Origin of the sequence: Catenovulum sp. 2E275 (assembly GCF_025515275.1) — a bacterium.
Taxonomy (GTDB): domain Bacteria; phylum Pseudomonadota; class Gammaproteobacteria; order Enterobacterales; family Alteromonadaceae; genus Catenovulum.
In genome coordinates this window covers 1-54489 of record NZ_JAOPFU010000029.1, presented here as the reverse complement: position 1 = coordinate 54489, position 54489 = coordinate 1, and the positions used below count along the sequence as shown (strand labels likewise).

The window sequence follows — 54489 nt, the reverse complement described above, 5'->3', positions numbered from 1 at the left end:
AAAATGCCTGATACTGCGTCAAATTGTTTTGATGTAGAATGACTATACCTACAACAATTTGTCTTGCCTCATGCATTTTTTTCTCCGGCTGAAATTAAGCATCTTAAGGCGGAACGGGTATATACCTAAACAGTTGCTATTTTTTTAAGCTAAAAAAGCAATTATTGCTTTTTAACTCGATAATGCAGTGATAAACTACGCCGCCCAGATTTAGCGTAAATCTGGGATTAGGTAATTGCTTTGGTCGCGAAGCCGTTACATTTATTTTTTTATCGGAGTATTTTATATGTCAACTATCGAAATTAACGCATCTTTGCGTAGCGATTTGGGGAAAGGTGCGAGCCGCCGCCTACGTCACGCAGAACAAGTTCCAGCAGTTGTTTACGGCGCTGGTAAAGAAGCTCAGGCTTTAACTATTGAACACCGTATTATCTTTAAAGCTCAAGAGCAAGAAAGCTTCTACTCTCAAGTTTTAAACTTAGTTATCGACGGCGAAAATAACGATGTAATCGTTAAAGACATTCAACGTCACCCATTCAAGCCAAAAATCATGCACGTTGACTTTTTACGTGTTGTTGCTGGTCAAGAAATCCACACAACTGTACCGGTTCACTTCATCAACGAAGAAAAACCAGTTAAAGCTGGTGGTATTGTATCTCACCACGCAACTGAAATTGAAATCGCTTGTTTACCAAAAGATTTACCAGAATTCATTGAAGTTGACGTAGCTGACCTTAAAGTTGGCGATACACTTCATTTATCTGACGTTAAATTACCAGCTGGTGTTAGCTCAGTTGAATTAGCTAAAGGTACAGATCACGATGGTGCTGTTGTAACTATCGACAAGCCTAAAGGCGCTGCTGCTGATGAAGGCGACGCTGAAGAAGCTGAAACAGACGCTGAATAATATCGGGTTTTCACCTGATGACAGAGACTGTTAAAATAATCGTGGGTCTGGGTAATCCAGGCCCCGAATATGAAAGAACTCGCCATAATGCTGGAGAGTGGTACGTCCGCGAACTAGCACAAAGATATAATGCCCAGCTTAAATTAGATAGCAAATATTTTGGTTTTACGGGCTTGATTCAAATTAACGGACAAGATGTTCGTTTACTTATCCCAACCACTTTTATGAACCGAAGTGGGCAGGCTATTGCAGCTTTAGCACAATTTTATAAAATTCCGGCCGAAGAAATTTTAATTGCTCATGATGAGCTGGACATTCCCCCCGGCATTGCTAAATTAAAACGTGGCGGTGGTCATGGCGGACATAACGGTTTACGTGATAGCATTAGTCGGTTAGCCAATAACCGGGATTTTTTACGCTTACGAATAGGCATTGGTCATCCGGGCAGTAAAGAAAAAGTAACAGGCCATGTTTTAGGTAAAGCACCACAAGCAGAACAAGAATTAATTGATGCGGCAATTGATGAAGCCGTTAGGTGTACTGAAGTTTGGTTTCGCGATGGCTACACCAAAGCGGTAAGCCGATTACATAGTTTTAAAGCATAAGGTTTTTAGATATGGGTTTTAAATGCGGTATCGTCGGTTTACCAAATGTTGGTAAATCTACATTGTTTAATGCATTAACAGAAGCTGGGATTGAAGCAGCAAACTTTCCATTTTGTACAATTGAGCCAAATACCGGTGTGGTGCCTGTACCTGATCCGCGTTTAGATCAGTTAGCTAAAATTGTAAATCCGCAGCGCATTTTACCGACCACAATGGAATTTGTGGATATTGCCGGTTTAGTGGCTGGTGCATCCAAAGGTGAAGGTTTAGGTAATAAATTTTTAGCCAATATCCGTGAAACAGATGCAATTGGTCATGTTGTTCGTTGTTTTGAAAACGAAAATATCGTTCACGTTGCAGGCCGTGTTAATCCGGCAGAAGATATTGATACCATTAATACAGAACTTGCATTGGCAGACATGGATACATGCGAAAAAGCGATGCAACGCGCGGCTAAAAAAGCCAAAGGCGGCGATAAAGAGGCTAAAGTTGAACTGGAAGTTTTAGAAAAACTAAAACCTACTTTAGACGAAGGCGGGATGTTGCGCTCTGTTGAATTAGCGCCAGAAGAAAAAGCAGCCATTGCGTATTTAAACTTTTTAACGTTAAAACCAACTATGTACATAGCAAATGTAAATGATGATGGTTTTGACGATAATCCATATTTAGATGTGGTACGAGAAATCGCCGCAAAAGAAAATGCGATTGTTGTACCTGTATGTGCAGAAATTGAAGCTGAATTAGCTGAGTTAGACGCCGAAGAGCGAGCTGATTTTATGGCTGATTTAGGATTAGAAGAGCCGGGATTAAACCGAGTTATCCGTGGTGGTTATGAGTTATTAAACCTGCATACTTATTTTACCGCAGGGGTAAAAGAAGTAAGAGCATGGACCATTAAAATTAACTCAACTGCACCACAAGCAGCCGGTAAAATTCATACCGACTTTGAAAAAGGCTTTATTCGAGCTGAAGTAGTTGGTTTTGATGATTTTATTGCTAATAACGGTGAAGCCGGTGCTAAAGATGCTGGTAAATGGCGCTTAGAAGGTAAAGATTATATTGTGAAAGATGGCGATGTAATCCATTTTCGTTTTAACGTTTAATACGATTTTAAAGCACCAAACTAAATTTAAAAAACCGCGCAAGCGGTTTTTTTGTCTTTGCTTCACATTGATTTAGCTATAACTATTCCTGTATTGATAAAGTCATTAATGGCTAGTGGGTAGTTCTTCAACCGTAAAACGTCCGGCCATAATATCCTGTTTTGACTGTTCTGAAATTTCACCTACTTTAAATAAACCCGGCCCCGTGGGTTCAGCTAAAACATAGTCAATCCCGTCTAAACTAATGTACTCATCTTGGCTAATATGGCCAAGTTGCAAACCGACCAAAGCGTGATTAGGCAAATAAACCATTACTATATTTAAATGACTAAAAAAAGCACGCATTAAGCTAATAAATAGGGTTGATTTACTGTCACAATCGCCCTGATTTTCCAGCAATAATTTATTTGGGGGACTAAAACCAAGCCCTTGTGACTGGCTTCTGTCTTCTAAGGTAGAATAAGGAATGCTTTGAACCCAGCTTAAATAATAATTGATAATGTCACGTCCACTCATATTTTTCAGATTTTCCTGAGCCTGGGCAACTATATCGTCAAATAGAGGAAGCGATTCCTGCGCAATGCGGATGTGATCTGGCTTGATAAAAGCTTGCGCAAAACGGTTGGTAAATTCCATATAATAATGCTTATCTAAATACTGATTTAAAATTTCAGTTCTGAGTTCAAGCATTTGTGCATTGAGTTTTATTAACTCGGCTTTATCCTGCGCTTTTACTGTTAATTCAACGCCAAGCCCTTGTTTTTTTACTTGTATTTGAGCATATCTTGATTGGTAATTGGGTACTTTAGCTTGTAATTGTTTGTATAAATAATTTTGTGCCAGCGCAGGTCGGTAAGCCTTAAATTTTCTAAATAAATTAAACAGTGGTTTTTTATCAATCTTAAAGCTGAGAGTTTGAGTATTTTGGTTATGATCTTGCCATTGGTAACTAAATTGATTATCGGTTCTTGTAAATTTAAGTTCTGCACTTTGCCCTTGAGATATATTCAAGCTGAGCAGCAAAATAAATAAAAATGCTTTGGTTTTTCTCAAACTTTTGCCTTTGCCGATAAAATGTATTGCTTATTAATAGTATGATTTAAAATTGCACAAATGTCTGTTTAATCAAGTCAATTATCTATAAAATAACCATACTTATTTTCATCCTAATGTTTTGCCACCTACCTTTAATTTAGGGATAGTATGTACTTATTAAAAAAACAAATTTATACAGCCTGCTTAATTATTTTAGGTGGAATTGCACCATTTAACGTGCAAGCAATAGATGATAGACAAAAACTGATTAAACTTGTTGAACAACAGGATTATCAGGCTGCATATCAACTCGCTGAGCGCTTATTTGACTTACTGGCCGGTGATCCTAATTTTGATTATTTATATGGATTGTCTGCTTATCATTCTGGTCATTTACAGGAATCTATTTTTGCATTTGAGCGAGCTTTATTGGCTCGGCCGCAAGATACTAATATTCGCTATACTTTAGCTGTTGCCTATTATCAGGTTCATAACTATGAAGCGGCTAAACGGGAATTTACAATACTTAAAAATCAGACTGAATATAATTCAACAATCAGTAGCAATAGCCAACAATATCTCGCAAATATGACACAGGAGCCAGCGGCTCAGTTAGCAAAAAATTTCATTGCGAATATCCAACTGGGTTTAGGGTATGACTCCAACGCATTAGCTGCATTAGCCGAAGATGTTTACCCACTTCCATTACCTTCGCCAAATAGCGTATTAACTAAAGCATCAGACTCGGATGGGGTTTTACACTCATTTGGTGCTGATATTTTATATTTAAAACCACTTGAAGCATCGTCCAGTGTATTTGCCAGCGCAAAGTTTAAGCGAAATAATTATGCCAGCGCAGATGATTTTACCATCACAAAATTAAATATTGCTGGTGGATACATGCATAAATGGCAAAACCTGAGCGGACAAGTTAGCGGTTTATATCAAAAGTTTTGGTTAGCGGACTCGGCATATCAGGATTTATATGCATTGCTTGGTAAACTTAGCTGGCATTATTCAGCTCAACACGAATTTGCGGTTAGCAGCCAGTTTTCAACGGCCAATAACCAGGCAGATAATAATCCAGATTTACAAAGTTTAAGTTTTAAATTGAGTCATAGTTATCGTTTTGAGCAGCAGAAATTGACGAGCTACTTTACACATGGTACTCAAGAGGTAGACAATAGTGACTCAGATTCACAGCACTTTGAAAGACAACTCAATGCAATCGGTGTTAACTGGCAAACTCAACTGAAAGACTTAGGGTTATTAACGCTAAACCTTCAGCATCAATCCATTGAGCATGACGCGGTGAATCAAACATTAGGTATGAACTCAGCGGTGTCGGATCAAAAACGACGGGATCACTTGAATTCTTTTGAGTTAGGTTTTGAATATAAACTGTCGGATAAGTGGCAATGGCAAAACAGCTTAACTTTGTCCAGCCGAAACAGTAATTATAAATTTTATAATCTGGACAGAAGTGCCATTATCAGTCAGCTAAATTACAAATTTTAAGCAGTCTGACTTTATAAATGAGTATCCAAACAGGTACACAATGATGAAAGCTTTAAAAAAAATGAAATCAGTTTATTTATTAACTGTATTTGCACTATTACCAAGTTTGCCTTTATCAGCGGCAGAATTAGCGGGTAAAACAATTATCGCTAGCGGCAAGGTTAAAGCTATTTCAGAACATGCTAGCCGTGCGTTAAACCGTAGATCGCCGGTTTATAAAATTGATACAATTACCACAGCCGAAGATAGTCAGGCACAATTTAAAATGATCGATGGCGGTTTATTAGCTTTGCAAGAAAACTCTCAGTTAGAAGTAGCCAGCTATCAATACGATCAGGAAAATAATACCGGTTCTGCGGTGATGAATTTATTATCAGGTGGGTTAAGAACCATTAGCGGCAAAATTAAAAGCTATAATGGCAATTACACTTTAAATACCCCAGCAGGCAGTATTGGAGTTCGCGGGACTCACTTTGAAGTAGAAATGGTTAACGATGAATTATTTTTAGCGGTGTGGGATGGAGCGATTGATTTTCGCTCAAAACATGACAATAAAACGTATTCGTTTGGTCATAACGAGCCATTTAATTTTGCCAAAATCAATATTCAGTCAGGCAAAGTTTCGGGTTTAGCCGACGCGCCAGCCGTATTTGAAAATGGTCATGCGATTGCTTTTAACCAGCAAACCAGACTTAACACTGCTTTAGCGGCTAATCAAAAGTCAAGCGATGTAGAACCTGCACAAAGTGGCGATTTATTACCTAAACCAACCGCAACTAAACAGCGTGATTTATTTGAATTTGAAAACCCATTAGTGAAGAAAAACTCTAGTATGGCGAATACAGATAGTCGGATAGATAATAATCAAAATACGTTATCGTCTAGTGTCAGTAAAAAAGTCGAGGTTGATAGTTTAATGTCGTTTAAAGAAGATAAAAAGCAGTGGTATGCACAGCTTAATCAGGCATTTGAACGGGCTGAGTCTAATTTAGCTCAACCCAAAAAACAAAGTAGCCGTTCATCGTTACCGCTTGACGCGTTTGAGTTGCCAGCAATCTCAGCTAGTGGGGCTTTATAACAACAGGTTTAGTTAGCGTCAAATTAATTGTAAATTACAAATTTGGCGCAATATTTTTATTGAGTGTACACATTTGAGAAAGTGTTCACAGCTAAGTTTTGCTATAAAAATTATTATTAAAGTAATGCAAACTGCAATGTGGATTAAGTATGATAGTTACATTTTATGGCGTTAGAGGATCAATGCCAGCCGTTGGCGCTGAATTTACCAAGTATGGGGGCAATACTGCTTGTGTTCATATTGAGCTGACTGACGGAACAGATATAGTATTAGATTCCGGGACGGGAATCGTTCCTTTAGGCGAAAAACTTGCGCAAAAAGATACGCCAATTCATTTGTTGTTAACTCATAATCACTGGGATCATATTCAAGGGTTTCCTTTTTTCCGTCCGGCCTATCAGCAAGGGCGTCAAATTCAGATCACTCCAGGGTTAACTGAGCCTAAACAAGACACTGCTATTTTAGAGCAAATGTCAGCCACTTGGTTTCCTATTAGCTATCAACAATTATCAGCCGATATTCGTTTCTCTTATTTAAATGGGCAAGATAACTGGAAAATCGGCAGCGCTAATATCTCCCGCACAAAAATTAATCATCCCGGCGGAGGCAGCGCATATTTAATTGAAGATAATGGGATTAAGCTGGCATATATTACTGATAACGAACTGGCACCGCCGTATCCTCAAGAAACCAGCTATAACGAATGGTTAAGTTTTTTACAGTCGGTTGATTTATTAATCCATGATGCTCAATATGCAGAGCAGGATATGCCGTTTAAGCATGGCTGGGGACACAGCGTGATTGAGCAAACTGTGGAGTTAGCATGTCAGGCAAAAGTAAAACAATGTGCTTTATATAGCCATGATATTAGCCGGACAGATCAACATATTGATCGGCAATTAATTGCAATTGATCAGTATTTAACCGAACATGAAGAATTTGAGATTGATATTTTTGCAGCGGCAGAAGGCATGGTTATTGAGTTAAACGGATGAAATTAAAGCCCTTAACAATATTGTTAGGAATTATACTCACTGCATTTATTATTTTGTGGCAGCTATCTGCCAATACTTCACCTGCAAAAATTACCCTAAATAAGCTAGAGGGTATTTTATACGATTTACGCTTAAATTTGTTAAATCAATCTATTGCTTTACCGGCTCAAAATCATTCACAGACCAAAATTGTGATTGTTGATATCGATGAAAAATCAATTGCCGAGCAAGGGCGTTTCCCTTGGGATAGAAAAACGCTGGCCATACTTGTTGATAAACTTGCTGCAGCTAATACTGCTGTAGTGGCTTTTGATATTATGTTTAGCGAAACTCAACATAATCCGGTTGAAGAAATTCTTTATTCCCTTTATTTATCGCCACAAACTAAACAGCAATTGGTGCAAATTCGTTCTAAATTTGATGCCGATTTAATATTTGCCAATAGTCTAGCAAAAACAGATTCAGTACTGGCGATGCAATTGGATGATTCGGGCATGCGGCAACCTCAACATATTGTCCAGCATGATAACCTGCAAACCTCTGTGGTATTAACGCCCGCTAATGTTACCGCACAGCAAACGTCAGTGTTGAGTAAATCAACTATGCGTGCCGCAATTGATAAACTTAAAATTCAGTATGAAACGGATTCATTTAGGTTTAACCAAGGCTTTATTAATTCAATTCCGGACGATGATGGCTCTATTCGCCGAGCGGCTTTACTGTTAAGACATAAAGACAATATTTATCCATCTTTAGCACTGGAAGCGGTTAGAACATATTCATTTGAGAATCAAATTAAAGTCGAAAGTAAACCCGCCGGAGATTATGCGTTTATAACAGGTTTATGGCTAAACCAGAGCTTTGTTCCAACCGACGCTTATGGCCGGATCTGGATACCTTATCAAGGCAAACAAGCTAGCTTTCGTTATATTTCGGCGACAGATGTTATTAATGACAGGGTAGATCCTGAAAATTTAGCGGGGGCTATTGCTTTTGTTGGTACTTCCGCCGCAGGGTTGGCTGACTTAATTGAAACACCTGTAGGGATGCAATATCCGGGAGTTGAGGTGCATGCCAATATTGCTTATGGCTTGCTACACCCTGAAATTTTATTAACCGAGCCAGATAGTGTTGATGCTATTATTACCCTATTTTTATTGCTGGTTGGTTTATTACTAAGCTTGTTTTTAAATCGGTTGAACTCAATTGCAATGATTTTAGTGGCAACTGTTACAATAGCTGCTTGCATCGGGCTTAACTTATTATTGTGGCATTATTGGCGGTTAGTGCTTCCGCTGACCGGTTGTTTGTTACTGATTTTTGGAATTAGCCTGATTAATCTAATTTCAGGTTATTTGGCTGAAAGCTTTCAAAAAAATAAAATTAAAAACTATTTTGAACAATATGTGCCGGCTGCGCATATTGATAAAATGTTAGCTTCACCAAATAAAGTCAGTTTTGCCGGTGAGCGTAAACAAATGACTGTATTATTTGCTGATATTCGTGATTTTACCCGAATTTCAGAAGGACTTTCTGCTGGTGAGGTAAAGCAACTCTTAAATGAATATTTATCACCAATTACCAAAATTATTTTAGATAATCAGGGCACAATAGATAAATATGTGGGTGATATGGTGATGGCATTTTGGGGCGCACCACTTAATGATCCAAAACACTGCCAACACGCTATTGATGCCGCATTTGAAATGATTGAAGCAACCAGAAAAATTAATGCCGAATTTGCCAAAAAAGGGTGGCCAAAAATTGAAATTGGTATTGGTATTAATACCGGCGAAATGAATGTTGGCGATATGGGATCTGAGTTTAGGCGAGCTTATACCGTTATTGGTGACTCAGTTAACTTAGCCAGCCGACTAGAGAGCCTGACTAAGTTTTATGGCGTTAATTTTTTAGTCAGTCAAAAAACCAAACAAACGGCTACTGAATTTAAATATCTGTTAATTGATAAAGTGAAAGTAAAGGGCAAACAGCAGGCGATTTCTGTTTATCAACCCATAAAATTTTTAGACGAGCAAGTAATGCATTTACACGAGTTAGCGTATCGTGCTTATTTTGCGCAAGACTGGGAAAATGCCAGATTACTCTTTACCAGTTTATTTGAACAAACCCAATATAAAGTCTATCAAATATTTTTAGCCCGGATCGATGTGCTGAGCCAGCAAAACCTTGATGTATGGGATGGTAGTTACTCACATCAGGATAAATAGCCCCAACTTAGCCGCGATATTTGTTACAATACTTGGTTTTATACCCAAGCTATTTGGGTGTTATTTTACGGGTAGTCAACATGATTGAAAGAATCGAAACCGGCGCAAGAATGAGCCGAATTGTAAAACATCAAGGCACCATTTATTTATGTGGACAAGTTTGTGCAGATGCAACAAAAGATATTACTGAACAAACACAAACCATGTTAGATAAGGTGGATGCCTTATTAACCCAAGCGGGTAGTGATAAAGAACATATTTTATCTGCGACTATTTATTTAAAAGATATGGCTGACTTTGCACCAATGAATGCGGTGTGGGATGCATGGATACCTCAAGGTTTTGCGCCTGCACGAGCATGTGTGCAAGCTGCTATGGCAAGAGAGGCTTTGTTAGTTGAAATATCTGTGATTGCAGCCGAAAAAGTATAAGTTAATCAGCAGCAATCACTTTAATTCGTGGTTAATAGCGAGCGCAGTAAATGCGAATTGCGCAGGTAATTAGCCACGGTTTCGGTTGAATTAACCCCTATCTCTGATTACGCCTTCCTGAGCGCAAGACGCTACCAGTTTGCCCTGTAAATTATAGAATTCACCACGGACAAATCCTCTGGCTCCTGATGCTGACGGACTATCAATCGCAAATAATAACCAGTCATTTAAACTAAAATCACGATGAAACCACATCGAATGATCTAAAGTTGCAACCTGCATTTTAGGATCAATAAAGGTTCTGGCATGTGGCAATAACGAAGTAACTAAAAAATTAAAATCAGAGGCATAAGCCAGCAAATATTTATTCATCTGGCTGTTATCAGCAATTTGTCCATTTGCTTTTACCCAAAAGTGACGGCGCGGCTGGGCTTTTTCAGGTGCTAACGGGTTTAATGGCTCAACTGCTCTGAACTCAAGTGGTTTATCACTAATAAATTTATCTCTGATGCTAGGCGGAATATATTGTTGAAACTGCCGAGCTAATTCAAGTTCAGAGGTTAACCCGTCAGGGCCTTTTACTTCAGGCATAGTTGACTGATGCTCAAAACCCGATTCTAGCTTTTGAAATGAGGCCGTTAAATAAAAAATGGGTAAGCCATGTTGAATTGCTTCCACTCTGCGGGTGCAAAAGCTTTTTCCGTCTCTAATAACATCAACTTTATAAACAATGGGATGTTTAACATCGCCAGAGCGTAAAAAATAAGAGTGAAAAGAATGTAAGTGTCTATCGTCCGGCGCGCTTTGTTGAGCCGCTGATAAGGCTTGTCCTAAAACTTGCCCACCAAATACAGCGCCAAATCCTAAATCCTGAGATTGACCACGATAAATTCCTTTTTCTATTTTCTCTAGCGCTAATAAATCAATTAACTCATTTAAAACCTGGCTCATATTTAACCCCACAATAAATTGATTTATAGATCATAAGCCCAGTTCACTTTATTGCAAGGTACAATATGGTAAGCTCAGCTCTGCACAGAGTGATTCTAAAGGAACGATAATGAAAGACGAAGGTAATCCGTGGAAAGTTAAATCAAGCGAAGATATTTATCAAAGCCCGTGGATTAAAGTCCGCGAAGATAAAGTTATCACGCCCGCCGGAACCGATGGTATTTATAGTGTGGTTGAATTTCAAAACTCAGCTGTGGGCATTGTCCCGGTTGATGAAGATGGGAATACTTGGCTGGTAGGACAATGGCGTTACCCACTACAAAAATATAGCTGGGAAATTATTGAGGGTGGTTGCCCTAAAGGCGAATTGCCGGAAGAGTGTGCTAGACGGGAATTAAAAGAAGAAGCTGGTTTAACCGCACAAACGTTAACACCCTTCTTAGAAATGTCGCTTTCTAATTCATCAACCGATGATCAGGCAATTGTTTATTTGGCTAAAGGTTTAGAAATGGGTGAAGCCGAGCCGGAAGATACCGAAGCCTTACAGCTAGTAAAAATGCCGCTGAGTCAGGCTTTTGATTATGTTATGCAAGGCCGAATTCACGATGCAATTAGTGTTGCTGCCTTATTAAAGTTAAAGCAGTTAGGCTATTTTTAGTTTAACTTTAAAAAATTAATCGCCTTAGTGGCGATTAATTTTATCTAAATAACCCATAATAAAAGCAGAAGCGACAAAAGTGAGGTGGATAATGACATACCACATCATTTTTTCGGTTTCTATTTTGTCTGCATTCATAAATATTTTGAGCAAATGAATCGACGATATCGCCACAATAGACGCCGCTACCTTAGTTTTTAAGGTGCCAGAGTCAACCTTACCTAACCAGCCCAGCTTTTCGCGGCCAGACTCAATATCAATCTGGCTGACAAAGTTTTCATAACCAGATAGCATCACCATAACTAATAAACCACCGACCAGTGAAATATCAATTAAAGACAAGATAGTTAAAATTAAATCTGTTTCTTTTAACGAAAATAACACTGGAAATAAATGCCAGATTTCCTGAAAGAATTTAACCGTTAAAGCAACTAATGCCAAACTCAGTCCCAAATATAAAGGGGCTAATAACCAACGGGCAGAATAAAGTAAGTTTTCAAAAAACTTTTCCAAATTTAACTCCTAAAGGGTTGAATAAACAGATGTTCTGTAATTCATTATACGGAATTTTTAACTCAGGAAAATAAAACCGGATTGAATGAATAAAAAATATTGAAGAATATCTAAATAAGCTGAATTACATATAAGAAAATTTGCCCAGCGGGCTATTTTTTTTGTCTACCATAGTTGGAACATAAATTAAGGTAGGTTTGTTATTGTTTAATTTAATTGCAGAGAGATTTAAAGAGGGGATAAAGTCGGTCTTTGTTTATTATGGAGCCTAAGCACTGAATAAAAACGACCGACTGGGTGTCGATTTAAGTCGAGTGCTTATTAAACTGGAACTACGTTCTCAGCTTGTGGGCCTTTTTGACCTTGAGTAACTGTCATAGTCACTTGTTGGCCATCTTTTAAAGTTTTACGTCCGTTTGCCTGAATAGCACTAAAGTGTACAAACACATCTTTACCGCCTTCTTGCTCAATGAATCCAAAACCTTTTTCATCATTGAACCACTTCACTGTTCCTGTTACTTGATTTGACATTGCTTTCTCTTTCTTTCTAAAAAACTAAGCTCCCAAAAAAACGGGATACTTTTCTGTTGCAGATTCATTTTAGCAGTAAAATAACTAACTTGTCGCTTAAAATGTATCTACTTTCATAAAAAATTAATCAAAAATTGAACAGTTATCTTGACGAAATTCAGATTTTGTCAGTTTAACGCCTGATCACGAGTGTCATTTCCAGTTCAACCGGTCGCTCTAAACTCTGTTCAAGCTGTTTTTTTATGGCTTCAATTTGTACTTCGCTTGGGTAATTCGGCACAACTAGGTCGAATCTGACCAATAAAGGCGACTCATGAAATATTTTTACATTTTTTATTTGTGCATCTTTTAATTGCAGCGAACTCACTTTGCCTGTCCAAGTATTGTTCTGCACCATGTTAACAAAACTGAGTGCAAGCGGAATTGAGATTAAGGTGGTAATGATTACGGTAATCAATAAACCTTTTTGGGCGCGGCGAAATGGTGAAAACCCTAACCATGAAAAGGTAATTGCGGCGGCTAATACTATGCCAGAAAGGTTAGTTAAAAATAGCAGGAATGAACCTAAAATCATGTCCAGATCCATCCATGCAATTGCAACGCCTGTTGTTGCCAGCGGCGGAACAAGTGCCACAGCGATAGCAACGCCAGCTAAACTTTTTGCGACTTCGGAGCGGCTGTTAGCATAAGCAGCGGCTATCCCTGAAATAATAGCTACCCCTAAATCCAGCAGGTTAGGTGAAACCCGTGCTGACATTTCTTGGGTTAGCGAATTAAGCGGGATCATCAAAGATAATAATGAGCCACAACTTAATGCCAACAATAAGCCATTGAGTAAGGTTTTGCTGGATTGTGTCATTAAACTTTGATCTTGGCGGACTGTACTCATCGCCAGCGAAACTATCGGTGCCATTAGCGGGGCTAAAATCATTGCGCCAATAATGACCGGTGCTGAATTTGCGAATAAACCTAAAGTGGCGAGCATGGTAGATAGAGCCATTAAGGTTAAAAAACCACCCGATGTGCTGGCGTTCTCACGTAATGATTGATAAAGCTCACGAAACTCTTCAGTGCCGGCGTGAATATTCCACGGTAAGGTTTTACTCACCAGTTCTGGCACAGCATCAGCAGTTGGTAAATGTTGAGTCCTAAAAGCTTCTTTACCGTGAGCCGCGGCTCTGTCTACTTTTAAGTAACGGCCGGGCACTAATTGCAAAGATTTATTTTGAATTTCAAAATAGAGTTTATCCCCACGGCGCTCACGCCCGTCAATGCGGTATTCTATTTCTTTTTGCGTGGTTAACTCCATACCGCCGGTTCTAACGTGACCAATAAATTCGGGTAGTTTAGTCGGAGGAGTCACTATATTTTTAATTAATCCGAATAATAGCTGGCGTAAGCTGCGTGGCGCTAAAAATACTGCATGGAACATGCCGTCATTAATGTTGGACTCGCCAATTAACTGCTGGACAAAACGGGTATTGCTAGAATGCTCAATCACTGAAATCGCGGTAACCGCAGTCGTTATGGTTTTGCCTTTTTGGGTTGTCAGCGTTAATTTAAATGGAATTTGACGGTGAATTTCTTTAAGTCGTTTGCCAAAGTTTTTTAAACGGTTTAATAAACTTGGCTTAGTCATTCTGATTGGTTTTAAACCAACAAAGTCGCCTACTTCAACAGAGTTTAATACTAGCTCGTTATTGCATTTAAGCATATCAACTGTGTATTGCTCTAAACTAAAGCTGTCTTTTATTGCTTCTTTTAAATCAAAGTGAACACCAAACCCAATCACACTTTGTGGCGCTTCTTTATGTGGTAAAACCGAAATAGTACAGCCTTCTTTTGCTAAAACCGGAATAACCTGCGCATTGAGCTCGTCTGGTAAATAGACAATACATAAATCTGTTTCGAGTAGTTGAGTGCTGCCTGATAATACGTCTTCAGCGACAATTTCAAAGAGTTTGCAATTTGGCGCTATCTCAATAATTTGATCAACAACGTCATTGGGAGCTGACTTTTCCGTGATTAAAAAAGTCCTTTCAATATCAACAAGGTTTGGGTTATCAGTCATAAAATTGCGCAGTTAATCTCAGTTAATTTTATGCTGGCAGAATTTAGCTCAATTGAAAAGTGAAATTTGAATAACAAGTGTATTTTTGGCAAATAGCGTTAGCTCACCTGAAACAAACGGTAGCAAACTTGGCCAGCTGTTTTTTCTTTTAAAATTTGCCAGTTAGCAGGCCAAAAAATGTCTTTTAATTCGCTTTCGGTTTCTACATAAATTAATGCATCTGAGCTTAGAAGATGATTTTGTATTAATAACTGGCAAGTTTTTTCAGCTAACCCCAATCGAAAAGGCGGATCAATAAAAACTAGATCAAATTGATTTTGGCATTGGTTTAAAAAAGTTAAACAATCTTGCTCAATGACTTCGGCTTGCAAATCTGTATTATGCTGAGACTGGGTAATTTGCTGCAAATTCTGTTTTAACTGCTTTGCCACCTGCGGGGTCTTTTCAACCAAAGTAACAGAGGCCGCCTCGCGGGATAATGCCTCAAACCCTAAAGATCCAGAGCCTGCAAAACAGTCCAAGACTTTTGCACCATTTACATTAAACATTAACCAGTTAAATAAAGTTTCTTTTACTCTGTTAGTGGTTGGACGTAGCCCTTGGCTGTCTTGTACGGGGAGTTTTTTGCCTTTGAATCTGCCGCTGATAATTCGGATAAATCCCGTATTTTTATGCTGAGTTGTTTTATGGGCATGACTGCGGTTTGGGCGGCGAGCTGGCATAGCTTTCCTTTTAATCAATTTTTATAAATGAAACAGTTCTGGCAGGATTATACCGCAAAGTGTGAATAAACAGGCATGTTAACTCAACTTAGTTTAACTCTTACTACAATCTGATTTGATTTAGGGTTAAAATGACAAAAATAACTAATGTTGTGAAATTCTAAGAAATTTTTACGCAATTTTTCAAAAATTTAATCGATAAAATTAATAGAGATTTAAAAGCGGATGAGCAAAAAGAAAGGTTTGTTTAGTTGGTTCGGGCGCAAAGATAGCGCTCAAAATGAACAGGTTGATGAGCAAAAAAATGAAGCTGTACAACCGCCAGAACCAGCGCTTAAAAGTGAAACAGAACAAAAAGCTGAAAAACAAGAGCAAAACGAGCAGCAAAATAACGTATCGCAAGATGAGTCGCTTGAACTGGCTGAAGATATAAAAAACAAAGCCGGTGAGCTTGAAGTTGATGTGGTAGAAGCTCAAGTCGAAACTGAGTTAGCGACAGAGCCTAAAGCAGATGAGCCAGAAGCGTCTGAGCCAGAAATCAGCGAAGTAGAAACAAATAGTGCAGAGACTCAACCTGAACCACAACAAAAACCGGGCTTTTTCTCGCGTTTAAAGCAAAGTTTAACCCGCACTAAAGCCTCTATTGGTAGTGGTTTATTTGGTCTGTTTAAAGACAAAAAAATTGATGATGATTTATTTGAGGAGCTGGAAACTCAGCTCTTAATGGCTGATTTGGGGATAGACACAACAACCAAAATTATTAACTCGGTGACAGAATCTGCAAAACGCAAAGAGTTAAAAAATGCAGAAGCTTTATACGGTTTGTTAAAAGAGAAAATGCGCGACATTTTAGCAGAAGTGGATAAACCATTAGAGCTAACACCGCCAAACGATGGCCCATTAGTTATTTTAATGGTTGGGGTAAACGGGGTAGGTAAAACCACCACCATAGGTAAACTCGCTAAGCAATATCAGCAACAAGGTAAGTCTGTGATGTTAGCTGCCGGTGATACATTTAGAGCCGCAGCGGTTGAGCAGCTACAAGTTTGGGGGCAACGTAATAATATTCATGTCGTTGCGCAGCATACCGGTGCCGATAGTGCGTCTGTTGTTTACGATGCTTTTGCCTCAGCTAAAGCTAAAAATGTCGATATTTTAATTGCCGATACCGCAGGTCGTTTGCAAAACAAATCGCATTTAATGGAAGAGCTTAAAAAAATTGTACGGGTAATGAAAAAAATCGACCCGAATGCCCCACACGAAATTATGTTAGTGATAGATTCAACCACTGGGCAAAATGCAGTTAGCCAAACTAAGTTATTTGATGAAGCGGTTGGGTTAACCGGTATTTCATTAACTAAGTTAGACGGAACCGCAAAAGGTGGGGTTATTTTTGCAGTAGCAGATCAATTTAAAGTGCCGATTCGCTACATAGGTGTGGGTGAGGGAATTGATGATTTACGGCCATTTAATGCCGATGATTTTATTGAAGCCTTATTTAGTACAGACGAAGCAAACGAATAAATACAAAAACAAAAGGTTTACGGATGATTCAGTTTGAGCAAGTATCAAAAACTTATCGCGGTGGGCATCAGGCGCTGCAAAAAATCAGCTTTGAAATAAAAGCGGGTGAAATGGCATTTTTAACCGGACATTCTGGCGCTGGTAAAAGTACCTTGCTTAAACTGATTTCAATTATGGAGCGTCCGTCTACCGGAAAAGTGCTAATTAACGGACATGATTTAAGTCAGATCAATCGCCGGCAGATCCCTTATGTTAGACGCGATATCGGGATGATTTTTCAAAATCATCACTTATTAAAAGAGCAAACCGTATTTGATAATGTCGCTTTGCCTTTAATTATTGAAGGTTACAGTTTAAAAGAAACTAAAAAGCGGGTACATGCCGCTTTAGATAAAGTAGGCTTGTTGGATAAACAAAGATACTACCCAGTTATGTTATCGGGTGGTGAGCAGCAAAGAGTCGGCATTGCCAGAGCTGTAGTTAATACCCCTCCAATTTTATTAGCCGACGAACCAACCGGTAATTTAGATCCTAAGTTATCGCTTGATATAATGCGTATTTTTGAAGAATTTAACCGGGTTGGTACCAGTGTTTTTATCGCAACCCATGATCTTGGTTTAATTGCTCGCATGAAATACCGCACTTTAACACTCAAACAAGGCCGAATGTTAACCTCCAATTTAGCTGATGATGAGGGCGAGGTATAACATGAGTTTATTATTTAAAAACCGTGAACGTTCATCAGGTGCTAATCAGCGTAAACTGAGTTTTATTCAAAAAATAAGAAGCTTTTTTATCAGTCATCTTCGTCAGTGGTTAAGTTCACTTGGCAGTATTTGGCGCGATCCTATGCCATCTATTTTAACCATAGCGGTATTGGGTGTGAGTTTAACCTTACCGGCGACGTTATATGTTGTGGTTAAAAACGCCGAATCGGTAGAACAAAATTGGCAAAGCGCCGCAGAAATCTCCCTGTTTTTACAAGATGAATTAAACCAGCAACAGCTTTCGACTTTTATTAAACAAGTTGAACTCAATCATAAAGTTGACAAAGTTCGGCTAATTAGTAAAGACGACGCGTTGGCTGAGTTTGAACAAGAATCTGGCTTTGGCGATGCATTAAACCTGCTTGATTCAAACCCACTGCCTAATGTATTGGTTGTTGCTCCGTTACCTGAATTTTCATCTGCCAGCGCAGCCAAAGATTTATTAACTGAGCTTGAGCAAATGCGAGAAGTTGACTTTGGCAAACTGGATATTGAATGGCTGCGTCGTTTAAACGCATTGTTAAGTATGGTGAATACAGCGCTCAGTAGTTTAGTTATTTTATTATGTATCTCAGTGGTTTTAATTGTTGGTAATACCATTCGATTATCTATCGCAAATCGCAAAGAGGAAATCGAAGTGCTTAAACTGGTAGGTGCAACCGACAGTTTTATTCAGCGTCCTTTTTTATATACTGGGCTTTGGTATGGTTTTTTTGCGGGTATGCTGGCTTGGTTTAGCATTGAAATACTGCTGTTATTTTTAGCCAGCTCAATTGAAAAACTCACTGAACTGTATCACTCCAACTTTAGCCTTGCCGGACTCAGCATAGGTGAAATGTTTATCTTACTCGGTATTAGCATGTTATTAGGCTGGCTTGGCTCGTTTATTGTTGTAAGGCAACAAATAAAACAGATAGAACCCGAGTTAGGGTGATTAAAATACTCTGTAAGCTATTAACTCAAAATGTTGCGAATAGGGGAAATTAACCTGTTAGCCTTGAAGCGCTTTGGGGATTATCGTTATTCACCTGAGTGCCTATTTAATTTTTTGTTGGGGTTCGATTCGCTCGACCCAACCTACATGGCTTCAAAATTCTAATATGAAAAATATAGCTCCTCGTAGATACATTTTTGTATTTATAAAAATGCTTTTAATTACTGTAACATTAAGTTTGTTAGCTTATTGGCTGAGTGGTCAAATCTGGGTTGCTGCATTAACGTTTGTAATTTTGTTTGTTATTGTTAGATTTAATCCCAGAGGTGGTCTATATAAAAGAAGGAAAAATATTGATCTGATATTAACTGATCAAATTAACTTTAATTTACCTTCACCTTTGCTTGATAAAGCAGAAGAAAAAGAATGGATCAGAGGTTTTGGTTTTATTGATGTAGTAGACCAATTGATGTGGGTTAAAGCCACAAAACAAGGTCTTGCTCTATTTTATTGGTGCTACAGAAGAAAGGGGGCAATTCTAGTATCTTGGGATTTAATTTATTCGATTAAACTACAAGAAAACTCATCTCAAGCTAGAATAGCCATCCTCAATACTGAGCATAATTTAATAGTTCCTTGGTCTAAAGAGTTTAATAACTTAGTCCCTGATAAGGTTGGATTTATTAATAAGGTTTAGTTATGTTTGAGCGTTACACTAAAAATAAAGCCATTAAACAGTATCATACTAAGTTATATAAATGCCTCATTAGAGATTATGGTAAAAGTTTTGGGTGTAACAAAAAACAAATTATATCATCTATTAAAAGACATAAATTAAACGAAAAATACTCAGTCTATGCACTTGCAATGTATTTGGATAAAGAAATATTTTGTGAGTTGATAACCGAAGCATCCTCTGAGCAAATCTTTAAAGAGATTAAGACGGTTGTTGATCCAAAGCCGAAACACCTAAAACATGAAAATTTTGTGCATATGCATCGAGGTTATAGTTTGACGGGGCTTGCCAGTGGCGGTGATTAATAATTAGACTGAACTAAGGTGTAATATAGAGCCTTTAAAGTAGGAGCTATGACTTAACTCTTTTGCTCTACCTTGACAACCCTTGTTGAATGCTTAGTATTTCACTCATCAACTCAATTAAATTTTTATTAAAATAATTAAAAAAAGCTTTTCATTTAACTCAAAAGTGATTTAATGCGCGCCAGACAAGCTGGCGTTCAATGCTGAATTCTTTCGTATCAGAGCAGAGCGGTCGGGTAGGCGACTTACCTTTGTAAATCGCTGTTTTTATGTACAACAAATAATTCTTAAACTAGCATCTTGATATATCTTGGGTATAGTAGAAATGTTTGTAGTGCAACGCCGTCTGCTTAACTGATAAATCTGTAACTACCCTTCCCAGTTTTGCAGACCTTATTTGGCCAAAATTTAACTGTGTTACTGCAAATATATTTTGGAACTAACTAATAGGGCAATTAATATGAAATTTCGTTTTCCGGTCATTATTATTGACGAGGATTTTCGCTCTGAAAATATTTCAGGTTCAGGTATTCGTGATTTAGCTGACGCAATCAGCCAGCATGGTATGGAAGTGATTGGTTTTACCAGTTATGGCGATCTAAGCGCATTTGCACAGCAATCAAGCCGTGCTTCTTGTTTTATCTTATCTATTGATGACGAAGAATTTGGTGAAGGGTTAGAGGCCGATATCGAACAGGCAGTAGCCCCTATTCGTCAATTTATTAGTGAAGTACGTAAACGCAATTCAGATATTCCAGTATTTTTATATGGTGAGACTAAAACGTCGCGGAATATTCCTAATGACGTATTGCGCGAGTTGCATGGTTTTATTCACATGTTTGAAGATACGCCTGAGTTTGTTGCTCGCCATATTATCCGCGAAGCTAAAAAATATATGGATGCATTAGCGCCGCCGTTTTTTAATGCTTTGGTTCATTATGCTGAAGATAGCTCGTATTCATGGCATTGTCCGGGACACTCGGGTGGGGTTGCGTTTTTGAAAAGCCCGGTTGGGCAAATGTTTCACCAGTTTTTTGGTGAAAATATGCTGCGTGCCGATGTTTGTAACTCGGTTGATGAGCTAGGCCAGTTACTTGACCATACCGGTCCGGTTGCGGCTAGTGAGCAAAATGCTGCGCGTATTTTTAATTGTGATCATTTGTTTTTTGTGACCAATGGTACGTCTACCTCAAATAAAATTGTTTGGCACTCAACTGTCGCGCCAGGTGATATTGTGGTGGTTGACCGTAACTGTCATAAATCGATTTTACACTCGATTATTATGACGGGAGCGATTCCGGTATTTTTAATGCCAACTCGAAATAACTACGGCATTATTGGTCCTATTCCGAAAAAAGAATTTACCTTAGAGTCTATCGAGAAAAAAATTGCGGCTAATCCTTTTGCGCGTAATGCTAAATGCAAAAAGCCAAGAATTTTAACCATTACCCAAAGCACTTATGATGGGGTGGTATATAACGTTGAGCAAATTAAATCTTTATTAAGTAATCAGGTTGATACACTGCATTTTGATGAAGCTTGGTTGCCGCATGCTAGTTTCCATGAATTTTATAAAGATATGCATGCAATTAGTGCCGAAGGTGAGCGTGCTGATGATGCATTAGTATTTGCGACTCAGTCTACTCATAAATTGTTGGCTGGTTTATCGCAGGCATCACAAATTCTGGTACAAAACGGTAAAAACCGTGAGCTAGATACTTATCGTTTTAATGAATCTTATTTAATGCACACATCGACCAGCCCTCAGTATTCAATTATCGCATCTTGCGATGTTGCTGCGGCTATGATGGAAGGGCCGGGTGGTCGTGCTTTGGTTGAAGAATCTTTATTAGAAGCGATTGATTTTCGCCGTGCTATGCGCAAAGTGGATGAAGAGTTTGGCGACGATGAATGGTGGTTTAAAGTTTGGGGCCCAGAAAAGCTAGCTGACGAAGGGGTTGGTGAACGTGATGATTGGGTAATCCATACTGATGATCACTGGCATGGTTTTGGTGAGATTGAATCTGGCTTTAATATGCTTGATCCAATTAAAGCCACTATTATCACTCCGGGTTTAAACCTAAATGGTGATTTTGATGAAATGGGTATTCCGGCGGCTATAGTCAGTAAATATTTAGCAGAACATGGCATTATTATTGAAAAAACCGGTCTTTATTCATTCTTTATTATGTTCACTATTGGTATTACCAAAGGTCGTTGGAATTCAATGGTGACTGAATTACAACAGTTTAAAGATGACTATGATCAAAACTTGCCTTTGTGGCGGGTAATGCCTGAGTTTGTGGCAAAACACAAACAATACGAAAGAGTGGGTTTACGTGATTTATGTCAACGTATTCATCAGATGTACAAACAATATGATGTTGCACGTATCACTACTCAAATGTATTTATCGGATATTGAAACCGCAATGATCCCATCTGACGCTTGGGCTAAAATGGCACACAGAGAAGTTGAACGGGTATCAATTGATGAAATTGAAGGGCGAATTACCGCGATGTTAGTAACGCCTTACCCACCGGGAATTCCTTTAATGGTACCGGGTGAGCGTTTTAACCCAACTATTATTCAATACCTTAAATTTGCCCGTGACTTTAATACTGCATTACCGGGCTTTGAAACAGATGTGCATGGTTTAATCAAACAAGAGGTAGACGGAAAAACCTGCTACTTTGTAGATGTGGTTAAAGAGTCGTAGTTAGAGGTTGAGAGTTAAAAATTGAAAGCTAAAGAATAAATAACGCTTTAATTTTACAGTGATGAAAAATAGGCTGGATAAGATATCCGGCCTATTTTGTTTTAAGCCTTGTTATTTTTTGCTTTTAGCTATTTTAAATACATCCACGCTCGCGTTTAATTACGGTTATTGATTCGCTTTTTTAACTCTATTAAACGGCGTGGCTTTTTATCCAGTTTTTGATATTGAGCTAATAATTCCTGTCGTTTTAACTCCAGCTCATTGTGGTTGATATCAATAAAGCGTTTAGGCATCGCGATAATATTATTATCGCTTGGTAATATTTCTACGACAGGTTTTATATATTGGCGGTATTGATAGCGAGATAGTTTTTGTTTAGTTTGGTTTAGCACTAACCCAAGTAAGTTAGCATTCACTTGTTCAAGTAAATGCAGGCCATTGCTGATAAATCCTCTTGGCGTTTTATCGGCTTGGGCAACAAATAAAATACCATCTGCTACTTTGCTAATAGCCTGCGCATCCGCAACCAAATTAACGGGTGCGGTTTCTATTATCACTCGGTCGTAATGTTTAGCTAATGCTTTTAATAGCTTTAAAAACTCAGCAGAGAGCAAAAGTTTACTTGGGTTATCGCAAGGTGCTCCTGCGGTTAATACATCAAATCCGAGTGTTTTATCGCGGTATAAACATTGAGATAATTTATATTGACCAGACATCAGTTCGACCAAACCAGCACGGTTGGTTGGGACTTCCAGTTTTTGTGCCATTGAAGGTTTGCGCAAATCAGCATCTATTACCAACACCTTTTCCATTTCTGCAAACGTTTTAGCTAAATTAAGAGCTAATGTAGATTTACCTTCACTGGGCATAGCTGAGGTAATCGCCAGAATATTCGCGCCCTCATAGTTCATTTTAAGGCGGGTTCTAAGGGTGCGAATGCTTTCAAGGTAATATTCGTTATTAAATAATTCGTGATGCAATAACGCTGAGTTGTTAACTGTGCGCCGTTTAATTTGTGGTATTTCAGCTAAAACCGGTAAATTGGTTATTTGGCTGGCTTCTTCTTTATCTCGAATACCTTTGCGGGAAAACTCAATAATAAAAATACAGAAGACACCCAGCATGGCGCCTAGTAAGCTGGCTAATACTAAAATTAATGATTTTTTCGGGCTGACAGGTATTGGGTTTAGCTCGGCATAGTCGACAATATTGGCAAAAGCTTTTTCCATATTTTTAGTCGCTTTGGTTTCTTGTAAGCGCTTTAAAAAGGTATCGTATAATTCCTGATTGGCGGTCACTTCGCGTTGCAATCTACGATAATGATTTTGCTGCATGGTCAGGGTTTGAAATTCATTTTTAGCCTGCTCAAAGCTTCGTTTTATTTGGTTTAATTGCTTAAAAGCTGTTGTGTATTGATATTCAACACCTTGAATTAACGTTTTAATTTGTTGATTAAGGGTAAATTGAGTTGCTTTAATTTCTTCTGTCAGGGCAATATGTTTAGGATGTTTTGGACCATAAACTAAAGCTAAATCCGCTAGTTTTAATTTTAGCTGAGTGAGTGCGCCATGAGTTGCTTCAACTAATGCATTGCTTGGAATCGCATTAGACAGCAATAATAAGATCGGATCTTGAGTGGCCTGAATCGCATCATATTTCACTTTTAATTCATCAACCTGACGCTGCATTTGTAATTGCTGCTGGGCAAGCGTTTCTATGTCTTTACTTTTTAGGCTTAATACCCCAGCTAAATCGACAAGGTCTTCCTGTTGAATGTAAGTTTGTAAACTCTGTTCGGCAATTTCTAATTTGCTTTTTAACTGTGAAAGCTCAGTGACTAGCCAATTGGTTGCATTATCGTTTACCTGACTGCGTGAGTCTTGATGGTATTCCATGTAAACATCGGCAAGCGCATTAGCAATTTGCTGCGCCAGAGCGGGTTGGGTTGCTGTCACGCTAATATTAATGAGTTGGCTACCCGTTATCTGGCTGATTTTTATCATGCGTTGCAATTGATTAATTAACGCTGAGCTGTTGTTAGGTAAATTGTCGTTAGCTTGAGCTGCGTTACTGAGAAAAGGCAAATATTGTTCAATTGGTTTTTTAATAATTGGGTTGAGCTTGTTTGAGGTGAGCGAGAGTTTGGTTATGACTCTTTGCAGCATAGAGCGCGATTTTAATAACTCAATTTGAGTGCTGTAATATTCTTTATTACGAGCTTCAAGCACGTATATATCATCAATAGAGACAAGATTTGCTTGCTCTAAACCTATTTGCAATGTGGTTTGAGCTGTATATTTTTTGGTGGCGTTTTCCGCGTATAGCCATGCCGCTAAAATAAAAAGGATGCTAAAACTAATAGGTAGCCACTTTCGCCACCAGAGCAGAGAAAATAATTGAGTTAAGTCGATTTCGTCCTGATCGGCTAATTGAGTCATGGTTAAAAAAAGCTTTGCTTTACAGTTAAAATATCGCCTGGGTATAATAAATCCAGTTCGGTGACCTCAAACTCAGCGGTAATTGTGGCTCGTTTAATAAACCAACTGCTGGATGCTCGCTCGGTTAGCCCACCAGCAAGTGCAATTGCCATTGCCACAGTTAAACCCGGTTGATAAGCAAACCCACCCGGTCTTTTCACCTGACCATGCACATAAAATGGGCGATATTCAGCTACAAATACATGCACCTGAGGTGAAACTAAATAACCTTGCTTAAGCTTTGAACTAATCTCTTGCTGAATTTGCTCTGTGGTTTTACCGGTTATTTTTACACTGCCAATAAAAGGGTAATTAATCAGCCCTTTATCATCTAATTTAGCGGTTACCGTTAAATCATCCTGCCCAAAAACATGGATGCTAATACTGTCTCCGGCAGATAATTGATAACCAGTAATTTTTTGCTCATTAGTTTGCGCCAAGCTGTTACCACACAACATAATAAAAATAAGGCTGATGAGTCGCGCTAAATAAATTAATGTTGGCATTAACTGGCCCACTCAACTTTTAAACTTAACCCAATAATTTGCTGCTGGTAATCGAGTTGGTTTAAGTTGTCCTGATTTTTCTCGTATTGCCAGTTGAGTTCGCTACTCAATATCGAATTAATTTTGTAGTTAAGGCCGATGCCTGCGCTATCTTTTTGTTCTTGTCGATTATTAACTGCAAGTTGCTCTATTTTTTGGGTAGATAACAATACTCGGCTAGACAGTTGGCTACTCCATTGATGCTGCCAGTTTAAACTAATCGTTTGATTTTGTTGGGTATTACTATCTGTTAATAAACTACTTTGCTGTCGATTGAAGCTACTTAGTGTAAAGGTTGAATAGGTTTTTGGAGACCAGCTTGCACTGAGTGACCAATATTCAGATTGAGTATCAGCAGATTGCTGATAACTTTTATTTTGTTGCCCAGCTTCGGCTTTAAAGCTGGTCATCGCACTTGCCTGCCAAGATAAACCAAGTGCGATAATCTGATCTTGGTTATCTCGACTAGGAGCATCACTAAATTGATTATCTGCAATGCTGTAACGGATAAATCCGTAAGTATTTTGCTGGAATAAATAGCCAAAACTCAGATCAAATTCATTTTGGGTTCGATTATTTTGCAGCGCAATAAGCCGTTTAGATCGATACTGTTTATCTTGATGACCTAGCGCTATACCTAATTTTATGCCCTGCGATTGGCTGGTTTGGTATTGGTAGGTTAACTTGGCATGATTGTCGGTTAGATTATCTGGCTGATTTAAAATGTTTGGATTATTTCTGCTAATACCAGTACCGCGGGTTTCATCATAATTTTGGCTGGATAAATTGAGCGAAATATTTTGGTTTTCAGTTGGATTGTATTCATTTAAACATTGGAACTGCTTAAGTTGGGTATTATCTTGTTCAGAGGATTGGTACTGAGTATCGGTCAAGCTCGTTGCACAATTAAATTGGTAGAGCCGCCAGTTTTGTTCAAACCCTAATTTTATATTGAGAGATTGAACATGGGTCGATATTGAATTGTTATCACGCAGAAGGTTGTTATTGTGTCCATAATAGCCTGAAAATCCAATTAAAATATTGGCATTAGCCATAATTGGAAACATCAAAAGGTAAACTGTAATCAGAAAAAATAATTTTTTGAGTGACATTGTTTGATTTTGTTTTAGTTATTATTAGCTTTTAGTTACGTCACTGTAAATTAAAAGTCTTACTTTATATGCTTTTGATTATAAAATGAACATTGCTCATATTGCAAAATAAATATGCATAAAATTTAATACAATCAATAATAAAAATTATAATTGATTGTTTGGCGTTTTATTGAGTGATAATGATTGAAAAAAGAAAGAAAAGCCAAACGGAGGTTTGGCTTAGATATGCTATTTTGGCGAATTAAAAGATATAAACAAGCGTAACACTTGTCATTGTATCTGTTTTCTCTTTATTAGCTGGTACTTCACTATTATGAATAACAGTATAAGCCGCTTTCATACTAAGATTTCCCATCAAATTAGCAGAAACAGACGTTTCTGACTTAGTTCGGGTATTTTCACTACTTTCTAAAGCAGCTTCTGTACTCAATAGTTGAGAAAACTTAGCATTGGCACTTAATTTATACTGATACTCAGCCGCCAGGCGTACAATGGCGGATTCATTTTTTTCGCCGTCATCAGTCTCATTAAATGTATAACCAGGACCAATATCATATTTTAAAAACGAGTTGGTAGTTGTAAACAATTGATCAGTGTAACCAGCCGCTACTACACTTTGGTAATCATAACCACTGAATCTATCATCTGTATATGAGCCATAAATAAATAAAGCTGCATGTTCATCATTAAGCTTATAATCACCTTGAGCAGAAACAAACAGCTTTTGTGCGGTTGTTTGTTCTTCGGTTACATCATTACCCGCATCGTCTTCAACAGTAACTTCATCTTTTTTATATAAAGTATCTAGTTGATAATTATTTTTCCAATTTTCAAGTTCTTGGGTAATTTTCAGCTTACCTTTTAAAGATGTACTTTCAGTATTCCCTGAAGTAGCAATTACCCCTAATTCGACTTCTGCTGTTAAAGGTTCTGCAGCATGCGCAGTAAATACTGCACATGCAAGACTACTTAAGCACGCTAGTTTAAGTAATTTCATTAATTTATATTTCCTCTTTTACTGCTTATTTATCTTCTTTCTTTTCAGAATCTTGTTTAAACAAGTGAACATCCATTTGTGGGAATGGGATACCAATACCAGCCTTGTCCAGTTCTTGTTTAATCGTTTTGTTTAATTCAAATTTAGTTGGCCAGAAATCAGATGTTTTTACCCAAGGGCGTACCACAAAATTAACTGATGATGAGGCTAGCTCACTCACTGCTACGGTATAACCAGGCTCTTTTAAAACATTTGGGTGCGAATCTAAAATATTTTTTAGCAGGGTCTCAGTTTGTTGTAAGTCTGCTGAGTATGAAACTCCAACTACCATATCTAAACGGCGGGTATCATGGCGAGAGTAATTAGTAATTGGGCTACCTGTAATTTGAGCATTTGGTACAACAACATATTTATTGTCAGGGGTTGTCATAATCGTTGAGAAAATTTGAATCTCTTTAACTGAACCAGCTACGCCGCCAGCTTCAATGAAATCGCCAGCTTTAAATGGACGAAATACAGTGATTAAAATACCAGAAGCAAAATTAGATAATGAGCCTTGTAGAGATAAACCGATAGCTAAACCAGCAGCACCTAATATGGCAACAAAAGTAGCGGTTTGCACACCAACATGGCTTAATGAGGCAATAATTACAGCGGCAGCTACTAAAGCATGAACTATACTGGCAATGAAAGATGAAACAGCTGGGTCAATAGATTTTTTTTGTAACATCTTGCTGACGCTTGATGAAACAAGGCGAGCAATTTTAAAACCAATCCACAGGATTAAAATTGCGGTAATTAAACTGATTGCATAGCTGAGTAAAAGGGCTTGATTATCTTCAAACCATGTAGTGACAGTTTCCATATAAACTCCTAGTGTATATTTGCTCTGCACTTTATTTTAATTGAAAGTGCAACTACCTTGAGCGATTTGGTTAGAAATTGATAAGTTTTGTAATTAAAACAGGATCGTATAATACTTTCTCACAACCATAAGTATATTGCGAGTCTATATTACTTTTATGACTTGCAGAATTAATTTAGCATAGAAAAGATCTATTGAGCGATAAAAATAGTACTAATGCTCGTTTTTATAAAAATAACATTGCGTTTAAGTAATAAACTTGTATTTGTATAAAAGAGTAAGTTAAATTTGTATACCCCAGCCACTCAAAGATGCTTGGGTATGAATAATTCAAACAATAAGAGAACTTGTTATGAGCATACCTTTTCATGTAGCAAATGATGAACAATTACAAGCTTTTATTAAGCATTGTAACCGCCAAAGATACCCAGCAAAAAGTACAATAATTCATGCGGGTGACGAACCTAAATCACTTTATTTATTATTAGATGGTTCAGTTTCTGTCACTATGGAAGGCGAAGAAGGTCGAGAGCTTGTATTAGCGTATTTAAATCCTGGTGAATTTTATGGTGAAATGGGCTTGTTTGATGAGCAACAAGCCCGCAGTGCTTCCGTAAAAGCTAGAAGCGAATGCGAAGTTGCTGAAATTAGTTATGAAAAATTCAGACGCCTTTGCAAAGAAAATCCAGATATTTTATTTAGAGTATCTAGCCAATTAGCATTAAGGTTAAGAGAAACATCACGAAAAGTTGTAGATTTAGCCTTTTTAGATGTAACTGGCCGTGTAGCTGCTACTTTATTAGATTTATGTAAGCAGCCAGACGCCATGACTCACCCTGATGGTATGCAAATTAAAATTACCCGTCAGGAACTTGGCCGAATTGTAGGCTGTTCACGTGAAATGGTTGGTCGTGTTTTGAAAAACCTTGAAGAACAAGGGTTAATTGAAGCACATGGCAAAACTATGGTTATCTACGGAACCCGTTAATTTATTTTGATACAACCTGAGAGCAATCTTTAGGGGATTCATCCTTTTTGAAACAGCCAATTCTTTAGCAAAACTGTTAAGGCATTGGCTGTTTTTTATTTTCAAGACAGACATTCGCCTCACAATCGGTATAATTCAGCCCGAATTTTAAATAGCCAAAATGCTAAAAATAATTTGTTATCTTGAGTTTTGGCTAAATATCTAATTGACATTTTCTTGGAGTTATAATGAAAACCAAGTTGGCTTTCTCTGCACTTATCTTAACCCTGTTGACTGCCTGTGTTATTAACGGACAAGCGGAATACGAGCAGGGCTTGCAGTTGGCCGAGCAGCAAAATTATCAGCAGGCAATTCATTATTTTGAACAAGCGCTTGAAAAAGAACCAAACAACGCTGCTTATCAGGCTAAGTTAGCTCAAGTACAAGGCTTGATGATTAAACAAATTATTGCGCCTGTGCAAAATGTATTAGCGGGAGAGGCCTCACATATTAATGATTTTAATACTGCTATAGCGGCAATTAAAAAAGTTGAAAAAATAGATCAAAGTACAGCAAATCAATTTTATACCCAATTAAAACAGCAAAGAGTTCATTTTAACGCAAAAGCGCAAAATGCGTTTGAATCAGCCCAATCTCAAATTGCGCAGCAGAACTGGGCTGAGGCAATTGAATTGTTGCAGGGATTACAAGTTTTTTATCCAAATTATCGCCAAAGTGAGTCTGTTCTAAAACAAACCCAAACTCAAGCTGTAAACGCCTATTTGATTAATGCTAAACAGGCGTTGAATCAAGCTCAATTTTCGCAAGCTAAAACACAGGCAGAGCAGATATTAGCATTAGATGCAGGTAATGAGCAGGCTCAACTATTGCTTGAGCAGATTAAAATACGAAACAGTAAAGAATATTATATTGCTCAGGCTGGCAAAGCAGAAAAGAAAAAACAGTGGCAAAAAGCAGAGGCTTTATACAATAAAGCATTAAACTACTCGCCCAATAACCGCAATATTTTATCTAAAATCAAACGGATAAAAGTAAATAAAGAGCTTACAATTATTAGTAAAAGCAATGGTTATTTAGCCGATGGTTACTTATATAAAGCTTATTTAGGCTATCAGGAAGCAAAAAACTACAACTTTGCTAAAAATGCGGTTCAGCTTAATGCATTAAAAATGTTTTTATCGGCTAGGATAAATGCCAGAGCGGATAACTTTTTTATTCAGCAAAAGTATGCCAACGCCTATTTTTGGTTTGATTTAATGAGTCAAATAATGCCGGATAACACTGAGCTAAAAACTAAATTAGTTGCCAGTAAAACTGAGATAGATAAAAGCTTAAAGGTGGAGGAAAGCCCAAACGCTGAAAACTTTTTAGTCAAAGCGGAGCAGGCGGCTGGTGTTGCGGAAAAAATAGAATACTTGGTTAAAGCTAAATTAGTTGCTGAGCAAAATGAAAAGTCTGCTTTAATTAATCAAATAACAGAAAAAACCGCTCAATTATTATCTGATTATAGATTTCAATAGCCTCTTATTCAGCATAAAACAAAAGCAGCCTAAGCTGCTTTTGTTGATTCATTTCATTAAATCAGATTGGGTTAACGAATTTCTTAATTAGAAATGAATTTCAAGTCCGCCATAAATGCCAGAAAACTCTAAGTCAGAATAAATACCATCTAAATCATCCAACTCTAATTTAAAGCTGCGATAACCAATTTGAGCACTCATATCCACAGCTAAGTTATCAACAAAAGTATAAGCTAAACCTGCTTGATAATCTGTTAAACTATGATCGCCAATTGAAAGTACACTGACATCACCATAAATTGCCAAACCCGTTAAAGGTAAACCAACTTTAGCCGCTAAATAACCCATAGGTACGTAACCGCTTATTTCCTCTGTTGAACTGTCATTTTCATCGCTAACAACAATTTCACCATCAATATTTTTAACGGTTACACCAAAATCAATGCTGGCTAAGCCATTATCTAGTATTTCATAATACAAGATTAAGTCAGTATTTGATAAATCGGCATCAACTTGAGCGTTGCCGCTATATTGTGTTCCGTCAAATTCAAAATTAACGTTACCTGAGCCACCTACTTTTAATTCGGTTTGACGCAATTTAATATTCGGAATTAACGGTACAGGATGCTCAAAAGCGATATAAAAAGAGCCTTGTGCTTCATCATCAAAATTAAACGTTGCTTGATTGTCTTCAGCATTACCAAATTTTCCATCAGGCTCCACTTGCCAGTATTGAGCACCTGCGTATAAACCTAAAATGGTATCTGCTTGTGCGTTTCCTGCCACTAGGCAAGCTGCGGCGATTGCGTATTTTAGTGAAGATAATTTTTTCATCATATTCCCTGTTTCAGTATGAAAGGTTATAACTATGGCTATATTAGTTAGACTGATGTTGTTTAACAAGTCTTATTAAAAATACTGTCGTAAAACAAGTAGTGTGGTTTGAGCGCTTAATTTAAGCGCTCAAAAACGGTTGCTATTCCTTGCCCTAAACCAATACACATAGTGGCTAAGCCTAAATTTGCATCTTGCTGGCGCATAACCGTTAATAAACTGGTACTAATGCGCGCGCCGGAACAACCAAGCGGATGGCCTAACGCAATGGCTCCGCCGTGAATATTAATTCTATCTTCCATTTTATCTTCTAGCTCTAATGCTTTTACGCAGGCTAAACTCTGTGCAGCAAACGCTTCATTTAATTCAAAATATTCTATGTCACTCAATGATAAATCTGCTCGTTTTAATGCTTTTTGAGTAGCAGGTACAGGGCCATATCCCATAGTTGACGGATCACAGCCGCTAACTGCCATCGAGCGAATTTTAGCTATGGGTTTTAGCCCCAAGCTTTTAGCCCTGTCGGCAGACATGACTAACATGGCACTAGCGCCATCTGATAAAGCGGAAGAGGTTGCAGCGGTAATGGTGCCATTTTGTGGATCAAATACCGGTCTTAATTTCGCCAGTGATTGCATGTCGGTTTCTGGGCGAATCACTTCGTCTTGATTGACTAAAGTTAAGTTACCCGAATGATCATGGCCATAAGTTGGAATCAGTTCATTTTTAAATGCCTGATTTAATGTAGCTTGGTGCGCTTTTTGGTGAGAGCGGCAAGCAAAAGCATCTTGTTGTTCACGGTTTATTTGGAACTGGCGACCTAAAAGTTCAGCGGTTAGCCCCATAGAGCCGGCACCTAATGCCGTGGTTTTAGCCAGAGCCGGATTAAAATCGACTCCATGCGTCATAGGCACATGACCCATGTGTTCAACCCCGCCGATAATAAAAATATCACCCATGTTGCACATAATGGCTTTGCTGGCATCGTGCAGGGCTTGCATTGACGAGCCACATAAACGGTTAACGGTAACTGCTGCAACAGACTTAGGTAAACCAGCCAATAAACTGGCATTACGCGCAATATTAAAACCTTGCTCCAGAGTCTGCATCACACAGCCCCAAATCACATCTTCAATCTCGTTTGGTGGTACATCTGGGTTGCGCTCTAATAAGGTTTTAATTAAATGAGCTGATAAATTTTCAGCTCGTACGTTTCTGAATACACCGCCTTTGGAGCGTCCCATCGGGGTGCGAATGCAATCTACAATGACAACGTCTTTCATGATTTTTTCTCCATTCAAGGCTTAAATTAATTCGCTAAATAGGTAAAGTTTTGTCCGGCTTTTTGGGTTACTTCATCCGGTAATTGATACAAAGCACCTAAATCAGCAAGTTGTTCTGCCTGTTTGATTAGATTATCCAGTCCAATGTTTTCGATATATCTGAATGCACCACCTCTAAATGGTGGGAAACCTAAACCATAAATCAGCGCCATATCAGCCGCTTCTGCATTTTCAACTATGCCTTCGTGATAGCAGCGCAGGGTTTCATTTAACATCGGAAGCATTAAACGGTTGATAATGTCTTCATCTGAAAAGCTTTGTGGTTTTATTTGATGATCGGCCAATAGCTGGTGAACAAATTCATCTGTTTGTTTTTGCAGTTTGCCTTTTTTATCTTTTTGGTATTGATAAAAACCTTGTTTGGTTTTTTGCCCTAAACGATTTGCCTGATTGAGTTTTTCTAGCAAGTTTAGCTCGGGTAACGGCATACGTTGTGGGAACCCCTGTGCCATTACTTTTTGGGCATGTAGCGCTGTATCTAAGCCAATTACATCTAACAAATAAGCAGGTCCCATTGGCCAGCCAAATTGTTTTTCCATCACTTTATCTACTTGAATAAAATCAGCACCGTCGGTTAATAGCTGATTAAATGCCGCTAAATAAGGGAATAAAACCCGGTTAACAAAAAAGCCGGGGCAATCATTAACTACAATTGCTGATTTACCCATTTTGCTGGCATAAGCAACTACTTTGGCTATGGTTTGTTCAGAAGTTTGTTGTCCTCTAATCACTTCAACTAAAGGCATACGATGAACCGGATTAAAAAAGTGCATTCCACAAAATTGCTCAGGACGTTTCAGTGATTTAGCTAACTCAGTAATTGAAATAGTTGAAGTATTTGACGCTAAAATACAGTCGTCGTTTATCACAGCTTCTGTTTGTTGAAGCACTTGCTGCTTTATATCTGCACGTTCTACTACGGCCTCAACGATAATATCCGTCTGTTTTAAAACATTGTCTTCTAAGCTAGGTTTGATACTGGTCAGTGTTGATAACATGGCCTCGGGTGTAAGTTTTCCGCGTTCAACCTGTTTATGCAGAAGCTGGGCTGCTGTGGTAATGCCTAGATCTAAAGCGGCTTGATTAATATCTTTTAAATAAACGCCAATACCTTTATAAGCCGATTGATAAGCAATACCGCCACCCATAATGCCTGCACCTAAAATACCGGCTTGTGCTGGTGGCTCTACATTTTTGCTTAATTGTTTTGCCCGACTTTTTATTTGTTGATCGGCTAAAAATACACCAACCAATGCTCTGGCTTGAGGTGTTTGCGTCAACTTAATAAAGTTTTTATTTTCAATTAGCATGGCTTCGCTGCGGCTCAATTCGGCGCCAGCTTCTATCGTATTAACTGCCATCATAGGTGCCGGATAATGTTTTCCAGCTTGCTGAAATACCATAGCTTTGGCTAAGTTAAAGCTCATTGCTCGCTCAGTTGCCGATAATTTTAATGCTGTGAGTTTCGGTGCACGTTTAGCCTGCCAGTTAAACTCACCACTTGCTGCTTTTTGTAAACATTCAAGCGCTGCCTGATGCAGCTCAGTTTTATCTTGCGTATCAATAACAGCATCGACAATGCCTAGATCTAAACATTGTTTGGCATTCTGTTCTTGCCCAGTGGTGATAACTTTCATTGCGTTATCCGCACCAATTAAACGCGACATTCTAACTGTGCCGCCAAATCCGGGCATAATCCCCAGTTTTACTTCAGGTAAACCAATACGAGCGGTATTATCTGCAATTCGATAATCTGTTGCTAAAATAGCTTCACAGCCGCCACCTAATGCATAACCATTAATTGCGCTCACTGTCGGAAAAGGTAAATCTTCTAATAAATCAAAAATATCGGTTGCATGTTTTAACCATTTACCTAACTCTTCAATCGGTAGTTTAAATTTGCCTAAAAACTCTGTAATGTCAGCACCAACAATAAATGCTGGTTTTTCGCTGCGGATCAATAAACCTTTTACATTTGCTTGCTGAGCCTGAACTAAAGCCGTTTCAAATTCAGCTAAAGTGGTTTGGTCAAACTTGTTCACTGAGCTGGCTGAGTCCAAAACTAATTCGGCTAGCTGGTTATCAAGCTGATTGAGCTTGATGTTTTGGCCACTGTAAATCATGCTTAAACTCCTTTAAATTATTAGTCTGAGTATCTTTAAAAAATGCAAATTGTTTCGCTATTGAGTAAATTAGTTAGATAAACCTTTGACCGTTTGTTTTGTCTAATTGTATTGTTTACACAAGCTTTATTGGCTTGCTTAGGTTGAAGAATAAGCTGATTAGATCCAACCGGTATAGATTTAGGGTTACACCTAAGCACAGCTTTGAGTATTATGTTGTAGTCAACATTGTGTTAATAAAGATTAAGTGTAATCACAATTTTTAAATATTCAAACGCTTGTTTGAATATTTGTTTTCAAGTTCGTAGTCTTCAGTTGTAATAAATAGGAATTCGCAGATATGAAGTTGGCAAATTTGATTTTTGGTGCCATCACATGGATGACTGGAAGCAGTCTGGTTTTTGCTCAAAGTTATGATATTAAACAGCAGCGTGAGTGGTTTGAAACAGCTAAGTCGCAGGCTGCAAACGGGAGTTATACCACAGTTGAGAACTGGCGGGAAAAGCTGGGGGATTATCCGTTATTTCCTTATATTGAGCAGGCTTATTTAAAAAATCATGCTTTTTTATCTAATAAAGAAAAAATCCGTAGTTTTTTATCTTTGTACGAAGGTACGCCACTAGAGTGGCCTCTACGAGAGACTTGGTTAAAGTATCTTGCCAAACAAAACCAACCCTTGCTTTATATTAATGATTTTAAACCAACCTCTAATGCAGAGTTAAATTGCCACTATTTGTCGGCTGAACTTGAAATAGGGGCAAAAATAGCCACGCTAGCCGATAAAATTGAAGACTTATGGGTTGTGGGTAAATCTCAACCGAAAGCCTGTGACCCTTTATTTGCTAAATGGAAAAAAGCGGGTTATCAAACCTCTGATGTGATTAAACGCCGAGTTGAAAAAGCAGCAGATGGCGGCAGCCATACGTTAATTCCATATTTAACCGGACTATTACCAGAAAGTGAAAAAGATTGGGCAAAACTTTGGCATTCGGTACGGAAAGATCCTGCGGTTATTACCCAGCTTAAACACTTTAAAAAACGTTCAGCAGATTATGCTGGTATTCAGTTTTATGGCATTAAAAGATTCATTTGGCGCGACCCAGATGCAGCAATTAAGCACTGGTTATCTGTTGAAGAGTCATTTCCGTTTACTGCAGAGCAAAGAGATAAAGTTTACTACACCTTTGCGTTAGCGCTGGCGAGTAAAGATCATCCGCAGGCGATTACTTGGCTAAATAAAGTGCCAGATCATGTTAAAGACAGTAAATTGGTACACTGGCATTTAGCCACCTATTTGCGTGAACAAGATTGGGTGAATGTTGCTTCTGTTATTCAATCATTGCCGCAAAATATGCAAGATGAAGCCATTTATCAGTATTGGCTTTCACGTGCTCAAACCGAACTTGGGATTGAACAAACCGCTAAAACTCGTTTTACTGAATTATCAAAACTCAGACACTATTATGGTTTTATGGCGGCAGCCCAAATAGGCGAACCGTACCAACTTAATTACAAGCCATACAAAGCTGAGCAAGAAGTATTGCACAAATTATCTAATGCGCCGGCAGCTAAACGAACTTATGAGTTTTTACAGCTTGATTATAAAGTATCAGCTCGCCGTGAATGGTGGCAATTTAAACGAACATTAAGCGAAAATGAGCTAGCAGCGGCGGCTTATTTAGCTTATCAGTGGCAGTGGTACGATCAAGCATTAAGAGGCATTTCTCAAGCCGGTTTGTATGATGAAGTGGCAATTCGTTTTCCTAAAGCGTTTGCTGATTTATATGAAAAATATAGTCAAAGAGTTGGGATCGAACCTAGTTTAGCATTTGCGATTTCACGCAGAGAAAGTTCTTTTATGGAAGATGCTTATTCACCAGCAGGGGCAAGGGGGTTAATGCAATTAATGCCAGCAACCGCTAAACATGTTGAAGGTAGTAGGGTCAGTAATCGAAGATTATATGACGCTCAGACAAATATTCGTTTAGGCACTAAATATATTAGCAGTTTAATTAAACGTATGCAGCAGCAAACCCCATTGGCGATAGCATCTTATAATGCGGGTTATAGCAGAGTAATCACTTGGTTACCGGAGGAAAAAGCGCTGCCGCTGGATATTTGGATTGAAAACATCCCATACAGTGAAACCCGTGAGTATGTGAAGGCTGTGTTGGCTTATCAACAGGTGTATGAGTTAATGTCTAATCAGCCAAAAAATGTGTTTTCAGATTTAGTGAAAACCCAAATCGTAAAAAATAATTAAAAAACTTAAAAACTAATTGCCAGTTGCACTGTTATGTTGCTGTTTTTTGTTTAAAATAGCGAGCACGAATGATGTTGTTAATTAGTAAATGTTTAAGTATAAAAACGTTTAGCTAAGCCGCAGAGCGATGCTTGTCTCTTTGTGGTTTTACTGACTAAAAATAAACAAGCTTAATAAAATGTCGACTAATTAGATATATCAGTTTAGTTTGCTTGCCGAAAAGTTGCCTCGTTGGTAAAGTTAGCGGCAATTTTCATCGTTAAGAATTATTATAGGGTTTTTCCCCATGCTAAAAAAACTCCGTGGTGTGTTTTCAAATGACTTGTCTATCGATCTTGGGACAGCAAACACACTCATTTACGTTAAAGATCAAGGTATTGTATTAAACGAACCATCTGTGGTTGCAATTCGTCAGGAAAAAGCAGGTGGGCAAAAAACGGTAGCAGCCGTTGGCCATGCAGCAAAACAAATGTTAGGTCGTACGCCAGGTAATATCAGAGCTATCCGCCCAATGAAAGACGGTGTTATTGCTGACTTTTATGTGACCGAAAAAATGCTGCAATATTTTATCAAGCAAGTTCACAATACCAATCTTTTCCGTCCAAGCCCGAGAGTTTTAATCTGTGTGCCTTGTGGTGCAACCCAAGTTGAGCAAAGAGCGATTAAAGAATCTGCCCTAGGTGCAGGTGCGCGTGAAGTTTATTTAATTGAAGAACCAATGGCAGCGGCAATAGGTGCTGATTTACCAGTGTCAGAAGCAACGGGTTCAATGGTGGTTGATATTGGTGGCGGTACAACTGAAGTTGCAATTATTTCATTAAACGGCATTGTTTATTCATCTTCGGTACGTATTGGCGGTGATAAATTTGATGAAGCGATTATCTCTTACGTACGTCGTAACTTTGGTAGCTTAATTGGTGAAGCAACGGCTGAGCGTATTAAACACGAAATTGGCTCAGCTTATCCGGGTGATGAAGTTAAAGAAATTGAAGTTCGTGGTCGTAATGTTGCTGAAGGTGTGCCAAGAAGCTTTACCTTAAACAGCAATGAAATTTTAGAAGCTTTACAAGAACCACTCCAAGGTATTGTTAGCTCTGTTATGGTTGCACTTGAGCAATCACCTCCAGAGCTTGCCTCTGATATTAGTGAGCGTGGTATGGTATTAACCGGTGGCGGCGCTTTATTAAAAGATTTAGACCGTTTACTAATGGAAGAAACCGGCATACCGGTTGTTATTGCGGATGATCCGTTAACCTGTGTTGCTCGTGGTGGTGGTAAAGCCATTGATATGATTGATATCCACGGTGGTGACTTATTTTCTTATGATTAATCAGTCGGCTTAGGCCGACTTTTTTTATTGGTCTGCATTTATATGACTCCATTGTTTGGTAATGGTCCTGCCCCTCAAACCCGAATTTTTATTGCGCTGATTGTATCGGTTGCAATGATTTTTGTTGATCACAAACTCAACGCTTTTGAACCTGCTAAGGTTTATTTAAATTCGTTAGTCAGCCCGATTTTATATGTCGCTAACCTGCCACAAAAAATGTTTAACTGGTCGAGTGAGTCTTTAACATCGCGTCAAAACCTAATTGAAGAAAATGCAAAATTAAGAGCGCAGCATTTATTGTTAAGTGAGAAAGTGCAGCGAATGGCATTTTTAGAACGTGAAAATGACAGATTAAGAGCTTTGCTCGATTCGCCACTCCGTCAGGATATGCGTAAAATGATTGCCGAGGTTATGTCGGTAGAAAGCAATCCTAATAGCCATCAAGTGGTTATAAACCGAGGTGCGTTAAATGGCGTTTACGAAGGGCAGGCTGTATTGGATGAAAACGGGATTGTTGGTCAGGTAGTTAATGTCGGTTCATTAACCAGTCGGGTATTATTAATTACCGATCATACTCATGCTATTCCGGTAAGAGTTGCGCGTAATGCTGTGCGTAGCATTGCCAGTGGTACGGGAAGAATTGATCGGCTGGAACTTAATTTTGTGCCTCATTCTGCGGATATTCAAGTTGGCGATTTATTAATGAGTTCAGGTTTAGGCAATAAATATCCAGAAGGTTATCCGGTGGCAGAAGTCACTCAAGTTTCGTTTAACGAAAGCTTGCCGTTTGCTCAAATTGTTGCCAGACCAATTGCCCATTTAGATCGGATTCGATATTTATTATTGCTTTGGCCTCCTTCATCAGAGCATCAACCTGAAGCTGTATCTGAAAATCCAAATAAAGAAGATGCTGATAGCATACCACCAAAATCGCAGGAGAAAATTAACCCATGAGAGGATTTTTTTTAATCGGGTTAACTTTATTATTTGCGTTAACTTTAGCTATTACTCCTATGCCGAGTATTATCGAGTCATATCGTCCGGATTGGATTTTATTAGTATTGGTATATTGGTGTATTGCGCTGCCTCATCGAGTTAATGTCGGGACAGCGTGGTTTTGTGGATTTTTATTAGATATTTTATTGGGGTCTGTTTTGGGGACCCATGCTTTTATGTTGGCTTTTGTCGCTTATATTTGTTCTGCTAATTATCTAACAATTCGAAACTTTTCAAGCTGGCAACAATCATTAATTATTGCTCTAGTGACTGCATTTTATCATTTAGTTGATTATTGGTTGCAGCATTTTTTAACAACAGCATATTTTATGCCGGAGCTTTTATGGCCAGTGTTGAGTAATGCTTTTGTTTGGACATTTGTTTTTTATGGTCTGCGTAAATATCGCCGCACTTTCAGAATTCGCTAATTTATGACATCTATTTATCTTGCTTCAAAATCGCCTCGTCGTCAGGCGTTATTATCTCAATTAGGCGTTAAGTTTGAGCTTATCGAAGGTGAAATTGACGAAACACCATTTATTAATGAAGACGCTAAAGCTTATGTACTCCGTTTAGCAACTGCAAAAGCGCAGGCTGGTTGGCAAAATAGCCAAAAAGATAAAGCTGTATTAGGTTCAGATACTATAGTTGTATTTAACGGTGAATTATTGGGTAAACCAACAGGCCTGCAAGACGCTATTCGCATGTTGAGTATGTTATCTGGGCAAACTCATCAGGTAATGACTGCGGTTTGTTTGTATCGAGAAAATACAATATTAACCGATGTAGTCATTAGCCAAGTCACATTTGCAAAACTAACAAAACAAGAGATTGTTGAGTATTGGCAAACAGGTGAACCTCTGGATAAAGCGGGCAGTTATGCTATTCAAGGGATTGGTGGGCAATTTGTGGTTAATATCAATGGTAATTATTCGGCGATTGTTGGCTTACCTTTATATCAAACTAAACAGTTATTAGCTCAACTAGACTGATACGGATTAAATGCATGAGCGCAGAATTATTAATTAACATTACCCCTACCGAAACCCGAGTTGCTGTCGTTGAAAACGGCAGTTTGCAGGAAGTTCATATTGAACGGCAAGCTAAACGCGGCTTAGTCGGTAATATTTACAGCGGTAAAGTGAGTCGGGTTTTACCTGGCATGCAAGCCGCTTTTATTGATATAGGGTTAGATAAAGCCGCATTTTTGCATGCCTCGGATATTAGTGTGCATGACGAAATTAAAGACGAGCAAGCCATTGATAAAGCTCAGCTTCCGGTACGTGATATTCGTGACTTAGTTAAAGAAGGTCAGGATATTGTTGTGCAGGTAGTTAAAGATCCGCTCGGAACAAAAGGGGCACGCTTAACAACTGACATTACCATTCCATCGCGTTATTTAGTGTTTATGCCCGGCTCTGAGCATGTTGGTGTATCCCAGCGGGTTGAAAGCGAAGTTGAGCGAGACAGATTAAAAGAAGTTGTTGGTCAGTTTTCTGACGACAAAGGTAGCTTTATTGTTCGTACTGCGGCAGAAGGCGTAGAGGCTGAAGAGCTAGAGCAAGATGCTATTTTTTTACGAAGGGTGTGGAACAAAATCCTCAAACGTAAACAACGCAGTGGCAAAATTCGTTGTTTATATGAAGATTTAACCCTAGCTTTTAGAATTTTAAGAGACTTTGTTGGCAGCAAAGTAGAACGAATTCGGGTTGATTCAAAACTGGCTTTTGATCAATTACACGAGTTTGTGACAGAGTTTGTGCCTAACTTAAAAAGTGTTATTGAATATTATCCCGGTGAGCGGCCAATTTTTGATTTATTTGATGTCGAAAATGAAATTCAACGAGCACTGGAGCGTAAAGTTCAGCTTAAATCCGGCGGCTATTTAATTATTGATCAAACCGAAGCCATGACCACAATTGATATCAATACGGGTGCATTTGTCGGGCATCGTAATTTAGAAGATACAATTTTTAATACCAATATTGAAGCGACTCAAGCAATAGCCCGTCAGCTTAGGTTACGAAATTTAGGTGGAATTATTATTATCGATTTTATCGATATGATGAATGATGATCACAAACGCCGGGTATTACACGGTTTAGAACAAGCTTTATCTTACGACAGGACCAAATCAAACATTCATGGCTTTTCTGCTTTAGGATTAGTCGAAATGACCCGAAAGCGTACCAGAGAAAGTTTGGAACATATTTTATGTGATTCGTGTCATATATGTCAGGGGCGTGGTTCGTTAAAAACAGTTGAAACCATCTGTTATGAAATTTTACGTGAAGTCGTTAGAGTTAACCGGGCTTATGATGCCGACCGTTTTGTGGTTTATGCCAGTGGTGCAGTGTGTGACTATTTATTAAGTGAAGAGTCGCATGCGTTAGGTGAACTTGAAGTGTTTATTGGTAAACAAATTAAAGTTCAGGCCGAACCTTTATATGGTCCAGAGCAATTTGATGTGGTCATGATTTAGTGAAAGTAAAGTCTTTATTATCAAGCATTATTCGTAAGCTTTGGTTGGGCTTCGCGATTGTATTAGTTACTGTAGCCTTATTGCTGAGTGCTATCCGTATTAGTTTACCGTATGCTAATGATTTTAAAGATGAGCTTTCAGTTTGGTTTGAACAAGAGTTTAACCAGCCAATTAGAATAGAATCATTAACAGCTGATTGGCGAGGGTTAGGCCCTCAAATCGAAATGATTGGTTTTGAATTTGAGCGACAAGATGCATTTGACTCACCTGTTATTGTCAACATTAAGCAGGTCAATTTAGAGTTAGATTTTTGGCAGACTTTATTACAACGTAGCTTTGTAGTTAAAAACTTTGTTTTAGATGGTGTTGAAGTCCTGGTTGATATCGACAAATTAGATGCAGCAAAAGAAAGTGGTGATAATTTTGCTGTGGCTGATCTTTTTCAGGAGATTTTTTTAGAGCAGTTTAGACGTTTTGATGTCCAAGATAGTTTTGTCACTATTATCACTCCAGATCAAGCTGCTCATCAAATAAAGGTACACCAACTAAAATGGTTTAACCGAGGTAATACCCACCAAGGCGTAGGCGATTTTTCGCTTGAAGGAATTGAAGAAGATAAACTCGGCTTTATTTTAGATTTAACCGACTCTGGTGATGAAACTTATTCTGGTGAGTTTTATGTTAAATCTGATGGGATTGATTTAGCGCCCTGGTTTAAACCTTATTTAGCTAAAAGAGTCCGAGATATTCAAAGTCGGTTAAAATTTGAAGCTTGGTTAAATATTGAAAATAGTGAGTTGGGAGCGTTTTTATTAAACTTTGATCCTAGTCCTATGAGTTGGTATTTGGGCAATCAACTTCAACAATTTGAGTTAGTCAGTGGGCAAGTTCAGGCTAATTTGAAGCAGAATACCACTAGTTTTTATATCGATGATATAAGTTTTGCTGTTGGTGAGCAGCTATGGGCTGGTTTAAATTTAAGCCTGACCAAGCAAGACCAAAGCTGGCAGGTGTATTCACCGGAAGTCATTCTAAATCCATATAAAGCTATCGCCAGCTTGTTTCCATTACCATTGCAAGCCAGCCAATTTTTAAACGCCTTAAATGGTGAACCTTCGGTTGAAAACTTTCATTTTTCTTATACCAGTAAAGATGACTGGCGACTACATGCCAACTTGATTGATTTAAACTGGCAAGAAGTATTATCACTTCCTCAGCTAACCGGGCTATCAGCTGAAATCTCAGCAAGGCCAGGTAGCATAGTTAGTAATTGGCATTTAGCAAAAGGTGAGCTGGTATGGCAGCAAGTCTTTAATGATAAATTACAGGTTGAATCTGCTAATATTCAATCAATTATTCATTATCATGACTCTAACTGGCGTATCAACTTACCTAAAGTTCAATTAGCACTAAAAGAATTTGAGTTGAATGCAGCATTGTCGTTACAACCTGATGACCAACAAGAATTGCAGCTTTCAGCTTATGGTGAGTTAGGCCAAGTAAAGGTCACAGATGTAGAACGGCTCTTACCTAAAAAGTTAATTGGTGAAGAAACATTCAATTACTTAAAGCAGGGGTTACAGGGCGGAGTAGTTGAGCATAGTCAACTGATTTGGCAAGGTAAGTTAATTGATTACCCTTTTATTAACAATAAAGGGATATTTGAAGCTCAGCTATCACTACGAGATGCCTTATTTCAATTTCAGCCAGATTGGCCAGCAGCAAATGATATCGATTTAAAACTGACTTTTAAAAATCAAGGGCTCTTTTTTGAAAGCCAGCAAGCCAAATTACTAGGTGCCCAGTTATTAAATTTAAAAGCTAATATAGCGGATTTAACTTCACCACAAGCAGAACTGCAATTATCAGCCACAGCAGAAGCTCAAGGCGAGCAAGCCACTCAAATTATGTTACAAAGCAGTTTAAAAGACTCTGTTGGGAATGTATTAGAGCAAGCTCAAGTTCGAGGTTTGGTTAAACTTAACTTAGATTTACTTATACCACTGCATAATAGTCAGAATTTAAATGCCAGTGGAGAGGTTTTATTTAATCAAAATACGGTTTCTATTGTTAAAACAGGATTTGAGTTCCAGCGAGTAAACGGGCTGCTTGAATTTAATATGGATAAATTAAAAGCCCGTAAAATGACATTTGATTGGGGGCCAGTCCCTTATCAAATGGATATCAACAGTAGACAATTAAATTCAGGCTATCAGTTACAATTTGATTTAAGAGGTGATTGGCCTTTAGATGCTATTTTAGCCCAAGCTGATTTTTTGAACATGGCAGATAGGTTGAAAGGAAGCGCACATGTTGATGGTCATTTAGAAATATTATTTGGCGCTAATGATAGTTTAAATTATAGATTAGATGTTGCATCAGATTTACATGGGGTAACTCTCAAATTACCCCAGCCTTTCGATAAAAATGCAGAGCAATTGCGTATTACTAACCTCATGGTTGCGGGAGATGATGAGAGTGCAATAATAGAATTAACGTCTGGTAATAATATTAGTTTTAGCTCAGTTTTACCTTATGAGTTAGCTAAATTTAGTCGAGCTTATTTGGTATTAGGCGAAGATGTCTTATCCGCTCCAGGTACAGGATTTAATATTTCAGCGCATTTAAGACGGGTCAACTTTATTGATTACGTTAATTTTATTAATGATTTAAATAAAGATTTAAGTAAGCAAGAAAGTACCGGTGAAGCAATGATTGATTTACCTGAGCGAATAAGAGGTCAAGTCGATTTTTTAGAGTTGGGGCCTTTAACATGGCATGCAACCAATTTTGATGTGCAGCGCAGCGATGGTTATTGGCACAGTAAAGTTTTTGCTGATGAATTTAGAGGCGAAATTAATGCGTTTGATAACTGGGATAAACAAGGGTTAAATATTTCGGCCGAGCAATTACTATTAACTCTTAATAAAGCGGAAGCTCAAACAGAAAAATTGGATGAAAAACTAGAGCACAACGTTATTTTATCCGCTTTTACAAAAGAAGAACTTAGAGAAATTTTTGCCGCTATTCCTCCCACCAAATTTAGTTGTGAGCAATGCCAGTTAGACGATAAAAATTTGGGTAAAGTTAGTTTTGATATTTCAAGGGCATCGCCTAATGATTTGTTATTGAATAATTTTAAGCTCGATTATCGTCAGCATAAAATAAATGCATCAGGTGCTTGGCGGCTTGATAATTTAAATCGCAGTACCACACAAATAAAAGGCAAAATAAACAGCTCTGATTTTGGTCACTGGTTAAGAGATTATCAATTAACCTCGGCAATTCGTGATTCAAGTATAGATGCTGATTTTGAACTAAACTGGCCGCAAGCGCCTATGGATATCGGTTATCAGTATTTGAATGGCAATATTAATATTCGTTTAGGGGAAGGTTATTTAACCGAGGTATCGGATAAAGGCGCACGTTTATTATCTGTACTGAGTTTAGATTCGCTGGTACGTAAACTAAAACTGGACTTTAGAGATGTATTTAGCAAAGGTTTATTTTATAACCAGATGAAAGGCAGCATTAAGTTGACCAATGGTTTGGCCTATACAGATAACACCACTATGGATGGGGTTGCCGGTAATATGGAAATTAAAGGCAGTACAGATTTAGTATCACAAAAGATAAATTACGATATTCGTTTTAGCCCTAAAATTACCTCTAGCTTACCGGTATTAATTGCATGGATGGTTAATCCGGTTACCGGGATTGCGGCGTTGGCGATTGATCAGGTAATCGAATCTGCCGATGTGATCTCACAAATTAAATTTAAGATTAGTGGTACAATAGATAACCCTCAGGTGGTTGAAACAGCCCGCGAAAGTCGCGAAGTTAAATTGCCTAAAAAAGCAAAATCCGGCAATAAACAATAATCGGATGATTTTGTGAGTCGCAAAATGATCAAATTAATGAGGTTTTAATGGACATCTCAGTTACCAGCATTCAAATGAACTCCAAAGTGAGTGTGGAAGACAACCTGCTCTGGTTATCTCAGCAATTTTCGCAGATTAAAGCGCAAGGGCATAAATTAGTGGTGCTGCCTGAGTGTTTTGCCAGCTTTGGTGGTTTTACCGGTGCAATGGGGCAGATAGCCGAAGATTATGGTAATGGGCCGATTCAAAACTTTTTAGCGCACAATGCTAAAAAATACGATTTATGGCTGGTGGCTGGCAGTATGCCGATTAAAAATCCTCAAACCCAGCTATACAGTGCCGCTTGTTTATTATTTTCGCCAGACGGGCATATTCAAGCCAGATATAATAAAATACATTTATTTGATGCCGATGTTGCAGATAAAACTGGGCAGTATCGTGAAAGCGATAATACGCTTGCAGGTGACAAAGTGGTTGTGGTTGATACCCCTTTTGCGAAAGTTGGGCTGGCAATATGCTACGATGTTCGTTTTCCTGAATTATTTAGATTAATGCAATTGCAAGGTGCGGATATTATTTGTATTCCAAGTGCATTTACTTATGTTACAGGATGCGCCCATTGGCAAACATTAATGCGCGCCAGAGCAATAGAAAATCAGTGTTTTGTGGTGGCGGCCAATCAAACCGGTGAGCATCAAAATGGTCGTCATACTTTTGGTCATTCAATGTTGATTGATCCTTGGGGCGAAATTATTCACCAACATGCAGAGCAGGCAGGCATAATGGAGAGTCAAATTCATTTAAGTAAAGTGACTCAAACCAGAGCCAAAATGCCTAATTTACAACACAGAAAATTTAAGTAAGACAATCCATGAATTCAGTTACAGATAATTTATTATCACAAAGTCAGTTGGATTTAACTGAACTTGAAAAAAACTTAGCGTTTATGCATCAGCGTAAGCTTGATTATGCCGATTTATTTTTTCAATCGAGCTTACACGAATCCTGGGTTTTAGAAGACGGAATCGTCAAAGATGGTTCATTTAATATTGAACGCGGTGTTGGGGTTAGAGCCGTAGATGGTGAAAAAACTGGTTTTGCTTATGCCGATGAAATTAGCTCAGCCGCACTTGCCAAAGCCGCAGATGCAGCGCGAGGTATTAGCAGCCAAACCTCAGATTTTAAGATTGCTGTTTTAAAACAAACTCAAGCTAAACCAATTTATTTGGGGGTTAATCCGTTTTCTAGCCTAACGCCAGAGCAAAAAGTACAGTTGCTTAAAGATATTGAGCAAATTGCCAGAGCAGAAGATCCGCGAGTTGTACAGGTTAATGCCAGTATTTCAGCCGTTTACGAGGAAGTATTAATTGCAGCCAGTGATGGTACTTTAGCAACCGATCAGCGTCCGTTAGTTCGGTTAAATTGTACGGTTTTGGTTGAGCAAAATGGTCGTCGTGAAAGCGGTAGTTGTGGTGGCGGTGGCCGCACTGATTATGCCTATTTTTTTGAAGCCAGCCACTCAGGCGAAGCAAGATACAGCCAATATGCTAAACAAGCAGTTAAGCAAGCATTAGTTAATTTAGAAGCCATTGCAGCCCCAGCCGGAACTATGCCAGTTGTGCTTGGTGCGGGTTGGCCGGGTGTATTATTACACGAAGCGGTCGGGCATGGGTTAGAGGGCGATTTTAACCGTAAAAAATCGTCTACTTACAGTAATAGTATGGGGCAAAAAGTGACCTCTGAATTATGTACTATCGTGGATGACGGCACCTTGGCAAATCGCCGCGGTTCACTCAATGTGGATGATGAAGGGGTGAACAGTCAATACAATGTATTAATTGAAAACGGTGTGCTTAAAGGCTACATGCAGGACAAAATGAATGCCCGCTTAATGGGCGTTGCGCCAACCGGCAATGGCCGCCGCGAAACCTATGCCCATTTACCTATGCCTCGAATGACCAATACTTATATGTTACCCGGACAAAGCGATCCGCAAGAAATTATTGCCTCGGTTAAAAAGGGCATTTATGCACCTAACTTTGGTGGTGGTCAGGTTGATATTACCTCGGGTAAATTTGTATTTTCGACCTCTGAAGCTTATTTAATTGAAGACGGCAAAATTACCGCGCCCATTAAAGGCGCTACTTTAATTGGTAACGGGCCAGATGCAATGAATAAAATCTCAATGGTTGGTAACGACTTAGAGTTAGATTTAGGTGTTGGCGTATGCGGTAAAGACGGCCAGAGTGTACCTGTTGGCGTTGGTCAGCCAACGGTCAAAGTGGACGAGTTAGTGGTTGGTGGTACAGGTTAATCACCAAACTTAGCCAACATATGATTAAAGAATGAGAGATTAAAATTAGATGAATCAAATTACAATTACAACGCCGGATGACTGGCATTTACATTTTCGTGATGGCGATATGTTACCGGAAACTGTACCAGCTACCGCCCGCTGCTTTGCCAGAGCAATTGTGATGCCTAACCTAGTACCGCCGGTAACCACTGCACAAATGGCGATGGATTATAAACAGCGTATTTTAGCTGCGCGCCCAGCCGGCAGCCAGTTTGAACCATTAATGACTTTGTATTTAACTAACAATACCAGCAGCGAAGATATTCGCGCAGCTAAACAAGCCGGTGTGATTGCCTGCAAACTTTACCCTGCTGGAGCAACGACTAACTCTGATGCCGCGGTAAGTGCGCTAGAGGCTATGTATCCGGTATTTGAAACTATGGCCGAAGAAGGTTTATTGCTGTTAATTCACGGTGAAGTGACTCGTCATGAAGTTGATATTTTTGATCGTGAAAAAGTATTTATTGATGAGCATTTAAGCAAAATAGTCGCAAAATTTCCGCATTTAAAAATTGTTGCCGAACATATTACAACAGCCGATGCAGCACAATTTGTCAGTGAAGCCGGTGATAATGTTGGCGCAACTATTACACCACAGCATTTAATGCTTAACCGTAACGATTTATTGGTTGGTGGCGTACGCCCACATAATTATTGCTTACCTGTGTTAAAACGTAATACACATCAACAAGCGTTACGCGCAGCAGTTAAATCCGGCTCTAAAAAATTCTTTTTAGGGACAGATTCAGCCCCGCATGAAAAACACCGCAAAGAGTCAGCTTGTGGCTGTGCCGGTTGTTACAGTGCATGGAGCGCTTTAGAGTTATACGCTCAGGTTTTTGATGAGCTAGACGCGCTTGATAAACTGGAAGGATTTGCCAGCTTAAATGGTGCAGATTTTTATGGTTTACCGCGCAATAGCGGAAAAGTGACTTTAGTTAAAGAAGAATGGCAGATCCCTGAGCAAATTATTTTGCCAAACGGTAACCCGATTGTACCGTTTTTTGCTGGCCAAACCGTTAACTGGAAGCTGAAAACCGCCTAAATTGCTTTTTCACATACGTATGCAGGGTTTTGCATACGTATGTATTTGGTGTTTATTTAAAATAAAAGTAACATTTTAGTAACAGGTAATCTGGCATTGTGCTTTTTTAGGATGACTAATATGTTAAAACAAAATTTTATTACGGCTGTCAGTCTGGCAGTTGGCTTTGCTCTTACCGGTTGCGGTGCATCTAAAACCCAACCTACTGAACCAACCAGCGCTAATCAAACCACCCATAATATTTATCAAGATTATTTAAACCGTGATGTGCGGGACGATATTTTTTATTTTGTATTACCAGACAGATTTGAAAATGGCGATAAATCAAATGATCTCGGAGATAAAAATAAGCCAATTTCTTACGGTGGTTTTAAACCAGACAACAAAGCTTATTATCACGGTGGTGATTTAAAAGGGTTAGAGCAAAAGCTAGATTATCTGGAAAATATGGGCATTACAGCTATTTGGATGACACCTATTTTAAGAAACCGCGCAGTACAGGGCGATAGCTCAGGTTATCACGGTTATTGGATTGTCGATTTTAGTGAAATTGATCCGCATCTAGGTGGCAATAAAGATTTAAAATCGCTAATAGATAAAGCGCACCAAAGAGGCATAAAAGTCTTTTTTGATATTATCACCAACCATACCGCTGATGTTATCCGCTACCGTGAATGTCACGATGAACAAGGCCGACATTTAGATTCAAGCTCATACGAGTGTAAATACAAAACCATTGAACAAACCCAAAGTGGCGATAAATATACGCCTTTTATTCCTAAAGGTCAGGAAACCGTTAAAACACCAGCTTGGTTAAATGATCCTAAATATTACAATAATCAGGGTGATAGCTTCTGGCAGGGCGAAAGCGCAGTTTATGGTGACTTTTCAGGGTTAGATGATTTAGATACCCGTCAGCAAGCTGTCGTCGATGGATTTATTGATATCTATAAACATATTGTTTCAGAGTTTAAACCAGACGGCTTTAGAGTGGACACGGTTAAACACGTCGATATGTCATTCTGGCAAGTATTTTCACCGGCAATAATGGAACACGCCCACAAAGAGGGTATTCCTAACTTCCATATTTTTGGTGAAGTGTATGATGGCGATCCTGCATTTTTAAGCCGCTTTACCACAGTTGGAAAAATGCCAGCTATTTTAGATTTTGGTTTGCAAGGCAACGCAGATGATGTATTTGCTAATCATGGTAGTCCACAAAAGCTCACTAAATTATTTGATGATGACGATTATTATAATGATGAAGACAGCAGCGCAGATGAGCTACTTACCTTTATTGGTAACCACGACATGGGGCGAATTGGATTATTCTTAAATAACAATTTTGCCGATGCCAGCGAAGCTGAAAAAACACAGCGCAGTATTTTAACTCACGCATTTATGTATTTTGCTCGTGGTATTCCAGTGGTTTATTACGGTGATGAGCAAGGTTTTACCGGTGATGGTAATGATCAGGCTGCCCGCGAAAATATGATGCCATCATTAGTGGATAGCTATAACGACAATAATTTATTGGGCACAGATGCAACCACCGCAGATGATAACTTTGATGAAAGCCATGTGATTTATCAATCGCTTGCTGAATTTGCAAAAGTGTATAAACAAAATACAGCATTAAGACGTGGTATTCACTTAAATCGTTTTGCAGATAAAGCATCTGGCTTATATGCTTTTTCACGTATTGACACTAATGAGCAAGTTGAATACCTGTTAGCTTTTAACTCAGCCAAGCAGCCAAAAACTTTGCAGTTAGCTGCAACCTCAGCCCAGTACAAATTAGTGTTAGCCAGCGACTCAGCTAAAACGGATACCCTAAAAACTGAAAACGATCAGGTTAACTTAACTGTGCCACCGCTTGGGTTTGTGATTTACAAAGCGGATTCACAAATTATACCTGCCAATTTACCTTCGGTAGCGGTTACTCAAGCTGGAGTGGATGAACGGGTTAGTGAACTGTTTAATATTGAGTACCGACTTGGCGAAACTCAAACCACAGATGCAGCGCCAGCATTACTTAAAGTAACCACTGAATACATGACTAAAGATGGTGAATTTAAACTGGCTGCAACTGATTTCACCCCACCATACAGAGCAAAAATTGATCTGAACAACTGGCAGCAAAGTGCGAAAAAAGTCAGAGTCACAGTAGATAATTTAGCTGGTAAGGTGAAAACTAAATTAATCGATTTATCAAACTAATTAATCTGCCAATTAATCCTAAGTGGCAGATTAATAAAACATGAAACAAAAATGGCTACCTCGGTAGCCATTTTTAATGTTAACTGGTTATTTTAACCTAAGATTTTTTGATTAAAACTTCATTGGTGTGATTGGGTTTTCTTCAAACTTTAAATCAACCTGATATTCGGTATCACCTGCTTTAACAAAGAAAAACGTTTTTTCACGTTTAAACACTTCATGCAAATAAATCACTTTTACATTTGGGCGTCTGTCTGGTTTCATGTCAGTTAATTCAACATTGTATCGTGTAACATGAATATTTTTATATTTTGGTGGCGTTACTAATAACAGTTCTTTTTTATCATCTCTTAAAACGATGGTGCTGTTATTGACCGAGTAAGTTAAATTTGAGCTGTCAAACAAAGGGGTTCTCCCTTCCTATTTCATCATAGGATTTTACAAAGGTTAAAATAGACTTATTAAGATAGCTTTAAAAAAGCGACTACATCCAAAAAATAAGTTTAGCATCTGTTAGTTATAAAAAGTAGTTTATCAAAAAAACATTATTTTTAAACATTAACTTTGGTTAACTGACTAAAACTCATCAAGTATTCTATCGGTTTAAATAAATGCCAGTTGTTTTAACAAACTTAAACCTAAGTTTGATGATTAAGCTGATTTAACCCAGTTCGTCGTTTATTTTTAAATAAAAGCATGTTTTAACGATTATCAAATTTTTAGCGATAGATTTTTAAAATTAACTTGCCGTAACATAACGATAAAAATGGCCAAATAACTCTGCCTGTAGGTCACGCTTTAGCGTGAAAATATCCCTTTTTGTTTTATTGAGCGAAGATTAAAATTAAGTTAACCAATCAAGTTTGGTAATTATTTAATATTAAAGCTAATATTTGGCATTGGCAGCGCGTATGATCTTTTACGGTTTTAAATGATTATCCATAAAATACACCAATTAATTTCAAGCTAAAACTAACGTTTTGCCCAAGCTATTTAATACATGAGGCACAGGGCTACTAGGGAAAGTTAATCAAGTGAGTCGAGCAAAAATAACCCTTGAAGAGTATGATCCTTCATGGCCATCTAAATTTAAAGACGAAAAAGAAAAGCTGATGGCTGTTGCCGGAAAATGGCAATTTGGAACGATTGAGCATGTTGGTAGTACAGCCATTTCTGGTATGGTTGCTAAGCCAGTAATTGATATTATGTTTGGCGTTAAATCGCTAACTGAATCCAAACCGGCAATTAATGCTCTGGTAGAGAGTGGTTATGAATATTGGCCTTATAAAACTGAGGTAATGCACTGGTTTTGCAAACCATCAGATGCTTTTAGAACGCATCATCTTCACCTAATACCTTATGAAAGCGCATTATGGCATGAGCGCATTAAGTTTCGTGATCTTCTCCGTTCAGATAGCTCTTTAGCTACACAATATGCGAAATTAAAACGTGAATTAGCTAACAATTATGCCGAGAACCGTGAAATGTATACTCAGAAAAAATGGCCATTTATTAAACAGGTATTGGCTAGCTCTCAAAAGTAATCACAGGATAAAAATTTAATAGCAGCCAACAAAGATTAAAAATAACAATGACACAACAGTGGGTGTCATCTTACTTTAATTGATCTTACTTTATTCTTTTGTATCTGATATTTATCGATTAGTTGATAAATTGAGAAAAATAGGTAAAAGTAAATATCAAATTAATTATTAAGTAGATTGTGGCTAAACCGGAGCTATTAAAATAGGTTTTTCTACAGTCTCGTTAGGGCTCAGATATGAATCGAGCATTTGGTAAAGTCTTCAAAAGCGAAAATGGCGTTGAGTATGGCATAATCCGAAAAGGCAACCTGCCATTTCCTAAAGTTTTATCTAATTCGAATGTCCTTGCAGAGGACGATTGTGGTAATTATTTCGTTCTCCTTAACGAGGCTGTGTGCTTCTGGGATCACGAAACAGGAGAGAGCAAAATTCTTTCTGGGTCAGTAAATGATTTTGTTTCTAGGTGTTCTTCTCCAAAGGAAGTGGAACTAGAGCCTGGCCAAGTAGAGTCGGCTTGGATAGATCCCGAGTTTGCAAAGCAATTCGGCATCAAGTGCAAGCCCTAACAAGCGCATGTTTCGGACAAATTTCCGCTGCGCTCCAATTTGCCGCAAATGCGGGCGTTAGCTGTATTCGATGAATTTGTTTATTAAAATAATATGTTGGATGGGTGGTATAGCAGCACTTATAAGTGCTGCTTTTGTTGCATTTATGATGTACTTGTTTTCTGATATGTGTGGAAACTACGAGCATTCTGTATTTCAATCACCTGACGCAAAGTATAAAGCTGTGATCTTTCAACGAGATTGCGGTGCCACAACAGGCTTTTCTACTCAAATATCAATATTGCCTTCAAATGAAGCTTTAATGAATGAATCTGGTAATATATTTGCAATGGAAGGGCATTCAAATGATGTTGCTCCAAAAGTTGAATGGCTAAATGACGTTACTTTAAAAATCACTAGTAGCTCTGAAAATACAGTTTATTTATCTGAAGCTAGTTTTGGCTGGTTTAACAAATTTAGTATTGTTTACGAGTAGGAATACAGCTAACAAGAGACTACGGTGTCAATAACTAATTTTAAGTTTTCGGCGCTTCCCATAAAACTCCGTCCCGAAGCATTGAATTTAAGATCACTATCATCTTTCTGACACAGGCTATTATGGCGACTTTTTTAGATTTTCCAGCAGCCACTAAACGTTGATATGTTTGCTTAAATACCGAATTTGATTG

General features: G+C 38.3%; 46 protein-coding genes and 1 pseudogene. 31 read left to right on the top strand and 16 right to left on the bottom strand.

Features of this window, described 5'->3' with window-relative positions; all coding sequences use genetic code 11:
* Window positions 1-286: 286 nt before the first annotated feature.
* The 3 genes from N7931_RS13340 to ychF are packed head-to-tail and all read left to right on the top strand — an operon-like array spanning window position 287 to window position 2615.
* A complete protein-coding gene (locus N7931_RS13340) occupies window positions 287-907 on the top strand; it encodes a 50S ribosomal protein L25/general stress protein Ctc (RefSeq protein ID WP_262794737.1) in 621 nt (206 codons plus the stop codon).
* 17 nt (window positions 908-924) lie between these two features.
* On the top strand, window positions 925-1512 hold the full coding sequence (pth, locus tag N7931_RS13335; RefSeq protein WP_262794736.1) for an aminoacyl-tRNA hydrolase: 588 nt from the start codon (window positions 925-927) through the stop codon (window positions 1510-1512).
* Window positions 1513-1523: 11 nt separating this feature from the next.
* On the top strand, window positions 1524-2615 hold the full coding sequence (gene ychF, locus N7931_RS13330) for a redox-regulated ATPase YchF (protein WP_262794735.1): 1092 nt from the start codon (window positions 1524-1526) through the stop codon (window positions 2613-2615).
* 105 nt (window positions 2616-2720) lie between these two features.
* Here ychF and N7931_RS13325 read toward each other — a convergent pair whose 3' ends face one another.
* Entirely contained in the window at window positions 2721-3668 is a 948-nt protein-coding gene (locus tag N7931_RS13325) for a hypothetical protein (RefSeq protein ID WP_262794734.1), read from the bottom strand.
* Window positions 3669-3818: 150 nt separating this feature from the next.
* Here N7931_RS13325 and N7931_RS13320 point away from each other — a divergent pair, with 150 nt between their 5' ends.
* From N7931_RS13320 to N7931_RS13300, 5 genes are all read left to right on the top strand, one after another.
* Entirely contained in the window at window positions 3819-5168 is a 1350-nt protein-coding gene (locus N7931_RS13320; RefSeq protein WP_262794733.1) for a tetratricopeptide repeat protein, read from the top strand.
* A 40-nt stretch (window positions 5169-5208) separates the two neighbouring features.
* Complete coding sequence (locus tag N7931_RS13315) at window positions 5209-6246, top strand: FecR family protein (RefSeq protein WP_262794731.1); 1038 nt, start codon at window positions 5209-5211, stop codon at window positions 6244-6246.
* 149 nt (window positions 6247-6395) lie between these two features.
* On the top strand, window positions 6396-7241 hold the full coding sequence (locus N7931_RS13310) for an MBL fold metallo-hydrolase (RefSeq protein ID WP_262794729.1): 846 nt from the start codon (window positions 6396-6398) through the stop codon (window positions 7239-7241).
* Window positions 7242-7294: 53 nt separating this feature from the next.
* Window positions 7295-9469 (top strand): CHASE2 domain-containing protein, encoded by a 2175-nt coding sequence (locus tag N7931_RS13305; protein ID WP_262794728.1) that lies wholly within the window; start codon window positions 7295-7297, stop codon window positions 9467-9469.
* Window positions 9470-9549: 80 nt separating this feature from the next.
* Window positions 9550-9900 carry a RidA family protein gene (locus N7931_RS13300; RefSeq protein ID WP_262794727.1) on the top strand — a complete coding sequence of 117 codons (351 nt, stop codon included), beginning with the start codon at window positions 9550-9552 and terminating at the stop codon, window positions 9898-9900.
* 90 nt (window positions 9901-9990) lie between these two features.
* On the opposite strand, the gene tesB is transcribed toward N7931_RS13300, so the two are convergent.
* Complete coding sequence (gene tesB, locus N7931_RS13295) at window positions 9991-10851, bottom strand: acyl-CoA thioesterase II (RefSeq protein ID WP_262794726.1); 861 nt, start codon at window positions 10849-10851, stop codon at window positions 9991-9993.
* A gap of 109 nt (window positions 10852-10960) precedes the next feature.
* Here tesB and N7931_RS13290 point away from each other — a divergent pair, with 109 nt between their 5' ends.
* Window positions 10961-11509: an NUDIX domain-containing protein gene (locus N7931_RS13290; protein ID WP_262794724.1), complete on the top strand. Its 549-nt coding sequence runs from the start codon at window positions 10961-10963 to the stop codon at window positions 11507-11509.
* A gap of 24 nt (window positions 11510-11533) precedes the next feature.
* On the opposite strand, the gene N7931_RS13285 is transcribed toward N7931_RS13290, so the two are convergent.
* The 4 genes from N7931_RS13285 to rsmD form a co-directional block, all read right to left on the bottom strand.
* A complete protein-coding gene (locus N7931_RS13285; RefSeq protein WP_262794723.1) occupies window positions 11534-12022 on the bottom strand; it encodes a TIGR00645 family protein in 489 nt (162 codons plus the stop codon).
* Between the two features lie 321 nt (window positions 12023-12343).
* Window positions 12344-12553, bottom strand: a complete 210-nt coding sequence (locus tag N7931_RS13280) for a cold-shock protein (RefSeq protein ID WP_262794721.1) — start codon at window positions 12551-12553, stop codon at window positions 12344-12346.
* Between the two features lie 172 nt (window positions 12554-12725).
* Window positions 12726-14624: a TIGR00341 family protein gene (locus tag N7931_RS13275; protein ID WP_262794720.1), complete on the bottom strand. Its 1899-nt coding sequence runs from the start codon at window positions 14622-14624 to the stop codon at window positions 12726-12728.
* Between the two features lie 98 nt (window positions 14625-14722).
* Window positions 14723-15346, bottom strand: coding sequence for a 16S rRNA (guanine(966)-N(2))-methyltransferase RsmD (rsmD, locus tag N7931_RS13270; protein ID WP_262794719.1), 624 nt, complete (start codon window positions 15344-15346; stop codon window positions 14723-14725).
* 225 nt (window positions 15347-15571) lie between these two features.
* On the opposite strand from rsmD, the gene ftsY reads away from it, so the two are divergent.
* The 6 genes from ftsY (at window position 15572) to N7931_RS13240 (ending at window position 22331) form a co-directional block, all read left to right on the top strand.
* Entirely contained in the window at window positions 15572-16870 is a 1299-nt protein-coding gene (gene ftsY, locus N7931_RS13265; RefSeq protein WP_262794718.1) for a signal recognition particle-docking protein FtsY, read from the top strand.
* Between the two features lie 23 nt (window positions 16871-16893).
* Entirely contained in the window at window positions 16894-17577 is a 684-nt protein-coding gene (gene ftsE / locus N7931_RS13260) for a cell division ATP-binding protein FtsE (protein ID WP_262794717.1), read from the top strand.
* Between the two features lies 1 nt (window position 17578).
* Window positions 17579-18571, top strand: a complete 993-nt coding sequence (ftsX, locus tag N7931_RS13255) for a permease-like cell division protein FtsX (RefSeq protein WP_262794716.1) — start codon at window positions 17579-17581, stop codon at window positions 18569-18571.
* Between the two features lie 166 nt (window positions 18572-18737).
* Complete coding sequence (locus tag N7931_RS13250) at window positions 18738-19268, top strand: hypothetical protein (protein ID WP_262794714.1); 531 nt, start codon at window positions 18738-18740, stop codon at window positions 19266-19268.
* Window positions 19269-19270: 2 nt separating this feature from the next.
* Window positions 19271-19612, top strand: a complete 342-nt coding sequence (locus tag N7931_RS13245) for a DUF6559 family protein (protein ID WP_262794713.1) — start codon at window positions 19271-19273, stop codon at window positions 19610-19612.
* A 460-nt stretch (window positions 19613-20072) separates the two neighbouring features.
* The gene (locus N7931_RS13240; protein ID WP_262794712.1) at window positions 20073-22331 is read left to right on the top strand and encodes an arginine/lysine/ornithine decarboxylase; all 2259 of its coding nucleotides are present in this window, start codon (window positions 20073-20075) and stop codon (window positions 22329-22331) included.
* Between the two features lie 155 nt (window positions 22332-22486).
* Here N7931_RS13240 and N7931_RS13235 read toward each other — a convergent pair whose 3' ends face one another.
* The 5 genes from N7931_RS13235 to N7931_RS13215 all read right to left on the bottom strand — a co-directional run bounded on the left by N7931_RS13235 (window position 22487) and on the right by N7931_RS13215 (window position 28330).
* Window positions 22487-24769: a GumC family protein gene (locus N7931_RS13235; protein ID WP_262794711.1), complete on the bottom strand. Its 2283-nt coding sequence runs from the start codon at window positions 24767-24769 to the stop codon at window positions 22487-22489.
* A 2-nt stretch (window positions 24770-24771) separates the two neighbouring features.
* On the bottom strand, window positions 24772-25314 hold the full coding sequence (locus N7931_RS13230) for a polysaccharide biosynthesis/export family protein (RefSeq protein WP_262794710.1): 543 nt from the start codon (window positions 25312-25314) through the stop codon (window positions 24772-24774).
* The gene (locus N7931_RS13225) at window positions 25314-26420 is read right to left on the bottom strand and encodes an outer membrane beta-barrel protein (RefSeq protein WP_262794739.1); all 1107 of its coding nucleotides are present in this window, start codon (window positions 26418-26420) and stop codon (window positions 25314-25316) included. The genes N7931_RS13230 and N7931_RS13225 overlap by 1 nt, the downstream gene beginning before the upstream one ends.
* 289 nt (window positions 26421-26709) lie before the next feature.
* Window positions 26710-27465 (bottom strand): YdiY family protein, encoded by a 756-nt coding sequence (locus tag N7931_RS13220; protein ID WP_262794709.1) that lies wholly within the window; start codon window positions 27463-27465, stop codon window positions 26710-26712.
* A 25-nt stretch (window positions 27466-27490) separates the two neighbouring features.
* Window positions 27491-28330, bottom strand: coding sequence for a mechanosensitive ion channel domain-containing protein (locus N7931_RS13215; RefSeq protein ID WP_262794708.1), 840 nt, complete (start codon window positions 28328-28330; stop codon window positions 27491-27493).
* A 352-nt stretch (window positions 28331-28682) separates the two neighbouring features.
* On the opposite strand from N7931_RS13215, the gene crp reads away from it, so the two are divergent.
* Together crp and N7931_RS13205 are read left to right on the top strand one after the other, a co-directional pair.
* A complete protein-coding gene (crp, locus tag N7931_RS13210; protein ID WP_262794707.1) occupies window positions 28683-29318 on the top strand; it encodes a cAMP-activated global transcriptional regulator CRP in 636 nt (211 codons plus the stop codon).
* Between the two features lie 227 nt (window positions 29319-29545).
* Complete coding sequence (locus tag N7931_RS13205) at window positions 29546-30838, top strand: tetratricopeptide repeat protein (RefSeq protein ID WP_262794706.1); 1293 nt, start codon at window positions 29546-29548, stop codon at window positions 30836-30838.
* An 87-nt stretch (window positions 30839-30925) separates the two neighbouring features.
* On the opposite strand, the gene N7931_RS13200 is transcribed toward N7931_RS13205, so the two are convergent.
* The 3 genes from N7931_RS13200 to fadB all read right to left on the bottom strand — a co-directional run bounded on the left by N7931_RS13200 (window position 30926) and on the right by fadB (window position 35138).
* Window positions 30926-31672: a TIGR04219 family outer membrane beta-barrel protein gene (locus N7931_RS13200; RefSeq protein ID WP_262794738.1), complete on the bottom strand. Its 747-nt coding sequence runs from the start codon at window positions 31670-31672 to the stop codon at window positions 30926-30928.
* A 116-nt stretch (window positions 31673-31788) separates the two neighbouring features.
* Window positions 31789-32955: an acetyl-CoA C-acyltransferase FadA gene (gene fadA, locus N7931_RS13195; protein ID WP_262794705.1), complete on the bottom strand. Its 1167-nt coding sequence runs from the start codon at window positions 32953-32955 to the stop codon at window positions 31789-31791.
* Between the two features lie 26 nt (window positions 32956-32981).
* Complete coding sequence (gene fadB / locus N7931_RS13190; protein ID WP_262794704.1) at window positions 32982-35138, bottom strand: fatty acid oxidation complex subunit alpha FadB; 2157 nt, start codon at window positions 35136-35138, stop codon at window positions 32982-32984.
* Window positions 35139-35478: 340 nt separating this feature from the next.
* Between fadB and N7931_RS13185 the strand changes: the two genes are divergently transcribed.
* The 11 genes from N7931_RS13185 to N7931_RS13135 all read left to right on the top strand — a co-directional run bounded on the left by N7931_RS13185 (window position 35479) and on the right by N7931_RS13135 (window position 51711).
* Window positions 35479-37401 carry a transglycosylase SLT domain-containing protein gene (locus tag N7931_RS13185; RefSeq protein ID WP_262794702.1) on the top strand — a complete coding sequence of 641 codons (1923 nt, stop codon included), beginning with the start codon at window positions 35479-35481 and terminating at the stop codon, window positions 37399-37401.
* 286 nt (window positions 37402-37687) lie between these two features.
* Window positions 37688-38731 (top strand): rod shape-determining protein, encoded by a 1044-nt coding sequence (locus N7931_RS13180; protein ID WP_262794700.1) that lies wholly within the window; start codon window positions 37688-37690, stop codon window positions 38729-38731.
* Between the two features lie 42 nt (window positions 38732-38773).
* The gene (gene mreC / locus N7931_RS13175; protein WP_262794699.1) at window positions 38774-39685 is read left to right on the top strand and encodes a rod shape-determining protein MreC; all 912 of its coding nucleotides are present in this window, start codon (window positions 38774-38776) and stop codon (window positions 39683-39685) included.
* Window positions 39682-40155, top strand: coding sequence for a rod shape-determining protein MreD (gene mreD, locus N7931_RS13170; RefSeq protein ID WP_262794698.1), 474 nt, complete (start codon window positions 39682-39684; stop codon window positions 40153-40155). Before mreC ends, mreD begins: the two co-directional genes overlap by 4 nt.
* A 3-nt stretch (window positions 40156-40158) precedes the next feature.
* A complete protein-coding gene (locus N7931_RS13165) occupies window positions 40159-40719 on the top strand; it encodes a Maf family protein (protein ID WP_262794697.1) in 561 nt (186 codons plus the stop codon).
* Between the two features lie 14 nt (window positions 40720-40733).
* Window positions 40734-42209, top strand: a complete 1476-nt coding sequence (gene rng, locus N7931_RS13160; RefSeq protein ID WP_262794695.1) for a ribonuclease G — start codon at window positions 40734-40736, stop codon at window positions 42207-42209.
* Window positions 42209-46090 (top strand): YhdP family protein, encoded by a 3882-nt coding sequence (locus N7931_RS13155; protein WP_262794693.1) that lies wholly within the window; start codon window positions 42209-42211, stop codon window positions 46088-46090. Before rng ends, N7931_RS13155 begins: the two co-directional genes overlap by 1 nt.
* A 47-nt stretch (window positions 46091-46137) precedes the next feature.
* Window positions 46138-46953, top strand: a complete 816-nt coding sequence (locus tag N7931_RS13150; RefSeq protein WP_262794692.1) for a carbon-nitrogen hydrolase family protein — start codon at window positions 46138-46140, stop codon at window positions 46951-46953.
* Between the two features lie 8 nt (window positions 46954-46961).
* A complete protein-coding gene (gene tldD / locus N7931_RS13145) occupies window positions 46962-48404 on the top strand; it encodes a metalloprotease TldD (protein ID WP_262794690.1) in 1443 nt (480 codons plus the stop codon).
* A 49-nt stretch (window positions 48405-48453) separates the two neighbouring features.
* Window positions 48454-49491: a dihydroorotase gene (gene pyrC / locus N7931_RS13140; RefSeq protein WP_262794689.1), complete on the top strand. Its 1038-nt coding sequence runs from the start codon at window positions 48454-48456 to the stop codon at window positions 49489-49491.
* A 120-nt stretch (window positions 49492-49611) separates the two neighbouring features.
* Window positions 49612-51711, top strand: coding sequence for an alpha-amylase family glycosyl hydrolase (locus N7931_RS13135; RefSeq protein ID WP_262794688.1), 2100 nt, complete (start codon window positions 49612-49614; stop codon window positions 51709-51711).
* 111 nt (window positions 51712-51822) lie between these two features.
* On the opposite strand, the gene N7931_RS13130 is transcribed toward N7931_RS13135, so the two are convergent.
* Complete coding sequence (locus tag N7931_RS13130) at window positions 51823-52116, bottom strand: hypothetical protein (RefSeq protein WP_262794687.1); 294 nt, start codon at window positions 52114-52116, stop codon at window positions 51823-51825.
* A gap of 629 nt (window positions 52117-52745) precedes the next feature.
* Here N7931_RS13130 and N7931_RS13125 point away from each other — a divergent pair.
* The 3 genes from N7931_RS13125 (at window position 52746) to N7931_RS13115 (ending at window position 54296) form a co-directional block, all read left to right on the top strand.
* On the top strand, window positions 52746-53255 hold the full coding sequence (locus tag N7931_RS13125) for a GrpB family protein (RefSeq protein ID WP_262794685.1): 510 nt from the start codon (window positions 52746-52748) through the stop codon (window positions 53253-53255).
* Window positions 53256-53491: 236 nt separating this feature from the next.
* Window positions 53492-53821 (top strand): SMI1/KNR4 family protein, encoded by a 330-nt coding sequence (locus tag N7931_RS13120; protein ID WP_262794684.1) that lies wholly within the window; start codon window positions 53492-53494, stop codon window positions 53819-53821.
* 70 nt (window positions 53822-53891) lie between these two features.
* Window positions 53892-54296 (top strand): DUF5412 family protein, encoded by a 405-nt coding sequence (locus N7931_RS13115; protein WP_262794682.1) that lies wholly within the window; start codon window positions 53892-53894, stop codon window positions 54294-54296.
* A gap of 40 nt (window positions 54297-54336) precedes the next feature.
* Here N7931_RS13115 and N7931_RS13110 read toward each other — a convergent pair.
* Window positions 54337-54489, bottom strand: a pseudogene (locus N7931_RS13110) (IS110 family transposase); the annotation flags it as partial.

Coding starts and splice junctions, on each gene's coding strand:
- pth (WP_262794736.1), top strand. CDS start 925: ATGACAGAGACTGTTAAAATAATCGTGGGTCTGGGTAATCCAGGCCCC.
- N7931_RS13135 (WP_262794688.1), top strand. CDS start 49,612: ATGTTAAAACAAAATTTTATTACGGCTGTCAGTCTGGCAGTTGGCTTT.
- N7931_RS13165 (WP_262794697.1), top strand. CDS start 40,159: ATGACATCTATTTATCTTGCTTCAAAATCGCCTCGTCGTCAGGCGTTA.
- N7931_RS13315 (WP_262794731.1), top strand. CDS start 5,209: ATGATGAAAGCTTTAAAAAAAATGAAATCAGTTTATTTATTAACTGTA.
- ftsX (WP_262794716.1), top strand. CDS start 17,579: ATGAGTTTATTATTTAAAAACCGTGAACGTTCATCAGGTGCTAATCAG.
- N7931_RS13230 (WP_262794710.1), bottom strand. CDS start 25,314: ATGCCAACATTAATTTATTTAGCGCGACTCATCAGCCTTATTTTTATT.
- N7931_RS13235 (WP_262794711.1), bottom strand. CDS start 24,769: ATGACTCAATTAGCCGATCAGGACGAAATCGACTTAACTCAATTATTT.
- N7931_RS13225 (WP_262794739.1), bottom strand. CDS start 26,420: ATGTTTCCAATTATGGCTAATGCCAATATTTTAATTGGATTTTCAGGC.
- N7931_RS13205 (WP_262794706.1), top strand. CDS start 29,546: ATGAAAACCAAGTTGGCTTTCTCTGCACTTATCTTAACCCTGTTGACT.
- N7931_RS13320 (WP_262794733.1), top strand. CDS start 3,819: ATGTACTTATTAAAAAAACAAATTTATACAGCCTGCTTAATTATTTTA.
- rsmD (WP_262794719.1), bottom strand. CDS start 15,346: ATGCCAGCTCGCCGCCCAAACCGCAGTCATGCCCATAAAACAACTCAG.
- N7931_RS13215 (WP_262794708.1), bottom strand. CDS start 28,330: ATGGAAACTGTCACTACATGGTTTGAAGATAATCAAGCCCTTTTACTC.
- ftsY (WP_262794718.1), top strand. CDS start 15,572: ATGAGCAAAAAGAAAGGTTTGTTTAGTTGGTTCGGGCGCAAAGATAGC.
- N7931_RS13200 (WP_262794738.1), bottom strand. CDS start 31,672: ATGAAAAAATTATCTTCACTAAAATACGCAATCGCCGCAGCTTGCCTA.
- N7931_RS13185 (WP_262794702.1), top strand. CDS start 35,479: ATGAAGTTGGCAAATTTGATTTTTGGTGCCATCACATGGATGACTGGA.
- N7931_RS13115 (WP_262794682.1), top strand. CDS start 53,892: ATGAATTTGTTTATTAAAATAATATGTTGGATGGGTGGTATAGCAGCA.
- N7931_RS13300 (WP_262794727.1), top strand. CDS start 9,550: ATGATTGAAAGAATCGAAACCGGCGCAAGAATGAGCCGAATTGTAAAA.
- tesB (WP_262794726.1), bottom strand. CDS start 10,851: ATGAGCCAGGTTTTAAATGAGTTAATTGATTTATTAGCGCTAGAGAAA.
- N7931_RS13340 (WP_262794737.1), top strand. CDS start 287: ATGTCAACTATCGAAATTAACGCATCTTTGCGTAGCGATTTGGGGAAA.
- fadA (WP_262794705.1), bottom strand. CDS start 32,955: ATGAAAGACGTTGTCATTGTAGATTGCATTCGCACCCCGATGGGACGC.
- N7931_RS13275 (WP_262794720.1), bottom strand. CDS start 14,624: ATGACTGATAACCCAAACCTTGTTGATATTGAAAGGACTTTTTTAATC.
- tldD (WP_262794690.1), top strand. CDS start 46,962: ATGAATTCAGTTACAGATAATTTATTATCACAAAGTCAGTTGGATTTA.
- fadB (WP_262794704.1), bottom strand. CDS start 35,138: ATGATTTACAGTGGCCAAAACATCAAGCTCAATCAGCTTGATAACCAG.
- N7931_RS13290 (WP_262794724.1), top strand. CDS start 10,961: ATGAAAGACGAAGGTAATCCGTGGAAAGTTAAATCAAGCGAAGATATT.
- N7931_RS13245 (WP_262794713.1), top strand. CDS start 19,271: ATGTTTGAGCGTTACACTAAAAATAAAGCCATTAAACAGTATCATACT.
- mreC (WP_262794699.1), top strand. CDS start 38,774: ATGACTCCATTGTTTGGTAATGGTCCTGCCCCTCAAACCCGAATTTTT.
- N7931_RS13250 (WP_262794714.1), top strand. CDS start 18,738: ATGAAAAATATAGCTCCTCGTAGATACATTTTTGTATTTATAAAAATG.
- N7931_RS13240 (WP_262794712.1), top strand. CDS start 20,073: ATGAAATTTCGTTTTCCGGTCATTATTATTGACGAGGATTTTCGCTCT.
- N7931_RS13150 (WP_262794692.1), top strand. CDS start 46,138: ATGGACATCTCAGTTACCAGCATTCAAATGAACTCCAAAGTGAGTGTG.
- crp (WP_262794707.1), top strand. CDS start 28,683: ATGAGCATACCTTTTCATGTAGCAAATGATGAACAATTACAAGCTTTT.
- N7931_RS13120 (WP_262794684.1), top strand. CDS start 53,492: ATGAATCGAGCATTTGGTAAAGTCTTCAAAAGCGAAAATGGCGTTGAG.
- mreD (WP_262794698.1), top strand. CDS start 39,682: ATGAGAGGATTTTTTTTAATCGGGTTAACTTTATTATTTGCGTTAACT.
- ychF (WP_262794735.1), top strand. CDS start 1,524: ATGGGTTTTAAATGCGGTATCGTCGGTTTACCAAATGTTGGTAAATCT.
- pyrC (WP_262794689.1), top strand. CDS start 48,454: ATGAATCAAATTACAATTACAACGCCGGATGACTGGCATTTACATTTT.
- rng (WP_262794695.1), top strand. CDS start 40,734: ATGAGCGCAGAATTATTAATTAACATTACCCCTACCGAAACCCGAGTT.
- N7931_RS13220 (WP_262794709.1), bottom strand. CDS start 27,465: ATGAAATTACTTAAACTAGCGTGCTTAAGTAGTCTTGCATGTGCAGTA.
- ftsE (WP_262794717.1), top strand. CDS start 16,894: ATGATTCAGTTTGAGCAAGTATCAAAAACTTATCGCGGTGGGCATCAG.
- N7931_RS13280 (WP_262794721.1), bottom strand. CDS start 12,553: ATGTCAAATCAAGTAACAGGAACAGTGAAGTGGTTCAATGATGAAAAA.
- N7931_RS13180 (WP_262794700.1), top strand. CDS start 37,688: ATGCTAAAAAAACTCCGTGGTGTGTTTTCAAATGACTTGTCTATCGAT.
- N7931_RS13310 (WP_262794729.1), top strand. CDS start 6,396: ATGATAGTTACATTTTATGGCGTTAGAGGATCAATGCCAGCCGTTGGC.